Genomic DNA, 52,771 nt, shown 5'->3' on the forward strand with positions numbered 1-52,771 from the left:
CGATGAGATCGAGGTACGACCGCTCCGAGACGAGCAAGGCGGCCGGATGAAACTTGACGAAACAGCTGACGAGGTGCCTTCAGCGCTGCCGGGCTTGCAACTTCGACTTTGACGGAGCCTGAACTCTCAAATCGACGTATGCTTGCTGCTACAGAGTAATCGTAAGAGATGTCGCCTGTTGGCCCAACGCTGACCTCCACGACCCTCGCTGATGAGGTCCGCACGTGACTCAACATCGCGGCGAAATTTCCTGGGGCGGGCTGATTCTAGGATAGTCTGGGCTTGTGGTTTAAATCGAGGAATCAGTGGGCGCTGGTCAAGCGCTGATGGTTGCCTCAAGATGGAAATCGACCCTTCGAATGTGGAGCGGATGATGCGAATTTCCTGTTATGACATACAAAGCAAGATAGCAGAGCCGCCGGCATGGTTTCATGATGGAGTTCCTCGCTATCTTCCTTTTGGGCCTCGCGAACTTTCGTACTATAACGATGTGTCCGTGCTCGCTCGCGTCGCCTGCCAAGTGTGCGTTAGACCGTTTCTCGTCGGCATTATTCCCCAGAAGTCTCAAGACGTTCAGGAGTTGGCGACCGACTTGGGCGTACTGAACAATCTCTGCGATGATCCGCCATTTCACGAGTGCGACGGTTTGGCTACGACGTGCATCCTCCAGGAGTTGGTGGAAGTGTGGGCGCGCAGGCCTGGAGGAGATTTTGTGCTCGACCCGAGTTCGAGCGCGCCCTAGATCCAGACTTTTTCGGATGATCGATCCTGCCTCACGCTGCGCCCTTTCTTTTAACCGACATGATATTCTTGCGCCGTGGCCGCATATTGCTGATCCACCAAGTCGGCTATGGCCCATCTGCGAAGTTGCGCCGCATCTACCGGAGGTCCGGCTACCGTTTCGAGCGGACATCGCCCTATAGCGCAGGGCGCCAAGCCCGGTGCTCTTGGCACTCTCTACGGATTGACTGCGAACTCGCTGATCAACAGACTAATTTACGTCGTCCTCCGCCACGCGCCTCCAATGCTGACGCAAGAAGAACATCTTAAACGGAGTAAAGAAGCGGCACTCGCGCTTTTGCATGCAGGCCGTATGCGTGAGGCGGTTTCATCGATAATGACGGATATCCTCAACAGCCCGAGCAGCGCATTGCCTCATGAAATCCACGCGCTCGGCATCTGTGCTGCTGCAGCCGGCGACGCAAAGGCGGTGCGAGAATACATCGAAGGCTTTTCCTGAAATCTCTCGGCTCAATGTCCGCCTCTGGCCCTTTGCGACTTCCCCACCCGCTCTTGGCTGACGTCCGATAACCGCCCTTAGCGGACTCCAGAACACGCATCAAAGATATGGGACACCAATCGCCGCGGATCGAGTTCTCCTGGCGGAGGAAGGCCTCCGCAAGATGGCTCGCTTGGAAAGGCCGAAGGCCCGGCTCGCCTACTCCTGAACTCCCACCTTGTGTTTGTAGACCATCTCCCAACCCTTCCAGCCACTGAAAAGTAAGATAGCTACGACCACGCCCGAGAGGATCGCTCCCGTATTGACTGAAAGGCTGCTTTGATAGCGGCCGTACCAGTTATACAATTCGATAAGAACGGCGATGATGTTTGCCCCGGCGTGTAGCCACGCATCGGAGAGATTTCTTATCCGCTCGTCACCCAGGACATCAATGAGTCCGGCGACAGCGGCGAGGGCCGCCGTGATGAGCCCGACTCCCAGAAGATAGAGTGAAGCGGTTGAGAAAAACCCGCTTGAGGATTTGAGGAAGGCGAGATCTGAGACGAGCGTCAGGACGAAACATGCCACGGGAAAGGGAATAAGCATGGGGTGGATGGGATGTCCTGCAATCTGTGCTGTGCTTCGAGGATTCATTTGTCACCTCCAAAAACAAGCAAACCTCTTGTTAAGATGACGGTTCCTGTCGCCTAAAGGGGAAATAGAATCCAGACAGCCGGAATAATTCACGGCGCGTGCTTTGCGTCCGATAGGCGACACTCCCCCCTGAAGTGAGTGGACTTGCGTCGCCCCTCCCCCCGCGAACATCCAATCCGGACTGATCGCACACCATGTTAATGGGGGAACTTTGCCTCCGTTACAGCGTTTTTGGGCCGGAGGAAGGCGATGCCGAGGGATCTCTTTGGACCATTGTTGAAGCGGCTCAGGTTCACCGCGAATATCTCGGAACAGGAGGAGCAGGCGATTTGCTCGCTGCCCTTGCGCGTAAAGGAGATGTCGTCCGGGCAAGTAGTGACGCGAACTGGAGACAGGCCAAGCGTTTGCTGTCTGGTGCTTGACGGTTTTGTCCAGAGATCCAAGGTTGTCGCGGAAAGCCATCGCCAGATACTGTCATTTCACCAGCCCGGAGACCTCCCTGATTTGCAAAGCCTTTTTTTGCCGGTGCTCGATCATGAGATGATCACGCTGGGAGAATGTCGGCTTGGTTTCATCTCGCATGACCCGCTTCGGGAGCTAATTCGAAACAATCCAAAGATCGCAGAGGTGCTTTGGCGCGACACACTGATAGATGCTGCCATATTTCGCGAATGGATTTGCAACGTGGGACAGCGTAGTGCGGTGAGCCGTTTCGCGCATCTGGTCCTCGAAATCTACACAAGGCTCGCAACGATCGGACGAGTGGACGGCTTGTCTTTTCAGTTCCCCGCCACACAAGCCATTTTCGCGGAAGCGATTGGAACGAGCCTCGTGCACACGAATAGAGTTGTTCAGGAGCTCCGCAAGGAAGGGTTACTGGATTTCGAGCGGGGTTGGATAATCATTCACGATATGGAGCGGCTTCGGAGTTTAGCAGACTTCGATCCGCTCTATTTGCACCTGTCCCCCTCAACCTGATGCGCTACTTTTTTGACATCCGCGATGATTTGTACACCGCCGATGATGACACCGGCGAAGAACACGTGAGCCTTGAGGCTGCGCGGCAGGAAGCGGTCAAAATCGCGACCTCCATCGCGGCTGATCTCTTCGCATCAAACGGATCTGAAGTTCGGGTCATCGTCAGGGACGAAAGAGCCCCCTTGTTGGAGGTTACGGTGACGTTAGCTACCAAAGAGCTCGTCAAGTAACAGGTTCGATTTGAACAGGCCGATGGCCCGAACTATCGCACTTCTCTGGTCGGAGCTCCAAAATGCCCCTTTCCCCTGATCCGTCCGGAGAGTTCAAGGAGGTAGAGCCGGAAGCGATCCTGTTCGCGATGTTTAATGGCGACGACCGTATCGGTTGCAAAGTGGAATGGTCCGCGCTGCGCGATCGCGCGATTGCCGACGGCACCGACCCGAAGGACGTCGCGAGCACTTCAGGAGGCATCGAGCGACCATCGAGCGAGTCGCGAGTGAGCAGTTCGATTCAGTCAAGGAGATGCCCTTCGTTTGGGGTGGCACGCCACCGCTGCCTTGACGGAAGTGGTCCCTTCCTGAGCCATTGCGGGGGCGCGGCCGGATTCGACTTTCAGGCCGATACCTGCCAGCCTGAGGTTTTCGCTAGGGAGGCTGGTTGTGATTGCTCACAAGGAGACCTTTAGAAACATCAAAATTGTGCTCGACGGGGCTACTTTCACGAATTGCACATTCGAGCAGTGCACATTCATATTTTCAGGACTTCTGCCATTTCACCTAGATAATTGTCAGTTTGACAACTGCGCGTGGGAGGTCTCAGGTCCAGCGCATAACACGCTGCAGTTCATGGCTTTACTTTACGCCGGCGGCGCGCAAGATCTGATCCAGAGCACGTTCGACAAAATTAAAGCGGGATATTTTGGTGTTGCCCCCGGCGGTAAACCGACAGCTTTGAATTGAGATCATTTTCACCTCTCTCCCGCTAATCTTGCCGCGCGATCGCCCGCTTGGGATAACAAGTATTTTGAAGAGGTCGGCATGGACGAATTAAGGGGGCTTAACCGCTCCTAGCGGACTCCAGGATTATACAGGGCGAGCCGGGTCCGGTTCGGCGGTTACCCGCTGTCGTCGTCGAATGACGGCGAACCTTCGCTTCTCTCGGGTCAAACTCTCGCGATCAGCACGCTCGATGAGCAAATTTGACGCTCTGAAAGCGGGACGGCCATACCTAAAGGTATGTAGGCACTCTTGGCATGGGCTGCTAACTTCCGGCTATGGCAGCGGTGCTATTAGTCGAGGACGAGGCGCTTATCCGAATGATGGTCGCGGATATGTTGGATGAGCTTGGCCATTCTCTTGCGGGCGAAGCCAGCGACCTATCCAATGGATTGAAGTTCGCAGCCGCAGACGGTTTTGATGCCGCGATCTTGGATGTGCAGCTTGGCGCTGATAGCTCGGCTGCTATTGCTGAAGCGCTGCGAACGAGGGGTGTCCCCTTCGCCTTCGCGACCGGCTACGGAGTAGACGGTGTTCCGGTCGACTTCAAGGATGCTCATGTACTTCGAAAGCCGTTTTCGATTGAAGAGCTTGAGCGCTGTCTTTCGAAGCTGCTGGCCTAACACAGCCCCGTCGTCTGCTTCATCACGCGGGCCAGATCGGCTTCCGTGAATGGTTTTCTGAGCAAAGGCAAGCCGCCCTTCCGTTGCTCACGCCCTGAGAGTTGAAGCATTTTCAGCGAAGGCCGGAGACGCCTCGCTCGTTCCGCGAGTTCGTGTCCATCCATTACGGGCATGTTGATATCAGTAATGAGCGCGGCAACGCTTGTGTTACCGCGTAACACTTCGAGCGCTTCCGCACCGCTATTGGCCGGGATGGCCTCGCATCCAAGGTCTTCCAACATGCTTACAAGCACGTCGAGCACGTCGGGGTCATCGTCTACGACTAATACGACACGGCTCATGGGTTGGCCTCTCGTGCCCAACCCATCAAGAACTGAGACGTTCCAGGCGGTATCCGATCGAGCGATCAGGCGGACTTGTTAGCGGCTAACTCCATCAGCGCTCGCCTTCCGACATGTTCAAGGCCGCCAAGCGTGTGATTTCCCTTCCGTGCGGCTTGTATCAACCTATTCGCTATGAACTTGCGACTTTCGTGGTCGCCCCCCACTGACGACAACTCACGACATACCTTGTTTAGAACGACGTCCATGTTCGCGGCCGAGCGATCGTCTACCTCTGGAAGCATCGCAATCTCCATCGCCTTCAAGTAGTCAACGGACCAATAAACATTACCACATTTTCCCGGTCGTGCGAGGAACTTCCCCAGACGCGGATTATTGATCGCCCGCTAAATGGGGAGGAGCGTGATGACAGACAATGAAATGTGTTTGGATGCATTGCGGCTCGCGCGGATGGAGCTTAGTCGCTACATCAATCCGCTCGATCCATTTGACTCCGTTCAAGCTCTGGATCGATTGATTGAACTTCTTGATAGCGACCAGCTTGACGCGGCGTTGGCGCGTATCGACGCCCGCAACCACTTCAGCGTAATGGATTTTAGATACGTTGAGAAAGTGTGCTAGTAACGGCTGACTATCGACCGCATTACTTCATTTATTGCCAGACCGACGTATGTCCGCACACATCGAGCAGCCCTGCACGGCATGCGACAAGCCGCGACGCTTGGTTGCGCGTGAGGCCGTCGCCAAGCGATACGAACTGCGCTCCTATCAATGCCCATCTTGCAACAGCATCTTGAAGTTAGTGGAGCGCACGGAACCGAGCATGTTTCCTCGACCGTAGGAACTCGATCGGCGTCACGCCGCTTGTGGCTGTCAAGGTGGTAGCCATGGCCATAGACGCGTTCGCGGGCACTTCGCCGCTCTTTCTTCCTGAAAAATTCTTCGTTGGCCGCTTGGAGGGATGGGCGGTGCTGGAAAGCTTCGTCGGCGGGCTACTGAAGCGGGCGACGATTTCTGCTCACGGCGAATTTGATCCAAACACTGATACCGTGCTTTTCACCGAGACCTACGCCTTTGATGATGGCCGCAGCGACACGCTGCGCTGGACGATACACAAGCTGACTGAAGGCGAATACATCGGGCACGAGAACCGGCTCGAAGGGGAAGCTGTGGGTCAACAAGCCGGTTGCGCCTTCCATTGGAAGTACACCCGCGACACTCCACAAGGTAACGGCAAGTCTTTCAAACTAAATTTCGATGATTGGTTCTATGCGATTGATGACCGGGCTTGCATTGTTCGCGGAAGTGCCGGGCGGGCCGGCATTCCGTTCGCGACGGCACATGTCACCTATCGAAAGTTCAGCTAGAGACAAGATGGGAGCCCGCGCAACTTCCCTCGCATCAAGAATAGGGCGGCTCCGGTATCGGCATTTCCCGGGCTGTTGGCCGGCGCACGATTTTCGACCACCCCGTATCAAATGATGCGTCCTCCGCTTTGTCATCCCGTTAGTACGCGCTCCTAACAGTCGCGCTCGGGGAACCATGAAGGATATGCAGGATCACTTGGAGACACTCCGTGCGCAGATTGAGCGATGCGAGGCTGTTCGCAGTGTCGCCACCGATCCGAAAAAGCGCGAGCTTTTCGGAAGGCTGGCAGAACATCACAGGGTGCTGGCAGCGGAACTGGCGAAGGCCATAGAAGACGAACTGACGTTTCAAGCTTCTGCGTCTGGACAAGCGCAGTGAGCATTCTCTGATGCCTAAGCCTTCAGGAGATCGGGAACCATTTATTTCGTTGGCCAGAGCTAGGATTGACCGACTTGACGCCAAAATCGATGGTTCGCTTGCGAAACTAAGGATGCAGCGAGCCAACCTTGACGGTGCTGTTGCTCAGCTCGCGCGGGGCCTTTTGAATCTCAGCGATGCGCCTCTCCTTGAAAGCTCGCGTAGTAGCGTACAGCGTCTGCTCGCGGAACTCACCGAAGCCAAAGCAGAACTGGATGGCCTCGTAAGTGCGTTAGAGGAGATTCGCCGACATGACGGTGAGGTTTGAAGCGCGCAACTTTGAAGCTGGCAGCTCAGCCCGATTTTGAGCTACGCTGATCTGATGCCGCGCAGCTACTATCGCAATTTGCTAAAATCAGGTGATTTGAACCTCATCAAGGATGAGCTAGTCGCGGGCTGTCACGTGGTGGTCACCCCGGCGGGGGGACGCCGGCTCGCTGGAAAAACAGGCCGTGTCGTCGCCATGGGCGCGACTGGCAGTCAAGCAAGGGTCCTGTTTGATGGAGCGAAGCACTACACGACCCTGCACGTTCGTTTCCTCGAACTCGTCCGGACCAAATAGCCTTTCGCAACGGAAGCCCACGTGTGCTGCCCTCGGGTCCCTGCGGGTTGGCCGACTGGAAGCCCGGCCAACCCGTGCTTTGGAACCTTCGAGACACCGCGCCCATTAAGCGCCTATGCCTCTATTTCACTTCGATATTCATAGCGAGAGCAGGGTCACGATCGACGATGGAGGGATTGACCTCGCCCACATGGTCGCCGCCGAAGCTCTTGCGCTAGAATCATTAGGCCAGGCCATCCTGGACGATGCGCGCAATCATAGGACTGGCGTGACGAAGGTTGAGGTACGAGACGCGGCAAGCCGCGTGGTTCTGACGGCCTTGGCCGCAGCTTCGATCTTGCGTTCGCCACCATGAAGGAAGGAGACGAATAGGAACTGCCACATGCTGGTTCGATTGACCGTCTTTGCATGGAGAAGGTTATGAACCGAAAATCTCTTCTTCTTACCGCCGCGCTCTCACTGGCCTTGGCCGGCCCTGCCCTTTCCCAGGGCGGTGGAGGCGGCGGCGGGGGTGGCTCCGGCGGCGGCGCTGGCGGAGCCGCAGCGTCATCTGGCAGCGGGACCGGTACGTCAGCAGCAACGGGCGGCGGTCCGTCGGCACCGTCGGGGATGGGCACCCACGGCACGGCAACCGGCGCTCACACCAACAACTCCCCGACCAACCCGAAGGTCCAAGCTCCAACGCCGAATGGGAGCACGGCAAGCACGCCGGCGGCGCCGACGACGGGCAACGCCTCGAGCTCAACCCAAGCAGGCTCGCAGGGCAACACAGACCGGTCGGGCATAACGGCGACCAACGGTGCCAACAGCACCAATAACGGTCAGCAGATGAGCCCGGCGGAGCAAGCACGGACTGGGATCAAGACGCTCCCGCAAGAGCAAACTCCGGGCGCCGTCAGTGCGCCGGGCGTCGGCGTTGGTCACGCAGCGAATGGACTGCCGATCGGCACCCCTGGCTCAGGCACCAGCAACGTCGACCAGAAGTGATGATGTTTTTCTCTAACCTTCGAAAGCCCGCGTCAGGCGGGCTTTTCTTTGCCCGGTTACAACAGAGGTTTCGGGACGCGGATTGTTCAGATGCATCGGGCCAGTGAGGTCTCATCCCTGGAGAGGCCGACCGCCAGCGTCAAAAGGCCGATTGCCGCTGACCGCTCTCGCGGCTCTAGGAGCTACAATCAGCGACGACGCGAGCATCAGCGCGTCCGAACCTTGTCGGTCTTCATCAGCGGCTCAGGCCCGAAATCCAGCGACGGCCGTTTCGCGCTACCGATCGTTCCGGAAATCCAAGCGGATCGCCAGGCTAGACACGCCGGCGGCTCGCGCCCGCGAAGAAATGCACGTCGCTTAGCAACCATCGTACATTCCTCGACTTAAGTGCGAACTGGTTCAGCCGAAAGGACGGAAGATGAAGGCGCTGGTTTGGCACGGCAAGGAGGACATTCGCTGCGACACCGTCACCGACCCTGAGATCCAAGACCCGCGCGACGCCATCATCAAGGTCACGAGCTGCGCCATCTGCGGCTCCGATCTGCATCTGTTTCACAACTTCATTCCCGGCATGCTGCCCGGCGACATCATGGGCCACGAGACTATGGGCGAAGTGGTCGAGGTCGGCTCCGGCGTTGACGGCAAGCTGAAGAAGGGCGACCGCATCGTCGTGCCCTTCACCATCATTTGCGGCGAGTGCGATCAGTGCAAGCGGGGCAATTTCTCTGTCTGCGAAACCACCAACCGCAAGCGCTATCTCGCCGACAAGGCTTTCGGACACGCCACGGCCGGGCTGTTCGGCTACACGCATCTGACGGGCGGCTATCCGGGCGGCCAGGCCGAATATCTGCGTGTGCCCTATGCCGATGCCACCCATATCAAGGTGCCGGCGGGCATTCCCGACGAGCAGCTGCTGTTCCTCAGCGACATCTTCCCGACGGGCTGGCAGGCCGCGGCGCAATGCGACATCGAGCCGACCGACACGGTCGCGATCTGGGGCTGCGGCCCCGTGGGACAGATGGCAATCCGTAGCGCCGTCCTGCTCGGCGCCAACCAGGTGATAGCGATCGACTGCCTGCCCGAACGGCTCAGCATGGCGGAAGCCGGCGGCGCCACCATCATCAATTTCGAGACCGAGAGTGTGCTGGAGAGGCTGAACGATCTCACTGACGGCAAGGGCCCGGAAAAATGCATCGACTGCGTCGGCATGGAATCGCATGTGTCGGCCTCGCTGCCCGACACGCTGCTCGACCGCGCCAAGCAGATGGTGATGCTGGAGAGCGACCGGCCCCACGTGCTGCGCGAGATGATCTATGTCTGCCGGCCCGGCGGCATTATTTCGGTGCCGGGTGTGTATAGCGGCCTGTCCGACATGCTTCCGATGGGTGCCTTCATGAACAAGGGGCTGACGATGCGGACGGGCCAGACCCACGTCAACCGCTGGACCGACGACCTGCTCCACCGCATCGAGGAGGGCGAGATCGATCCGTCCTTCGTCATCACCCACACCGTCCCGCTCGAACAGGGACCGGAAATGTACCAGGTGTTTCGCGACAAACGCGATTCCTGCGTGAAAGTAGTGCTGAAGCCCTGAAGGAGCGAGCCATGTTTCATTTCTCCAGCATCGTCCGCACCAAGGGCGACCCGAAGATCATCGAAGGCGGGCCGAGCCTGAAGCGGCCGGAAGACCAGCTCGCCCGCGCGCTCGGCTGGTTCAGCATCGGCCTGGGTGTCGTCGAACTGTTCGCGCCGCGGCGCGTCACCGAGACGCTGGGCATGGAAGGCTACGAGACCATGGTTCGCGCCTTCGGCGTGCGCGAGATCATGGCAGGGATCATGTCGCTATCGGTCGACAAGAACGCCGGTCTGTGGGCCCGCGTCGGCGGTGACGGCCTCGATGCCGCCGCGCTGCTGTCGGGGCTGACAGCCGACAATCCCAAGAAGGGCAACATCGCTCTGGCGCTGCTGGCGGTCGGCGGCATCGCGATGCTCGACTATCGCGCCGCGCAAGATACCAAGCCGATGCGGCCGGCGCGGGATGCACGGCGCAAGCTGTATCCGAACCGCAGCGGCTTCCCCAAGGGCATCGAGAGCGCGCGAAAGACGGCCAGGCAGATCGCAGCGCCCGGTAAGGCATGACCTCGCGCTCGATCCGCGCTGGCCGCGAGGAACCAGCGGCGCGTCGGCGCGTCCAATCATCGCCTCCGACGTCCCCCCTGCCGGAGGCAGACTACGCGAAACCGCGACCCCGGCGCCGCCGCCCCTTAAGGCGCCGGGGTCAGCGGAGAGGGGACCCTTGAAGATACGCCAGGGCACGGATCACGCCGCGAAGGTCTCGCTGGATGCCGCCGCCCAGCTCGGCCTGATCAGCAGCACCTTCGACCATCGTCAGCCAGCTGTTCACAGCCCGCATCGGCCGCGACGCAACATGCTGCCGACAACGTCAATTAGGCCGTAGGAACCTTGGTCCGGCAAGTCGATTTACGCCTCCAGTTCCTCGATGCAAGCGAACAGATGAAGCGGATGGCGGGTGTTCTCCTTGGTGTTGCAGCCGCTTTGGCGGGATGCCAGCGGGAAGAGCGGCAACTGCGAATCGATCCGCCGGTCGCCGAGACGCTCGACAAGATTGCTCTGATGCCGAACCGCATCGGCGGCGCGCCGCCGGAGGTCTATCTCAAGCTCGGCAAACCTTACCAGGCCAATGCGTACAATCTGAGCCAGGGAAAGCGCCTCTATGCCTGGTTCGGTTGCAAGAGTTGCCACGGCGACGGCCAAGGCGGCAGCGGCCCCGGATTTCTCGATGGCTGGTGGTACTACGGTCCCGAGATGGTCTCGATCTTCGCCTCGATCCGGGACGGTCGGCCGCACGGCATGCCTGCGTTCTTCGACAAGATGACGACGGATCAGATCTGGCAGCTGGCTGGCTATGTCCAGACCATCGGCTCCTACGAAGGCAAGACCGCCGCATCAAGCCGCAACGACGAGAAACAGACGCGGCCCGCCGAAAATCGCGCGCCGGCCAAGCTGCTGTTCGACGAAGGCCCCTCCCCCGTGCATCCGGACCAGGGACCGACACCGTGATCCGCGTCGCCAGCAAGGCCTGGATGAGCGCCTTGCTCGCCGTCCCCCTGGGGGGCTGCGACGGCAATTGGCAGTCCGCGCTCGATGTCTACGGCAGCGCGGCGATTAGCCTGAAACATCTGATCATCCTCATCGTCGCGGTCTGCTCCGTGGTCTGGATGGCGGTGATGGTCTCGCTGATCGTTGCGTTGTGGCGCAAGCGCGACGTGCAGCCGACGTCTTCCGAACCGGCGCGCGAGCGACGCATGACCATGGCGGTCGTAGGCGCCGTCATCGCCACCATTCTCATCATCGGCACCTTCACAGTCTTGAGCTTCATTGCGACCCGCGCGCTCAATGTGGCCGGTCAGGACGATCTGACGATCCGGGTCCGTGGCTTGCAATGGTGGTGGGGGCTCGAATATGTCGGCCCCGATCCGTCGCAAAGATTCGAGACAGCCAACGAGATCCACATTCCCGTCGGTCGCAACGTGCGCCTCAAGCTCGAAGGTCTCGACGTGATCCACTCGTTCTGGGTCCCGAGTCTCACGGGCAAGCAAGATCTCGTTCCCGGCCGCTCCAACGAGCTCCCCATCCGCGCCGAGCGCGCCGGTGTCTATCGGGGTCAATGCGCCGAGTTCTGCGGCATGCAGCACGCCCATATGGCGCTGCTTGTGATTGCCGAACCGCAAGAGGATTTCCAGAGATGGGCGGCCGCACAGCGACAGGCGGCAACTCCACCGATTGACGAGGAAGCCGCTGCCGGGTTGCAGACGTTCCTGGCAAAGCCGTGCGGCGCCTGTCACACCGTTCGCGGCACCGCGGCGGCTGGCACCACTGGGCCCGACCTCACCCATGTAGGCAGCCGCCGCACCATCGCGTCCGGCCTGCTTGAGACTACACGCGGCTCGCTCGCGGCCTGGATCGCCGATCCGCAGACCATCAAACCCGGCAACAACATGCCTCTGGTGCCGCTGACGCCGGACGAGCTGCGCGCGGTGTCCGCATATCTGGCGGGCCTGAAATGACCGGTCCCGCGGTCGCTCCTGATACGCGCGATATCGATATCTCGCGCACGCGGCTGACCAGCACGCTGGCGGAGACTTGGAAGTCGCCGCCCGGGGTCTGGGGCGCTCTCACGACCGTCGATCACAAGATCATCGGCCGCCGCTACATCTTCACCGCCTTCGTCTTCCTGGCCCTCGGCGGCGTGCTCGCCGCACTGATGCGTCTCCAGCTCGCCCAGCCGGAGGCGCGCCTGATCGGTCCCGACCGCTATAACCAGATCTTCACGATGCATGGCGCGAACATGATGTTCCTGTTCGCCGTTCCCGTGATGGAAGCCGTCGCGGTCTATCTCGTGCCGCTGATGGTCGGCACGCGCAACATCGCGTTCCCGCGCCTGAACGCCTTCTCGTACTGGATCTATCTCGCCGGCGGTGCGCTGCTGTGGACCGCGTTCGCGCTGGACATGGGGCCCGACGTCGGCTGGTTCGCCTATGTGCCGCTGTCCGGCCCGCAATACGGTGCTGGCAAGCGCGCCGACATCTGGGCGCAGATGATCACCTTCACCGAGCTCTCGGCCCTCGCCATCGCTGTGGAGCTGGTGGTGACGATTTTCAAGCAGCGTGCGCCCGGCATGACGCTCGACCGCATACCGCTATTCGTCTGGGCCATGCTGGTGACGTCGTTCCTAGTGATCATGGCCATGCCGGCCATCATGATCGCGAGCACCGGACTTATTCTCGACCGCCTGATCGGCACGCATTTCTACAACCCGGCCGAAGGCGGCGACGTGCTGCTGTGGCAGCATTTGTTCTGGTTCTTCGGTCATCCCGAGGTCTACATCATATTCCTGCCCGCCGCCGGCATGGTCTCGACCATGATCGAGCCATTCGCGCGACGGCCTGCATTCGGCTACCTGGCATTAGTGATGGCCCTGATCGCGACCGGCATCCTCGCCTTCGGACTGTGGGTGCATCACATGTTCGTGGCGGGATTGCCGCGGCTCGGCGACAGCTTCTTCACTGCATCCAGCATGGCGATTGCGGTCCCCGCAGGCATCCAGATGTTCTGCTGGCTGGCCACGCTGTGGGATGGCAGGCCAGTGTTCAGAACACCCCTGCTGTTCATCATTGGGTTCATCGTGACCTTCGTCATCGGCGGGTTGACGGGGGTGATGGTCGCGTCGGTCCCGTTCGATACCCAGGTGCACGATACCTATTTCGTCGTCGCGCACTTCCATTACGTGCTGATCGGCGGCGCCGTGTTTCCCTTGCTCGGGGCCGTCCACTATTGGTTTCCAAAGCTGACCGGGCGCTTGATGAGCGAAACACTCGGGCGGTGGTCGTTCTGGCTGATCATCGTCGGTTTCAACGCGACCTTCTTTCCGATGCACATCCTCGGGCTCGAAGGCATGCCGCGCCGGGTTTACACCTACCAACCCGATATGCCCTGGCACGGCCTCAATGTGTTCGTCAGCCTCAGCTCTGTCGTGCTCACGATCGGCTTCCTGCTGTTCTTCATCAATGTCCTCAAGAGCGCGCGCTTGGGCGAGGTTGCGCAAGACAATCCCTGGGATGCGCCGACTCTGGAATGGGCCACGACATCCCCGCCTCCCAGCTACAATTTCCCGATGATCCCGGTCGTCGGCAGCCTGCATCCGTTGTGGGACGATCGAGATACGCTGCCCGTCGTCGATGGCTTGCGGACTGATCGACGCGAACTGATCGTCACCACGCTTGCGGGCGCGGAGCCGCAGGCGCGCGAAGCCTCGCCACGAAACTCGATCTGGCCGCTGCTGGCAGCGGCCGCGACCACGATCATGCTGATCTGGTCGATCTTCTCGCCCTGGGCCGTCGTTTGGGGGGCCATTCCGATCGCCATCGCGCTGATCGGCTGGTTCTGGCCCAAGGGCACGCCGGAGGACGAGTCATGAGAGAGAAGATCGTGCTCGACCTCGGCCGCCTGCCACTGCACGGCATGGGCACGGCGAGCGTCACCTGGTGGGGCACGCTGGCCTTCATGCTGATCGAAGGCACCGGCTTCGCCCTCACGATCGCCGTCTATATCTATCTGATGAGTCTGGCCACGGTCTGGCCGATCAACGCGCCGCCTCCGGACCTGCTCCCCGGCACGCTGGTGACATTGATCCTCGGGATCAGCCTCCTACCGAACATCCTGATCTCGCGCTGGGCCGAGCACCAGGATCTGGGCAAGGTGCAGATCGGGATGGTGATCATGTCGATCTTCGGTATCGTCCCCCTGATCGTGCGCATCTTCGAGTTTCCGGCCCTGAAGGTCAGCTGGGACAGCAACGCCTATGGCTCCGTCGTGTGGGTACTGCTCGGTCTCCATACCACGCACATCATCACCGATCTCGTCGATACGCTGGTCCTGGCGGTGCTGATGTTCACGCGGCACGGCCCGAACCGGCGCAGGTTCGGCGACGTCCAAGACAACGCCATGTATTGGAACTTTGTCGTTGCGACCTGGCTTCCGATTTATGGCTGCATCTATTGGCTGGCACGAGTATGAACGCGTCAAGGTTCGTCAACCATCTCTCGATCTGGGCGGGTCTCTGGTTCGCCGCCCTGGTCTGGGCCGTGAACATGCAGCTCGGGCAGATCCTGCCCTACGCGGACTGCGGGTCTAAGCTGCCTTTGTCAGCCGTCATCTCGTTCGCCGGCGCCGCGCTCACGTCGGCGTCGGGCCTCGCCTCCTGGTGGTCTCTGCGCCGCGTCACCGGCGAGGCCGCCGAGCAAAGGAACGCCAATCTTGGGCGGATCGTCAGCGCGCTCTCCGCCGGCCTCTTCACCCTCGCGCTGCTGATGCAGGGCGTCGCAGCCGTGGTGTTGAGCGGATGCGAAAAATAGGCCTTGCAACGATTGCCTGCTCGATGCCGCACGCGGTCTACGCCCATGGCGCAGCGGAGGCTGCGGCGCCGAGCTGGACGTTCGATCTGTGGATCGTCGCGCCGCTCATCAGTTTTGGACTCATGTACGGCATCGGTCGGCTGATCCTGGCGACAAAAGGCCGCAAACGTATATGGCAGGACGTCGTTTGCGCTGCAGGCTGGCTGACGCTGGCCGCCGCGCTGGTGTCGCCGCTGCATTGGCTCGGAGAGCGCCTCCTCTCTTTCCACATGATCGAGCACGAAATCCTGATGGCCGTGGCGGCGCCCCTGCTGGTGATTGCGCGTCCGGTGGGACCGCTGCTCTGGGGCCTGCCGCGACGGCTGAGGCTGACGACCGGCCGCACCATGCGGCATCCGCTCTCGACGAAGCTGTGGGCCGTCCTGGGCGCGGGCCGCAATGCGACGCTGCTGCACGGGATCGCGATCTGGGCCTGGCACGCGCCGGCGCTGTTCGATGCTGCCGTCGAGAATATCCTCCTGCATCGCCTGCAACATCTGAGCTTCTTCCTGACCGCGATCCTGTTCTGGTGGTCGGTATTTAGGCGCAGCGACACCGGCAGCGCCGCTTGGCATGTGTTCGTCACCATGCTGCACACCAGTATCCTCGGCGCTTTGATGGCATTGGCCCCGCACCTGCTCTACCGGCAGCAGGCGGACGCCGCAGCCGCCTGGGGTTTGACGCCGCTCGAGGACCAGCAATTGGCCGGGATCATCATGTGGGTGCCGGCCGGAACGATCTATGCGGGCGCCGCGCTCGCGCTGATCGCGCTCTGGATCCGGCGGGCCGGTCAACACAAGGAGAGAGCCGATGCGCTTCACGCTCTCTAAGTGGACGGCCCTCGCGATAACGACGGCCGGCCTCATCGGTGCCACAGCTGTCGGAGCGGGCTTCGCGTGGAGCGAGCGCCAGCAGAGGGAAGATATCGCCCGCGCCATGACCGGGGGCGATCCGTCCCGCGCGCCTGAATTGATCCGCCGCTATGGCTGCGCGGGTTGCCACAGCATCTCGGGCATTCCCGGCGGCGACGGAAAGGTCGGTGGTCCGCTCGACGGCCTCCGCGCGCGCGTCTACATCGCCGGCGTTGCGAACAACACGCCGGACAATCTGATTCAATGGATCGTGACGCCACAGGCGTTCTCGCCCCGCACGGCGATGCCTGCCACCGGCATCACGGAAAAAGAGGCGCGCGACGTCGCCGCCTACTTCTATGCGCAATGAAGCCTTGCTCAAGGCCTGGGCGTCGGCCGCGACGGCAAGGATTTCACGAAAGAGGCAAGTGCCTCCCGGTCGCTTTCAGGCAGCACGGCGAGATTGGCGACCACGTCGGACATCGACGAGCCGACGCGGCCGTGGTTTGGCGTGATCCCCGTTTTCAGCATCGCCGCCAATTGGGCTTCCGACCAGTCGCCGAGACGCATCGCCGTGATGTTCGGATAGAAGCCGGTGCCGGCGGGATCCTGCCCGCCGGCATAGCGCGTGCTCGGCTTGATCCCACCCAGCATGTCGCGCGAGGAATGGCATTCCGCGCAGTGGCCGAGCGCCTCTGCCAGATAGCGCCCACGATTCCACTTCTCGTCTCGCGCCGGATCTGGCGCGATCGGGCCCGGCTTGAAGTACAGCATCTTCCAGAATGCCACGAAGCGCCGAATGCGAAATATCGGATTGATCTCGTGCTCCGGGGGCCGCCCCTTCACTGCAGGCAGCGTGCGCAAATAAGCCGAGAGATCCCTGACGTCCTCAGGGCGCATATGCGTGAAGCTAACGTAGGGAAAAACCGGATAATAGTGGCTTCCATCCGGAGACACGCCGCGCAGCAGCGCGTTGGCGAGATCTTCGGCGGTCCAGTTTCCGATACCGTCGGTTCGGTCGGGAGAGATGTTGGGCGCGCGAAACGTTCCGTATGGCGAGGCCAATGCTATCCCGCCGCCAAGACGCAAACGATCAGACTGGCCCGGCGAGGCATGGCAGGAGGCGCAATCGCCAGCCGCGAAAACGAGCCTGCCGCGCTCGGGATCCCCTTCCGTCTCGGATACGACCCGCGCTTCCGCCGCGGTGATCCGCTGCGGCGTGCTCACCCACCACACGCCGGCCATTGCGGCGCAGCTGGCGAGGATCGCAGAGATCAGCAAGAGGCGCCCGCGCATCCCATTCTACTCCCGCCAGAACTCCGCAAGCTCTTCTGCGGTCACCAGATCCACCTGACCATGAAAGCGGGTGCGGTACATCGTCATGAGCGCGTCGTGGCCGACGTCGGACGAGCTGCACAGCGCGTCCTCGACGATAACAATCCGGAAGCCGAGATCGACCGCGCTCATGACTGTCGACAGGACGCAGACGTCGGTTTCGGCGCCTGAAACCACGATCGTGCCGACGTTCTTTTCGATCAGCAGGCGCGCAAGGCCGGGATTGCTGAATGCGGAATACGCCGGCTTGTCGATGAGGGAAGCCGGCGGCACGAACCGGTTCAGGACCGGCACGAGTTCGAGTGCCGACGGCGGAAGATGCCTGCGGGTCGCCTGATGCCAGTGCCGGAAATAGCTCTGCCATTGGCCGGGCCGATCCTGGGGGTTCTCCGGCGTGACGAAGCGCGTGAAGATCGTTCTCGCTTCGCACCGCTCAACCATCGAGATGATCGTCGGCAGGACACGCTCCATCCAGGGAGTCGCCCAAAGGCCGCCAGGAGCGAAAATGTTCTGCATGTCGATGCACAAATGAACGGCGTCTCTGATCTCGGCAATTTCCGAGGCGCTGTCTCTCATGGTCCTCCGGTCCTGATATTGCTGTCGTCACCCAACGGCTTCACGACGCCGAGACCGGCGCCTCTCCGGCCTCCACCGTCTCGACCATGGTATCCTTGAACAGGCGTACCGGAACGGATTTGGCCGCCGGAACCTTGCTGCCCTCCGCATAGTGCCAAAGCGGTATCAGAACGTTGCACTCCGGAAAATATCCCGCAAGGCTCCTGCGCGGGATGCCGTAGGGGACGACTTGAAGTTCGTCCAAGCTGCGCTCGACGCCATCCCCCGCCTCCGTCACCAGCGTGACGGTGTCTCCCGATGTCAGCCCTTCATCCTCCATGTCGACAGGGTTCATGAAGACGACATAGCGACCGCCCGTGATGCCGCGGAAGCGGTCGTCTTCGCTGTAGATCGTCGTATTGAACTGTCCATCAGCGCGCAGCGTCATCAACTCGTAGACGCCGTCGCTCTCGGGCGGCGGCGCAAAGGCCGACTTAGGAACGGTGAAGTTCGCCTTGCCGTTCGGCGTTTTCCACTTTCGCTCGCGAGCCCCAAGCGGCCGCGGAAAACCGCCGGGCTCGAACATGCGCTTGTTGAAGTCCTTGAACTGGTCGGGATAGGTCCGCTCGATCGCGTCCCGCACTTTCGAATAATCGCCGACCCATGCGTCCCAATCGAGCTTCGGATTTGGCTTCAAGGTCGCTTTCGCCAGCGCGGCAACGATCGCCGGCTCGGATAGGAGATGGTCGGCCACGGGCTTGCGCTGCCCCCGCGAGCCGTGGATGCAGGCCGTCGAATCCTCCATCGACACGGCCTGCTCGCCGCTTTCCTGCCGGTCGATCTCGATCCGGCCAAGGCATGGCAGGAGGTAAGTCACCTCGCCCGGCACGAGGTGGGTGCGGTTGAGCTTGGTCGCGATCTGCACGGACAAGCGAAGGCCGGACCATGCGGGCTCCATCAATGACCGCTCGGGAACAGCGCGCAAAAAATTGCCGCCCAGACTGACGAATCCGCGAATGTTGCCCTTCAGGATGCCCTCGCAGGCATCGACAGTGGAAACCCCGTCCCACCGCGGCGGCTCGAAATGATAGAGTTCGGCGAGCTTGTCGAGCGGCACCAGCTTGGTCTTCTCGGAGATGCCGACCGTGCGCTGGCCCTGGACGTTGGAGTGGCCGCGGATCGGCGAAATCCCCGCACCGGGCTTGCCGATATTGCCGCGGAGCAGCAGCAGGTTGATGATCATCTTCGCGGTCTCGACGCCGTGCTTGTGCTGGGTGATGCCCATTCCGTAATTGGCGATCACGGCGTTGGCGGCTATGTAGGTATCTGCGACCTCGCGCAGGGCCATGCGGGTGAGGCCCGACGCGCGCTCGATCTCCTCCCAACCCTGCGCCCGGCAGAAGGCAGCGAATTCCGCAAAGCCGGCACAGTGGTCCTGAATGAACGCGACATCGACGACCCGCGCAGCCCCATTGTCACGGGCGAGGTCGTCCGCCTCGATCACCCATTTGCAAATCCCGGTGATGGCGGCGGCATCGCCGCCGACCCGCACCTGATAATATTGCGAGCTGATGCGCGTGCCGCCGGCGATCATCTGTACCGGATTTTGCGGATTGACGAAGCGCTCGAGGCCGCGCTCGCGCAGTGGATTGAAGGTCACGATCGGCACGCCGCGCTGCGCCGCCTCCTGCAACGGATGCAGCATGCGCGGCGCGTTGGTCGTTGTGTTGTGCCCGAAGAAGAAGATGCAATCGGTGGTCTCGAAATCCTCCAGCAGCACAGTGCCGACGGGAACTCCGATGACCTCCGGCAACGCCACGGAGGTACTTTCGTGGCACATGTTGGAGCTATCGGGAAAATTGTTGGTCCCGTACATGCGACCGAACAATTGGTACATGTAGCTGGTTTCGAGCGAAGCGCGGCCAGATGTGTACATCACGACCGAGCGGGGATCGAGCCGGGTCAGCTCTGCGCCGATATCACGAAAAGCCTCGTCCCAACCGACCGGCAGATATTTGTCGCTCCCTATGTCGTAACGCATCGGCGTGGTCAGGCGGCCCTGCTCTTCCAGCTGGTGATCCGACCAGGTCTGCAGCTCTGCCAGCGTGTGCTGCGCGAAGAACTCCGAGGTCACGGTCTTGCTAGTCGCTTCCCAAGCAGTCGCCTTGGCGCCGTTCTCGCAAAACTCGAATGGTCGCGGCTTGGCCGGTTTGGCCCAGGAGCAGCTCACGCACATGAACCCATCGGGCTTATTCTGCTTGAGCAGGATTTCGCTGCCCAGGATGGCGACCCCCTCCTGCGTCAGGATATGAGCAACGGCGTTGAGCGAGCCCCAGCCGCCTGCCGGAGCTTCATAGTTCTCGACCTTGGCCTTTTGCCGCATGACGCTTCCTTCGATCTTAGACCGCACCCGTAGGCCTGCAGCCAAAACCCGGGCTGCCATCGCAAGTTCCTAAGGGTTAGGAACGTTGCCTCGGCTCGCGCGTCATGACGTCACTAAAGGACGAGCATTCATGCACGGCATTCAATTCGGCGCACGCGATCGCGCTTCAACGGCCCTCGCCTCGGTCGCGATGGCTCGGCTCACGTCGGGCGGCGCGCGCGATACTCGCATCGTGGCGGAGGAATGCCCGGTGGCGCTCGTCTACGACGGCACGACCATTGCAGTCCTGATGGCGAGTCCCGCCGATCTGACCGACCTCGCGCGGGGATTTAGCCTCACAGAGGGAATCATCGGGGACATCGGCGAGATCGAGGAACTCACCGTCGTTCCCGGTCCCGACGGCATCGAACTTCGCCTATGGCTCAGACCGGACGCGGGACGCCAGTTGAAGGAGCGACGGCGGCAGCTTGTGGGACCGACCGGCTGTGGCCTGTGCGGCATCGACAGCCTGCGCGAAGCGAGCCGGGCCGTCCGGTCCGTCGAACATCCGACAGGCCTTTCACCAGAACAGATCGGTACAGCGATCGCAGCCCTTACGGGGGCGCAGTCCCTCAACCATGCGACTCACGCCACGCATGCGGCGGGTTTTTTCCAGCCCGACAGCATGAGCATGACAGTGCGCGAAGACGTGGGCCGCCACAATGCGCTCGACAAGCTCGCCGGCGCACTCGCGGTGGAAGGCCTGTCCGGACGCACGGGCGCCGTGATACTAACTAGCCGGATATCTGTCGAATTGGTACAAAAGACGGCGGCGATCGGCGCCGGTGTGGTTGTTGGCATGTCTGCGCCTACCGCACTTGCCATACGCACGGCGCAAGCAAGCGGTATCACGGTCGTCGGGATCGCGCGAGGCAACGAATTCGAGATCTTCAGCCATCCGGCGCGGGTTTGCCGACATGGCGCGCGCGACCGTGTTCAACTTCAATCCGAGTGGCCGCTCGCCGGGCGAGGTCGCGCATGTTGACCAACCTTCTCCTGACCAACCTCCGCCTCCAGGCGATCCCTACTGCTGAGGTGCGGCACGATTGGCACTGTTGATCGCCCTGATAGCCGATCGGTCGGTCCCCGGTCCCTTTTTGCGAAACCGCATCGGTTGACTTCGGAGCGGTTGAAGGCCGTCAAGAGTCCGATGAGTCAGGGCGTGAGATGCTCAGATCTGACCACCGGCATCTGCCTGCCTGCGTCGAACTGATCGCTCGCTATTCGCTCGATCGTATGCCGATGTCGTTTGAACGTCTCAGCGATGTCGTTCCCTTCAGTGCCGTCAGCCATTGCGCGATCCTGCAAAGCCGCCCAATCGACCCTGCACGCGATCCGATCGTTACCATTGAACATCACGAACAGAATGGCTTCTGGCTTTGCTTGTTCGAAGCGGCCGGAGGGGTCGGCGGTTAAGGGCATCTCGGCTTCTTTCCTCAAGACAGAGTTTTGCTTGTCCCCATCGGCGTTGCAGCGGTGATTTGAACCGTCGCCGACACGCTCATCACGTGAACCTCCGTCGTTCGCACGAGGACCGATAGCGTCTCCGTTAGCTCCGACGGGCTATAATCGCGTATCCCCTCCGCCAAATATCTCATGGCGGCGTCGCGGGCTGATGCGATGCTTGGAAGGTCTTCCCCGTCGTCGTCAATGATGACGCCGGCGGAGTCCTTATAATCGAAATAGAAGTGCATGCGGGCCAACCTTCGCGTCGCCCTGCCGTTCCTATCCTGGATCGAAGACGATCCAGGCGGACCAGCTGCGCTTACTCAAATTTAGCCTTTCGCCGGCGAGCGGTAGAGGGTAGCCGAGCGGGGAAGCCGAAAATCTATGGCGAGCCCCTGCGCCAATCGGCGAAGCGTGCAAGTTGCACCTAACGCTCCGTTGACCTGCGGTAGCATTCAGCCATGCGTAACGACCTTGCATACAAGATCGCCGTTGTCGTCTTGGGCGGCCTGCCGGTCGCATTGACTGTTACAGCTCTCCCGCGGCGGTAACCCGCTGCAAGAACACGATCAAGCTCAACCACCTTGAGGATCGCGCCTCGGTTTACGAGTCCAACAATCTGCGGAGCATACCGAAAAGCGCGCGATGGAACTTGGTTGTGAGCAATCCGCCCCACTTCATCGACCAGTACGAAGGCGATATTCGCGCGCACGACCCCGATTGAGCTATCCACCGGGAGTTCTTCAACACGATACATCCTTATTTAGCTGACGATGGCGTGATCGTCTTGCAGGAGAATAATCGCGGATCCACCGTTGACACCTTCCGGGAGATGATTGATGCGGCGGGTCTTGAAATCGTGTTCACTCAAGGCGACCACAAAGAGCTAACGCGCGACTGCGTCTTCTATTTTACCGGCATCGTGAAGAAGGCGGATGCGTCCCGCCTGGGCGGCTTAGGGAATCCCAGTCGTATAAAAACGAATGCGCGACCTAGCGGCTAATTCGGCGCTTCAATTCGCTGATCACGTCCGTCTGACGTTTAAACCTGCACCGATAATGTTTCTTGATGTCCGCCTCGGTCATTATCGTCGGCCGGTCGGGGATGCGGTCTTTTGACGTCAGGATATAGTCGAGGGGAGCCGCATTCTGCTCATCTAACCTGACCACAATGACGATCCCCGAATGCTGCTTGGAGCTGCGTCGCAATGTCCAGACGGGACAATGCCGTTGGGAATGCTGCCAGGACCGGATGACCCGCAATGATACGAAGGACCCATCCTGTACGGCTAAGCAGCCCCCTGTCCTCTCGGCGATTAGATTGGAGCTCACACCAGGCACGCTCGCACCAATATCTCTGGCTAATAGCTGGACCAAGTTCAAGCGATCGCCGCGCGTATCGACGTACCTGTAATCTCCCGGAGGAGTGAAACCGATTAGCCCATATGCTTTGCGAAGACTGCCGAAGCGGCGCTCATATATCGCAGCACAGGGAATCCCCTTGGCCCGATTAATCTTATCTGCCGACAAAGTGCCTAGCCGGAGCTGCAGAACACGCAACTTCTTGAGCAATAGGTCGGACGAAATTTGCTGTCGTACTCGACGCTCAATAATCCGCTGAGCGGCATCGAATACGTTCCGAGATACAATTGGCTCAAGAACGCACTCTTTACGGATCCACTTGGCCTTGACGTTGATGACCCGACGTTGCCGGAGATAGCTAGATGTCCGAGAATAGACCGTGTTGCCGATGTAGTTTTCGTTACGAAGGATACGACCGATCATCTGGAGATCCCACCGCATGCCGAGATGGTTGAAAACGTCCCTGTCGTTCAACTCGCGGGCAATGGCGGTTTCCCCTTTTCCTCCGACGAAGCTTTCGAATATGCCTCTTACGATCGCAATTTCGTCGGGCGATCCGGCTCGTAGCACTACTCTATCGGTCTGAAGTGCCTTGCTCTCTCCACGCTCGAGAAAGCCTCTCGATTTGCCCGTTACATCGACCAGTTCCCTCCGCAACCCAAAGCCCAGCCGACCTCCGACCCGGTAGCCCAGACCCATGATCCGGCAATGTCCCGCAAAAACTTTCGCCGATTGCTCGCGGCTCATTTCGGCTGCCATCAGCCGTTTCATATTTTTCCAAAGGCTGGAAATCGGACTTCCATCGTTCTCAAAGACTTCCGCGCAATAAATTACCTTCACGCCAGCCAGCTTGCAGATGAACTCGTAATGGGCGCTTTCATCTGGGTCCTGAAATCGACCCCAGCGACTGACGTCCCGCACCAGCACGTTGGCGAAATCAGCGGCTCCAGACTGCACGTCGTTCAGCAGATCGATAAGGCCAGGGCGGTTCTTTATTCTTAGGCCGCTAATGCCTTCGTCGATGTATGAGCGCACGATCTCGAGCCGGTGCTCCGCGGCGTAACTCGCGATCACCGCCTTCTGATTTGCAACCGAGTATTGCTGTCGATCTGTCGACATTCGGATGTATTGCGCCGCCCGGGGGTCATTTTCGCGTCGCCGGGGCAACCTGGCATTCTGGACGGCGAGCGCAGTTCCCATGGAAACGCTCCATCGTTGGCCTCCATCGAACCCTACCCCAACCAACCTGAAAGCCAAGATGGACTGTGCTTTCCGATCCAGCCGACCGCAAACGAACCTGCCACCGTCGCTACGGCAGACCAAAACCAGGAACGACGGCGTGCGGCGCTGATCGAGCGCAGATACAGAAAGGCGCCAAGGAGAGGACCGTAGTTCCTTTTGAAATCTCCGTTCAATTTCGCGATCTTTGACAGCTCGGATGTCTCGATTTCGTCGGCCATTTGCGCTGGTCCTCTCTGAGTTAGAGCCAGGGCCCTATAAACTCCTGTTTTGCCCGACGGAGCAACCGAAATTCGGTATTTCGAAACTTCATGAGAATGCGACTTTTGGTGAGGATTGACCAATCAGTTGCGATCGGCCCGCACAGACCCACAAGCCTCAGCGGCTAGTCGCTGCCTCGACTCGGTTCTATCTTTGAACGATGACCAAGACGGAGAACAGAGCGGCAGCGAAGGCGTGGCACAAGGAGCACATGCGCAAGCTCGGGGACCAGGCTCGGGCGGATGCAATAGTGGCAGATCTTGGAGAACTCGAACGGCTGCGCCGCTATCTTGTGTTCGGCAGGAAAGATGGCCGCGCCAACGTCGACAAGCTCGTGAGGGCCATAGACGACTATGTGGAAGAAATGACCGGCGACCGTACCAAGCTTCACGCGAGGGGATCGAGTATCGGCGCTTGACGACCGGATTCGCCGAGGCGCCTCCTCACGTGCCATAGATGGCGCTCGGTCGCCCAAACTGACGATGGGAGTCTCGCCGGCATGCCGTGCTGCGTAGTGGTTTCGCAAGGTGACTACGCCTTAGCGGGCGAGACAGTGCCTGAGGCCCTCCCCTTAGCGAAACCGTTCCGAGTTTTCAGTTTCAATGGGAACGACGTTCGACCCAATCAATTATCCCTTAGCATCTGCCCGACCGACAGATGACCTCCCGTGCGAGAAGCCCTGGCCGTTCCATCAACGGCTGGGGCTTTTTTGTGCGAGTAATCGGGATGAGCTTTCCAGTCACTGTGGGGCACGGCAATAACGGATCGCCTTACTCGCCACGGCGGCCGCTATTTCTTGATCGTGCTCCGCTCTTCCTGGGCTATTTGGTCTAACATGTCATACTGACTTGCCAGCGCAGCAAAGCTCCGCGACAAATTTCGTAAAACCGTGGCCATCCTCTGGGACAAGCCCGGAGAGTTGGCCTGGGTTTTATACTCCTGCGCCAGCTTTCGGCATTCCGCCGCCGTTTGCATCTCTACAGCCAGATCTCTTCGCGGCAGCTATCGCACCGATAAATCAATACTTGCTTGTCTCGCTTGATGTCAAAAACGCTCGTCGTGTATCGAGCGGGCGTTTTACAAACCAAGCAGGACGGTGCTGGCGGTCGCCCAATTGGCGTTGGCGGGGAATCCTGGTCCGTCACGACTCACCTCGCACATAGAGCGAGGTTCCAAAGTACCAAAGTAGACAATAGTTCCAAGCTTAATTCGGAGGCTGCAAGCCCGGGGAAGTCAGCCAGTCGGACAGATGCGCGCCTGTTTCAGCAACCCGGGCTCTCTTGAGCAGGGAATCGCGCTCTGCACCCGCAGGGAGTCTGGCGGCTTGCTCCTTCAGGTTAGCGGCAAGCTCGGCCAACCGATCTTCTAGAGAGCGCTGTTGTTTCACTCGAAGACGCTGCTTGGTCATGTCGTCCCGATAGAACTGCAGAAGACGTCCGATAACCCGACTACCACCGTTCGGTTCCCGAAGGACTGCCCTGTCAACGTCTGCTGCTTGGGACTGAGGCGCGCACACCGTCCAGTCGGCGTCGTCCCCTCCTATCGGAGTTCATCCATGGCGCGCCGAAATGCTCGAGCCTAACGCTTTTTCTTCGTTGTCTTGGCTTTAGCCTTCCTCTTCTCGACGCGGACGCCCTTGAATTTCTTGGTGGCCTTCTTCGCCTTCGCAGGCTTCTTGACCGCCATGAATTCCCCGGATGCCCTGTCGCGCTTGGTCCAACCCGAGACCCCTCCGATCGTCGTCTTGGTTTGCGAGCGTTTCTTGACCGCTCCCTTGCGCGCGTTATCACCAGTCGGCTTGTTGACGGCCATTCTGCTCTCCCTTTGACCTCGACAGCCTCGGGAACGAATCAGGCTATGTCAAATTGAATCGCGGTTCTTTAGGAGTTGCGTATGCGTCAGTCTCGATGGACCCCGTCGATTGTCCCGGCGGACGAGCCAACTGTCTATCTTGTCGCGGACGATTTTGGACGCGCGGGACGCGCATGGCGCGAAGCCGACCTCGAGACCACGGACATCGAGACGGTCCTTCGGGATCTGCTCGCTGGCGAGTATAGCCGGCCAATCAAGGTTGTGGCGTTCAACGTCTCGGAGCGCTGGTCCGAGGACGTCTCGGAAGACATTGCGTGCGAAATCCAGCGTCGCTGCGATCTGCAGCTTGCCGACGTCCCCTCTCATTTGCAGGAGTTCGTCGATCGCTACGCTGCGCAGGATCTGCGACAGTTCAGCCTGCGTCTTGTCTAATTATGGCGTTCCAGCGGAAAAAGCCGGAAGCGCTTGGTAACAAGGCGCCCTTCCCGGGCTTCATCGAGCCGGCGCTCGCGTCCGCAATGGATCGCGTCCCTTCCGGGGAAAGATGGATCCACGAAATCAAGTTCGACGGCTATCGCGTCCAGGTGCACCTTGCCAACGAGGCCATTACGGTATTTACGCGCCGCGGGCACGACTGGACCAAGCGCTTCAAGAAGGTTGCGGAAGACGCCCGGCATATCAAAGCGAGCTCAGCCGTTATCGACGGGGAGATTGTCGTGCCTGCGGCCGACGGCACCACGGACTTTGCGGTGTTGATCAAGGAGCTGAAGGGCACTTCCGACAAGATCGTTCTGGTCGCCTTCGACCTGCTTTTTCTCAACGGCCGCGACCTGCGCAAAGTCGCGCTGGTCGCGCGCAAGGCAGCGTTGAAGAAGATCATTGCCGGCAGCCGCGTCCAGTTCAGTGAAAGCTTCGAGATCGATGGCCGCGATATGTTTGCGCACGCCTGCAAGGTCGGGCTTGAGGGAGTGGTCTCAAAGGTAAAAGATAGCGCCTATGCGAGTGGACGCGGAAACAATTGGGTCAAGAAGACCTGCGCCCAGCGGGAGACGCTGACGATCGCCGGCTTCGCGCTCGATGGCGGCAAATGGGACGGTATGTACCTCGCGCGCCGCAAGGGCGAAGATCTGGTCTATGCCGGAAAGGTAGACCATGGATTCGACAAAACGTCTGCTGCGGAACTCCGCCGTCGCCTCGAGCCCTTGGTCCGAAGAACCCAGCCCTACGCCAAGCGCATCGCGCACAAGGGAATATGGGTCGAGCCCAAGCTGTTGGCCGAGATCGAGTATCGCGCCAAATCCGCGGAGGGCAAAGTGAGGCATCCATTCTTCAAGGGGCTACGCGAGGATCTTTGACTGATAGACAGATCGGCAATCGAAGAAAGGACGCAACCCCCACTACCACGACGCTTCGAGAGCGCAGAGATCGTCAAGCAGTTCAGCCTCGATCTCCCCGAGGTGCTCTGCTGTCTCACCGACGGGAAACACTCTGGCGAGGTTGCGACATCGCGCAAGGCGTTCTTCCAAAACCCGCTTGTCCGATTCCCGTCTCACCGAAGGGAGACTATTCCTCTTAATGAAAGTTGGCGTGTGCACTACTGCACAGAGCAGTTTTCCAAAGCTGATGAGATTTGCGAACTCCAAGTCAGCCAAGCCGCCCCCCGACAATGCCAGGCCAGCGCGACCGTTCCGTAGTGCCCCGGGAGTGCTTCATCACTGGACCTGTGATTTGCTTTTGGCGGCCGGATGCCTGCCTATGCATTCCGACGAGAGGATGTTTGGCATGCCGCCCTATTTTTTCGATTTGCTCGATGAAGGCGTTCTTTCGATTGACGACGAAGGACTAGAGTTGCCCGACTTGCGCGCCGTTCAGGCCGAAGCAGCGAAGTCTCTCGCCGACGTGGCGCGCGATGCCGTGCATGCCTTCCCCCCTGCAAAAGGTCTGCGCAGTATGGCGATTGAGGTCCGCAACGAGGCAGGGTCATGCTTACAGGTCAAGTTTACGATTAGGTTGCGGGATTTCCGCACTGATTGTCGACGCAACACTGGCTATGAGTAAGTTGAGCAATTTGCGCAAAGGGCGCCATCATCCCTGCAACTTCTCAAAAAAACACGAGCGTCGTATCTTTTGATAGGATATCTTTTGGCGCGTTAGCCTACCGTCAAAATGCAAAAGACGGAGGAATGCGATGGCAACGAAACGCCGACGGTTCAAGCAAACCGATACCCTAGAAACGCGACTGGCACAGTTCGCTCAGGACATGCGTGTGAAGGCTGAGCAAAAGCCGCTAGGCGACGAGCGGTCTTCTCTGTTGAAACGTGCCTACAACGCTGATCAAGCGATCGACCTGGAGCGCCAACTTCGAGAGCACGCACCATCGAAGGGTGCCCAAAGCTAAGCCCCAGCGCCGCAACAATTCGGGCTTTTTAGCAACCAGTGCGATGATGACGAGTTGTCCATTGCACTTGCCGGGTGACAACCGGACGCAATGGGGATGTTGGACGCGGAGCATTTTTCCGGTTTCTGCCCGCGACATCAACGCATCGGTACGCGCTGACAACTACCCATTCCCGGCCTGTGCAACCCGGATGGAGCATGCCCCGATACTTTTTCAACTTCGTCGGCGATACACCCGCTCATGATGTCCTCGGCCGGGATTTCGCTGACCAAACCGAAGCAATAGCACGCGGCCGAGAGCTGGCGCAGCACCTCGTGACCGAGAAGCCTCATTTGGCGCGCGACGGGAATGCGATCGTTGTTGTCACGGAAGACGGCCAGGAGATCAAAAAGATCTTGCTAACGTAAAAGCGCGCGGGCCCTGCTCCAAAGATCGCAGGCATACCGCGCGCAGACGGCCTTCCCGCGAGCACGGCGACCGCCACGTTTTCAATCCTCGGATTGAACCAATGTTCCTATTCGAAACATTGTCCTCATTCGTGCCTTAAGTGATTTTGGGAGCACAATTAAGCGGTGTGACCGGGATCGGCATCCTTAGGCGTCTTCTTCTCCCGTTGAGGCGTCATCTTGGCGGGGCTTTCCTTGCCCGGAACGCCACGCGGACCAAGCTGCTCACGCTGAATGTCGTCTTCGGATTTTTCCGGTTCGCGGCCATTAGGTTCTGTTGGCATTTCATCCCCATACGCAAAGGGCCCCCGGCGAACCGAGGGCCCCTATCAGCATCAGAGGTACATCCGCCCTGTCTGCCAGTCTAGTTTAGAAACGCTGAATGACCTGAGCTGTTCCTATCGCCGCGCCATCTCTTGCGGGAGGCCGGGTGAACTCAGCCAGCTATTGATCTTCGAGGCTGTTTCGGCTTGCCGGGCGCGTCTCAGGTACAATTCGCGCTGAGATCCGGTCGCCCTCTCAGCCGCTTCCCTGAAGTTCTGGGCCTCTTCGGCCAGGCGCTCTTGAAATGACTTTTCGTGCTTAACACGACGACGCTTTTTCAAGATCTCTCTCCCTGCAGCATCCCGCCCCAGGGCGAAATTATTTGGGGCGTCTCAAAAATCAAGACCTTTTCAGGCACTTGAAAGCACTAGCGCGCAGCAGTGATGTCGCGGTCGATTTCGGCAAACAACTTCGGCTCAACCCGAGTGGCCTTCGGTCTCTTTATAACCTTTGTTAGTTTCTGTTTGGGGCTCATCACAGTATCGAGCGCCTTGCGGATCTGAGCTGAGGTCGTCCGGCTCCAGCCCGTCCCGCCCTTGCCCATGTAGACGAGATCCTTCCCTTCTTTCTTGCCGAGGTTAAAGAGCGGCCACACCTGTGGGGTCTTTGACGAATCCGACTACGGGGAATTTGCCCTTCTGGCAGTCATTATCTTGAGCCAAGCTTCCGTGCGCTCCGATCGGCAAGGAGCATCAGCACGTTTAGAAAAGATGCCTTCGTGCTTCAGGCGGGCGGCGGCTTCGAACATCTCCTGCCCGTCCCCGTCATGGTGCTCGCTGTACAGGATCGGAGGATCGAGCATGGCGATCAGCTCTTTTGGACCTCCTTGCGGTATAGCAGAGCCTTCGGACGAAGATCCTCGCCGTTGTGGTAGAGGATGTCGAACGCATAGAACAGCATCCTGTTCTGACGGCCTTTTGCGAGATCGGCCTGGAGTTCGGAGAAGTTGGTTCGGCCTTCATGGACAACGACTATCTCGCCGTCAAAGATGGTCTGGCTTTTGAGCTTGAATGCACTGGCGATTGCCAAGAACCGCTTCATCCAGTCGTGACCGTTACGGGTGTAGATCTTGGCGCCGCCGTTGACTGGATCTGGGCCCGGTAGCCGTCGTACTTGATCTCGTGAATCCATTGCTCCCCTGAAGCAGCTCGGGCTTTCAGGGTGGCGAGCTGGGGCTTGATGAAGCCCGGCATGGATTTAACCATACGCGACGCAACTGACTTGAATACAATAGACCGACTGCGTAGAATCGCCTGTCAGCGTAGTAAGTGCCAAGCCATGAGACAAGAAGATCTGAAGGAAATGGCCGACCGGTGCCGGTCACTTGCCGACCGTGCGGACGTCTTCACCAAAAAGCGGCTGCTCGACCTTGCCGTCAAGTATGACGCTAGGTCGGAAGGGCGATCGATCGCAACGCAGCGATTGGTTTCGATCACTCGTAAGGACCAGCCTCCCGCCCGCTGACTCATCCAGACCAGACGCGCAGAATATCCACGGCAAGACCCGCGGAGAGCAGTGCGATAGCGATGTCGGTCAGGAGTTGAAGCGCACGCCGCTCGTTGGCTTCGAGCTGTTCTGCAATTTTCCGCAAACCGCAATTCCCATTTTCTTGGCCCCACTTCTGTACGTCGCGAGTAAAATGAGAAGGTTCACCTAATCTGATTGAGATTGCGCAGAGATCCTGAAGAATCTCGCGCGCTTCCCTTCAGAAGTCTGGCGTCGGAAAAGGTTGAGAAGGCGACGGATCATTGGCGACGCCGCACGTCTCCGGTCATGCCCCGCAAGTGGGCTGTCAGCCCCGCACAGGCGTCGGCCTCCTCGGGGGGAAGTGTCGCCATAAGAGTGTATGCTTCCATGACCCGTTCGATCGCCTTCTGCATTGTGAGTTCCCCCTGGTTCTCCAAGCAAAAGCCTTTGACCAGCTGGCATGTCGAACACCATGGCGCACCTCGAAACCGTCGTGGTCGGCGTCGTATTCGAGGTGCGCACGCTTCGAGAGACCAATGGCAAAGAAGTGGTGCGCCTTCATCTCGGTCCCGGTGCCCCTCTCCGCTACGCCTCTGGAATGGCTCCGTTCGATGGCACGCTCATTCGGTGATGTGGCCGCGATCAACACTACCGCTGGAGTCCGATAAGAGCCATTAGCGGACTCAAGGAGGTGGGAGGTCGGCTGGCGTCTCGGCATTACTCCCCGCATGGCCCTACGGCTGCGCGCAGGTGTTTCAACATCGGATAGTGTCACGGTATTCCAATCTGCTTTGGTGCGCACCCGTATTTTCCCGTAGATCCAAAGTCTCACACGCACGCTGCATTCAAGCTTGCCCTCACGCTACGGTTGCTATCTGATTAACATTTTTCAGGAAGGATTTTCTATGGCCGATGTCCAAGTGACCTGCATCAATAAGCAGCCAAGGAATGATCCTCATGAGGGCATCACCCATCTCGGAGGCCCGGGTTGGAAATGGCCGAGAGCGGATGTGATCGTTTCGATAGAATCTGGATCGAACACCTTCTTTACGATGGTCAACAGCAAGCGCGCTGACGTGGGCGTCGTGAACGGTCCCAATGGCAAATACGTCCGCACGTACGCGGACGGCTATTACAACGACAATCTCCTAGCTTTGCCAGAATGTTAGATCTCAAAAAATTGGAGCAGCAGATGACCAAGGCACTGGGAATCTTGGCCACGCTAGTGATGGTTTTGGCCTTCAACGAGCAAGCCTCCGCACGCGGCGGATCACATGGTGGCCGCGTTAGTTATGGCGGCGGACATCACACGAGCAGTCATGGAGGGAGCTTCGCCGGGGGCTCTGGGTCATCGCATCGGGGTGGCACTTACGTAAATTTCAGAACAGGCAATCGTTATGGCACTCACCAGTGACGGAAAGCACTGAGGGCCACAGCTCCCCTATCTAGGACAGTTTCCGCGAAGAAGGGATCGCACCAAGAATCTGGAGTCCGATAACAGCCCTTAGCGGACTCCAGGGCTCGAATGCGATCCCCAGTCCGCATCCGCTTATGACCCATTCCGGACGTGCCTCCCAAAATCCACTCATTTCATCGGTTAAGCCGCCCCAGGGCGTTAGAGCGCCGCCTAAGTCTCCCCTACATTAGAGAGCATGAAGGCGACCAGCAGGCCAATAACCACGAGCAAGCCGGCCAACTTCTGTTCGCCCTCCACCGCTTCGGGCACCATGGTATTCACCACCATAGTTAGGAGAGCGCCTGCAGCGACGGCGCTTACAGCGGCCACGACCTGAGGGGAAGCACCGCCTAGGAAAGCTGCGCCAGCGGATGCGGCGAGCCCGGAGACGACCGCGATCGTCCCCCAAAGCCCGAAGATATAGAGCCGGGAGCGACCCGCGGCTCGCATGCCGAGCGCGCTCGAAAGGCTTCCGGAAAATTGGACAGGAAGATTGCCGCCAGCATCGCGATACTGATGCCTTTCCCGCTCAAAAGTCCGAGGCCTAACACGACGCTTTCCGGAATCCCGTCGAGGAGCGAGCCGATTGCGATCGCCAACCCTCCGCCTTGTCCCGCGTTCGCCTGCTGGTCCCCGGACCGCTTCCGGGAATGCGCGCCTGCCCGAGAGACCGCCCAATCGGCAAGAGCATAGGCGGCGGAGCCAGCGACAGCGCCGGCAACGATGGGCCATATGCCACCTTCCTGATATCCGTCCTCCAATAGGTCGTAGGCGACGGCCGAGATGAGCACGCCGCAACCGAACGACATGATCCCCGCGGTGACGTAACGAGGCATTCGGAGAACGAATGCGACGGCTGCTCCCAGGAGCAGCGATGAGGCGCCAAGCAGCCCCCAAAGACCGGCGGTCAACCAGATGGGCATCGCAGCTCCAGCTATTCGCGACCCGGGGCCTGCGCGACCAGGCTTGCCCTCTTCTCGCGCGTCTTGGTTGCCTTCTTCACCGCCGAGCGGCGCTTCAGAACTGATGCCAAAGCGCGCGCCATCTTGCGCGCGATCTTGCCTGCAGCCGTTGCGCGTGCGCCGTTTGCCAAAGTTATATGCTCCAATTTGCCGGCGTAAGCGAACAGCGGCTCTCGTTGCGACCATGCCCTCAGGCTTTGCCTATCCGCCGCTTGCGAAGCCGGGAAATAGAGTCATGCCTCCGTCGATGAACAGCGTGGCGCCGGTGACGTAGTCGGCGGCGTCGGAGACGAGCCAAGCGACCGCCTGCGCGATGTCGTCCGGCACTCCGATGCGCTTGTAAGGCACCAGCGTCATCAGGCTTTCGTATGCCTCCCTGGTCTCCCAGGCGGCCTGATTGATGGGCGTCCGGATGGCGCCGGGTGCGATGCCGTTGACGCGGATGCCGAGCGGGGCGACTTCCTGCGCGATGCTTCGCATCATCTGCATGACGCCGCCTTTCGAAGCCGCGTAGTTCGCGTGTCCCGCCCACGGAATCTCCTGATGAACCGAGCTCATGCAGACGAGCTTGCCGGCGGCGGCCGAGATATCGCTGACGACGCCGCGTCTTTTGAATTCGCGCACGGCCTCGCGGGCACAGAGAAACTGACCGGTGAGATTGACGCCGATCACGTTGTTCCACTGATCGAGGGTCATCTCGTGGAAAGGCGCGTCGCGCTGCAGCCCAGCGTTGTTCACCACTATGTGCAATGTGCCGAAATGATCGATGGCGCGGGCGAACATCGATTGGACGTCGTCCTCATTACTGACGTCTGCCTTGATTGCGATCGCTTTGCGGCCTCGGCTCTCGATTTCGTGCACGACCTCTTCGGCCGATCTGGGATCCACGACGTAGTTGACGACGACGTCGGCCCCGGAGGCGGCCAAACCTAGTGCGACCGCGCGGCCGATGCCTGAGTTGGCGCCTGTCACCAGCGCAGGCTGCCCCTCCAAGGTCACCGGAAAGCGGACAGGCGGTCGCGAGCGAGCTCCGGGACTTGCCGGAGCGGCTGGATCGCTTGAATTCACTGCCATGTTCGTCCTCCTAATCGGAGCCCGCGGCTTCCTCTCCCTTGCTGGGAAGCGCCTTCTTGCTGCCGCGGTGCTCCGAGGGTTTCTCGCGGTGGGTGAGATTGTGGGCGGTATTGACGAGCGCGATGTGAGAAAAGGCCTGCGGGAAGTTTCCCACCAGGCGCCGGCGCGAAGTGTCGTATTCTTCCGATAGCAGGCCGACGTCGTTGCGAAGCGCAAGAAGCCGCTCGAACAGTTCCTTGGCCTCGGCGTCGCGGCCGATGAGATGGTAGGCGTCGGCGAGCCAAAAGCTGCAGGCCAGGAACATGCCCTCCCCCGGCGGCAGACCATCCTTCGTCGCACCCGTGTCGTAGCGGCGCACGAAGCCGTCCTGGAGCAGTTCGCGTTCGATCGCTTGGATCGTCGAGATCACGCGAGGATCCTCGGGTGGCAGAAAGCCAACGGCAGGGATCAGCAGCAGGCTCGCGTCGAGTTGCGGCTCGCCATAGACCTGGACGAAGGTTTTGCGCTCTTCGTCGTAGCCGCGACGGCAAACCTCGTCATGGATCGCGGCACGCTGCGCTTCCCACTCCGCGACGGGGCCCTTGATGCCGAATTCGGCAGCCGACTTGATGGCTCGATCGTAGGCGACCCACGCCATGATCTTCGAATACGTGAAGTGCTTGGCGCCGCCCCGGACCTCCCATATGCCCTCGTCCGGCTGGCTCCAGATGCTCTTGAGATGGTCGAGCAGCGCGCACTGGACCGCCCAGGCACGCTTGTTCTCGCGGAGGCCGCCGCGGCGGGCCTGATAGAGGGCATCCATCAACTCCCCGTAGACGTCGAGTTGAAGCTGCGTGTGCGCCGCATTTCCGATCCGAACGGGCTTCGAGTTCTCATATCCGGAGAGCCAAGGGACCTCCCACTCGGTCAGCCTGCGTTCGCCTGTCACGGCGTACATGATCTGGAGCTGCTGCGGACTCCCCGCGACGGCTCGGACGAGCCAGTCCCGCCAGGCGCGCGCCTCGTCGTAGTAGCCGGCACCCATGAGGGCTAGGAGCGTCAACGTGGCGTCACGTACCCAGCAGAAGCGATAGTCCCAATTTCTCGAGCCTCCGATCTGCTCCGGCAGCGACGTCGTAGCGGCCGCTACGATACCGCAACTGGGGCCGAACGTCAGCGCTTTGAGAGTTATCAGGGATCGCTGGACCGCCTCCGAATATGGCCCTGCCGTCTTGCAGCGGCTGGACCAATCGCGCCAGAAATCCTCTGCGTGTTTCAGAAGGGCAGAGGGGTCGTCGGGAGCTGCCGGATCCTGGTAGGATATCTGATGGGAAAGGACGAAAGCCGCGGTCTCGCCGCGCGCGACCGAGAACGAGCCCACAGTTTTCATGGCTTCGCCGCGCATCGGCACCGCGGTCCTGAGCAGCAGCATCGACGCGCCCGCGACCATGCTGACCGCTCCGTCCTCAAGGCGGCTGACCCACGGTACATGGTACCGTAGTCGAAGCGCGCGACAAGTTCGCTGCGCATCTCGACCTCGCCCTCCAGTCCTTCGACGATTCTAACGACCTTTGAGAGATCCGTCTTCGGCGGCATGAGATCGATGAGGCGGACCCGGCCCTGGTCCGTCGTAAAGGTCGTCTCAAGAATCAAGGTGCCCGGTCGGTAGAGTCGCTCGCTGCTCGAGCGAGCCTTGGGGCAAATCTTCCAGTATCCGTTGTGCTCGTCGCCGAGTAGCTTCGCGAAGCAGCTGTCCGAATCGAAGCGGGGGACGCAGAGCCAGTCGATTGACCCGTCGCGCCCGACCAGAGCCGCAGTCTCACAGTCACCGATCAGGGCGTAGTCTTCGATTCGAGCCATGCTGGGAATCCAACCGGAACGTTTGCCCTCCAGTTCCGCAAATCCGACTGCGGACGTTCATACTTTCGGCTAGGGTCCAGTCGTCGACGCGTCCTTACGGGGAAACCGGCGAACCTCTTCGCCCGTTCTGTCGAAATCGGAGGTCTCATGAGTGATAGGCGGAAGAAAACGGAAGGCGCCGCCGCCCACTTCTTCGGCGAGTTTGCCACCCGCACCTCGCAGGCTGCCGGGCGCGCGTCCACTTTCGTGCTCGCGGCCCTCGTGGTGGTCATCTGGGCGGTGACCGGTCCGTTGTTTGGCTATTCCGACACATGGCAGCTGGTGATCAACACCGGCACCACCATCGTCACCTTTCTCATGGTATTTCTCATTCAGAATTCGCAGAACCGCGACAGTGCCGCCATGCAGGTCAAGCTGGACGAATTGATCCGCGTCGGGGCGGCGCGAAACTCGCTTGTCGGCATTGAGCATCTCACAGACGAAGAGATCGAAGATCTGCGGAAGAAATGCGAATCGCGCGCCAAAGCGGAAAAGACGGCGAACGAGCGTGTGAAGACGACCGGACGACGGGCCCGCCGGGCGGCCGAAAAGGCGGCGAACTGAACGCCCGCGTTCCGAACCGCGCAACGCGTCTGATGATTGGCCCACAACATCGATGGTATTCGGGATAGAAGGAAGGTGAACTGAGCTGTGCAGCCGCCATGTGCTGGATGCTTCCTACCTGGCTTCCACCCGCGGCACGTAGCGGGATGCTGTCCATCGGCGGATGCGCCCATCGCCGCGCTTATAGGAGCCGCCTCTACGACTGCTCAACAGACGACCCGTTGCGGTCCAGGTCGTCCGCCGGTGACCGTCGTCGAAAAAGCATAATTGGTGCTTTTCGGCCGGAGGTTCTGCGGATTGCTGCCAGTTGTTTGATTGATGACATAGCTTCGCATTGGTCACGACGGGAAGTCAGCTTATGGCCCTTTGCACCCCTTCCGCCCGACGTCAGCTTTGTGACCCCTGCCCCCAGCCGCCTGCTGCGATGCAGTCCGCACGGAGCCCAAGAACCTTGAGACCTCGTCCCTCAGGCGGTTGCTATCACAAGACCCCACGAGGATGGCCGTCAAAGCCGATGCAAGCGCGAGCTTCGTTCCAATCGCAAGTTCAGGATCCACCCCATAACGATCTCCTCCGGCGCATTCGGACATTTGTCCGCTTTAACACCGGGAAAATATGGTAATCCCCGCGCATTAATCGTTAATGACGATCTCCGTAAATCTACGGCAAGCCGCTGATTTGAAATGATTTTAGCGTGCAACTGATCCTGCTCACACCCCATAGGAAATGGGGCTCTTTTGCTCCCGCTTCTCACCTGGCCATGGAATTTTTTGGCAACTACCTCCCCTATTTCCGGAGTCCTTCGATGTCGTTCCGTCTGGCACTCGCCGCCGCGTTCTACCTCGGCGCCGTCGCTGTCGCCGTGGCGGATGCGCCCAAGAAGAGCATGCCGCTCAAGCATCAGGCGGAGGCGCCGAAGGGATGGCTTCAATTCTGCGCCGACTATCCCAAGGAGTGCCTGTCCGGGCAGCGCGAGAGCAAGGTCATCGTGATGACGCCGACGACGTGGGGCGATCTCAGGAAGGTCAACCGCTGGGTCAACGAGACGGTAGAGCCTCTCTCAGACCCCAGGCATTGGAGCAAGGTCGAGAGCTGGAACCTGCCGACCGACGGCTACGGTGACTGCGAGGACTACGTTCTGCTGAAGCGCAAGATGCTGATCGACGCCGGCTGGCCTCGGCAGGCGCTGCTGATCACCACGGCGCGGCGGGATAATGACACCCACGCAGTGCTCACCGTGGTGACCGACGAGGGTGACTTCGTCCTAGACAACTTCACGCACGAGATCCTGCCGTGGCACAAGACCGGGTTCTTGTACTTCAAACGGCAGTGGCAGACCGACGAGAACGTCTGGGTCTGGATCGACGCCGACCTCCGTCAGGAGTGATGTCCGGAGGTGGCATTGCTAGGGCGCTGGCGCCGTCGGCCGTCCGACAACCTATACCTGCTGGATCGAGCGGGAAAAACGTGCAATTGGAAGGGAACAAAAAGAAGAAAGTCGCCTTCATGCAAGACATGCAAATCCAGGCCGAGAAGCTCCGGCAGGACGCCGCCGAGTGCGCGCTGATCAGAGACCTTGCGACCGCTCCTCATAAGCAGCAGTTATTCGACCGGTTGGCGAAGCACCTCAACATCCTTGCGGACGAAGTCGAGAAGGCGATCGCTACCGAGGTTGATGGAGCGACCAAGCGTGCTTGAGATGGTATTGCTGTTAGTGGTCGGCGGCTTGGCCTTCGTGGGCGCGATCGTCTTCATCTTTGAGGTCGTTGCGTCGGGTGAACGCAAGCGGCCGTCGTAGTCCTACCATGCCCGATAAGGTGGCCTCCTTGTTCCCGTGGCGGAACCTGAGTTCTCGTTGCGCGTTCGAGAGCGAATTGGGTTCAGGAGCTTGCGTGATGTCCCAGCAACGCCGGAGAGTGAAACAGACCCGCTCCCTCGAAGAACGAATGGCCGAACAGGCGACTACCTTGAGAGAGCAGGCCAATGGACTGACTGCGGGAGCGGAACGCGATAGTCTGTTGAGACGCGCGAAGATTGTCGAGAGCGGAGCGCACATAAGCGATTGGTTGCGCCTGCCTAGTCTTCAGCCGCCGAAATGACGAAAACCTATCTCGAAGCGCTCATCGAAATACAGGCCGATCTTGCGGAGCTGCGGCGGCTTGCCGAGGAGCTGTCTCCCGAACTCGCCCGCGTTATAGTATTTTGCGCAGATCAGATGGAAGCCCGCGCCCGCGCCTTAGATCAGATGGCGTAGTGGCCCGCGATGAAACTGCTAGCCGAATACTTAGAGGCGCCGCGAGCCTGGAGAAATCGGCGGCAGGCGAACAAGTTTGAACATTCAAAACTCAACTGCTGATCCGCGAGGCCTATAGAGAGCTCGCGGCAAAGCGCGCCTGGAATACGGGCTGCCGCAGCCAAGCCTGCCACAAGATCCGCCGCTGCGTTAACGAGAGTGGACGGCTGGCGCCCTTGAAGCTAGGTTTCCGGTCCCGTCAGGAGAAATGCCATATTTCACAGCCGATCAGACCCGCGACATCCGAACTGCCAAGGTGCTCGCCGACGTCTTCTGCGCGATCATGCTCGCAACCTTTTGGGTTGTCTTCTTCGGCTGGCTCGGCGGTCTGGCCGCCTTCATTGTCACCGAAGCTTGCCTGCTTTCGGTCGATTGGCTTGTCCCAAGCAAAGACGATGCTGCGGCCGCTATTCGCTGACCTAGAGAAGAGCAGTCGACGAGAAGCGCGACAGCGCCCTTCTTACCACTCCGCCGAAGTTTTCTTGCGGAGTTCTGCGGCGCCTAACTCCGTGATCCGAAACCACGTCGCTCCACGTTCACGACGAGGTTCGGCCCAACCATACTTGACGACGTTGGCCTTCACGCGCGCGCCGCCCGGGACATCCCGAACCCAACTGCCGTGCCGCAGGTAATGCAGAAACTGCCTGTAATGGATCGTGAGCTGGGGAGAATTTGCAGGCGGCTCTTTGTAATCATCCACCACTGCCCTCACTCCTGTCCGACGATTCGACCGCGCGTCACATACTCACCTTTTCGAGCATCCGCTAATTAACAAATGTGAAGGGATGCGTCGGGAAACTCTTCAGCTATCGTGCCACATGCCTCTCAGTATAGTCGATGCCCTCCCCATCCCGCGTGAACCGAAAATGAGTTATCGTGCTCGCGACTCAGAGAGGAGCGCATGGCCAAGAAGAAATCGATCGTCGATAGAATCTCCAGCAGCGTTGGGGAAATCGTCGACCATGCGACGAGTGCAGCAATGGAAGCTCTGAAGCCGGATCCCGCGCAGATCGCGGGAGAGACTAACGAGCAGGTATACATCTCCGATGCTGCGGCCGTCTCACCACGGATCATCCCTATGAAAAGGAAAAAGCGCAGTCCGTCCCCCTTGAGGGCTAACAAGCGGGTCGCTGCAGCGATGGCTAAGGGGAGACCGGCCGACCCCAAGAAAGCGATCAAGAAAACATCGACGAAGGCCACCAAAGGCACCTCGAAGAGCGCCGCAAAGCCTCCATCAAGGAAGGTGGCTAAGAAAGCTACTGTCACCTCGAAGAGGGTAGGCAAGCGAGCGCAAAAGAAGGCCGTCAAAAAGCGCAAGCGGTGACCGAGGCAACCGTCTGCTCCTTTTAGGAACGACCCGCACCTTGCACTCGCTCTCAGGTTGAGTTCATTTGGGACCTGCGTTTTGGTCCAGGGAAAGAGTTGCCGCTGCAAGAAGCCTTTTTCGAATCGCTCCTGTTTCACGAGGGATGGATTTACATGTTGCTTGACGTTTGAACCCGACGTTCGCGAATGGCATTGCGCCCCGCCCCACTGACAGTTTCGCCCGAAGGCGGTTGGCCCTGCCATTCCCCAAGCGCTGGCAGAAGATGAGAGAACGTCTTGAGGGAGCGCTTCGCAGAGCGAAGCGATTTTAGTCGCAGAAACCGTCACGCCGGAGAATTGCCTTATTGATCGCAACGGCCGCCTTTGCGCCTTCCGCGATAGCAACTGCGACGAGCAAAACGTCGCGGGACACGTCGCCTGCGACATAGAGCCCGGGCCCTGTCGTTTCTTCCGTCAGAGCGTCGGTAATGACCCCTCCCTTCTCGTCCCGCTTGCAACCGAGCCGCAGAGGCAGATCCGAGCCTTGATGACATCCGGTAGAAAAGAAGATTCCCGTGCGGGAGAGGTCAGGTCCGTTTTCAAAAGCGATTGACGAAAGAATGCCGCTTGCGCCGTGCAGCTCGCGGATAGGTTCCGTGCGCAACGACACACCGTGCTGTTCAAGTCTTTTCACAACGGCTGCGCTTACTTCGGTACCGCCACTGCACACGACTACATCATCGATCCAGTGCTTCATCATGATGCCTAGCTCTGCGCCTTTGTCGCCCTTGCCGTATGCGGCCACAGGTTGACCCGCGTATTCGAAGCCGTCGCAGTAAAGGCAATGGTGGACGGAAACGCCGTAGAGAGCATGAATGCCGGGAAGGTCAGGGATTTCGTCAACAATGCCGGTGGCAAGCAAAACTTCGCGGCAATGCCACTTGCTCCGTCCTCGCAAGCAAACCGGAACCCTTCTTCGCAGGGTTCTATCTCAGTCACCCGCTTTTGCCGCATCGATACGGATTCATGGCGCATGAGCTCCTCCCGTCCCTCCTGAAGAAATTGCGCGGGGGATCGACCGTTTGACCCGAGGAGTCCGTGGATTTCCTTTGACGCGCGGTTGCGCTGCTGCCGGTCATCGCAGAGGAGCACGGTGCGGCGGCATCGCCCCAGGATGAGTGCGGCGCTTAAACCGGCGGGGCCGCGCCCGACTATCAATACGTCTATGTTCATCGCGCTAGTTTCCTGCACTCATTGGAACGGTCTCTCCAACCCGGAACTTAGAGTGCCGGTTCCTGCGCTAGGTATTTTGGAAAGCAGAGATCATGCCACGGGCAGACACGCCAACTCAAATGGTGAAGCTGACGTTAGAGGAATGGCGCGAGCGGCGCCGGCTTCGGCGCGAGAAGCAGCGCGAAAATAATATTCTTCGGGCAGCCAAGATGCACAAAGCCCGCTTGAAGATGGAAGCGGATGGCGCAACGCCCCCGCCCCGTTTAAATGCGTCCGTCTATGTTGGCTGCTCGGGCTGGCGCTACTGGAAATGGCGCGACCTGTTTTACGACGGGGTGCCGCAGCCGGAATGGTTTAAACACTACGCGGGCGTATTCGACACAGTTGAGATAAACGCCTCATTTTACTCATGGCCGACCGTCGCCGGCGTACAGGCCTGGCGACGCCAGGCGGGCGGCGAGCACGTCGTCTATACAGTGAAGGTTTGCGAGCTCATCACGCATATTAAAAAGTTCACAGGCACGAAAAAACTTGTGCGGGATTTCGGCATGATCGCGGATCTCCTCGGCGCGCAGATGGGATGCTTCCTCTTCCAGCTGCCGCCGAGCTTCCGCTATACCAAGGCGCGCCTGAATGCGATCGTAAGCCAGCTCGAGCCCGCACGCCGCAACGTCGTCGAGTTTCGACACAAGAGCTGGTGGAACGAGGAGGTCTACGAAGCTTTTCGCAAAGCCGCGATCATATTTTGCTCGTGCAGCGGGCCGCGCCTTCCCGACGAACTCGTCCGGACGGCGGAGGAAGTTTACGTGCGCCTCCATGGGCCTGAGCGCTGGTACCGCCACAATTACTCGGACGAAGAACTTCTGAAGTGGGCTAATAGGATCAAGGAGAGTGGCGCTAAGCGAGCCTGGGTATACTTCAACAACGACTACGACGCCCATGCGCCCGCTAACGCGAAAATCCTGCATCGCATGCTGGCGCTTCCGAGGCCGAAATGACGGGCCGCCAGTCCCGCTTAGGAACCCTTGCGGCAGCCGTTACTTGACCTAAGTGTCTCAACTAGCGGGGCTTAAGAACCCCCAAGCAAGGCAGTGCGGAGCGGACATGCTTCTTTGGTTTTCGGCGCTGACACTCATGGCCGATGCGCTAGAGGTCATGGATATGCGGCTCCGGCAGATGGCCGCCGGAAAAGGCACCTCCGACGAGATGTTCCTCATGGTGACGGAGAAGCTGGACGCCGCCACAGAGGCCGGTTCGATTTTCATTCGCGACGGCGACTACGGCAAGGTCCTCGATCATTACAAAAAAATCGTCGCGGCGAATGTCGAGCGGCTGTCGGCCAGGCGTTAGGAACGCTGCCGCGAAAACCGCGTTTCAGCCCTTATGAAACAGTTCTTTTTCGATCTTGCCGGCTCTGTTTCTGCCCATGACAGGGTCGGGCATCCATGCGTGTCCCGCCGCGAGGCGAAGGAGCACGCGAAGTTCATAGCCCATCGCATTGGCGCCGAGAAACCGGAACTGTCAAAGCGCGGAATTTTATTCGGGTGCGGGATGAGAGCGGCGCTGAGATTTACGTAGCGCCGATCCATTTCGAACCTTATCACCGCTCCCGGTATGCAGCTTAACGGCCGAGCGGTCCTTTTCCTTCTGCGGTCTTTTTAGCTGGCCTTCTTCTTCTCGACACGCACAACCTTGAATTTTTTGGGTGCCCTTTCTTACAGTGCGCTTCAAGGCCACCATGAACTCTCGACTTCCTGTCGCGCTCCGTCCAGGTGCTTACATCATCAATGTTCTTTACGGCGCCTTTCCGCGTTGTCTCCCGTCGGCTTATGGCAACATCGAGCAGCACCGCATCCTCGCTCTCGCTGCCGGCATGACCTACTACAGCATCCTCGCGATCTTCCCGGCTATGGCGGCTCTCGTCGCCATCTACGGGCTGTTCTCCGACCCCGGCAGCATCGCGAAGCATTTAGACCAGATTTCCGGATTCGTACCGGGCGGCGCCATCGAGGTGGCGCGCGACCAACTCACACGGGTGACGTCGAAAGGTCCCCAGTCGCTCGGCGTGACCTTCGCGATCGGTCTCGGCATTTCGCTCTGGAGCGCGAACGCTGCGATAAAGTCGCTTTTCGACACCTTAAACATCGTTTATGGCGAGCCCGAAAAGCGCGGCCTTTTAAAGTTGAACGCAATATCGCCGGGATCCACGGTGGCCGCAATCGTGTTCGTGATCTCGGCGCTCTCTGCGATCGTCGTAGTGCCAGTCTTGCTGGCCGGCCATGTTCGTCGCCGTCGCCTCGGGGCTTCGAAAGCCCTTTCTTCGTGGCGTACTCGATCTCGGCCTTGCCGTCGTGGCGTATGCGCCACGCCTTCTTTTTCGAATATTTCGCATTTCGCGGCACCCATAAATTGTCCTCGCGGGCGTCGCCGTCAGCTTTGACCATGCTCCCAGTATGAGACGATGTCGGAGCCAGTCCTATTAAGATGCACGTGCTGATCGACGCGGTCGACCCATGAAATCGGAATGAAATGTTGACGCTGACCGCCCGGCGAACTCAGCCTCGTCAGCTTGATCTTGTTGGTTCCGTCCAAATGATCGACTTTTCCGACCATCATCCTATCGGACGAAATCACGTCCATCTGTTCCTTGATCTTCGAAACGTCTGTCATCGTACCTCGAGTGCAGCAATTTCATCGAGCTCTACGGAGCCGGTTGCGGCCCTCGGGAAACCGGTCCCGATAGCGTCAGCTTTTGGCCTTCGCGCTACCCACCGTGTCCGCCATTTGGGCCCCCTACTACCAAGCGGTTTCGGAGCACCTGTCGTGGTGTCGTGCTCTGTCTGGTGCTCCATTTCTGCGTTGAGCTCGGCTCCCAGCAGGATCACGATTGCCGAGATCCAAAGCCATGTCATGAAGCCGATGATCGCGCCAAGAGAACCTAGGTTTCGTTGAACGTGCCGAAGCCTGCAGCATACCAGGAGAACAGTGCGGAGGCGCTCAGCCAGAGGATCGTGGCAGCCGCGCTTTCCCAAGTGATCCAGGACCAACGCGGCGCCTCGCGGCTCGGCCCGAAGCGGTAGACGCAGGACAGCCTGCGGCGCAGGCAATCAGCCTCATCCTGGATTCGGCGATCCTTGGACTCTATTACCTAGCCGGCGTGACCGGCGGTTGGGTCGGTACGGCTTACGCTGCGGCGAGTATCGCCTGGACCGGCTTCATGTTGGCTGCTTCCGAGTTGCATCTCACGGACCGCTTCCGCGATCACTATTTGACGGTTCCGCAGAGCTTCGGCAGCATCACTATCCAGTTGGTGGCGATCTACCTAGCGCCGGAAGTCGGTATTTACCGCCTTTGCTGGACTTTACGTGAGCGCCCGACTAGCCATTCGTAGTCATGACGTCCCTCGGATCACTGCCGCCTCCAGCGGAAATGGAGGCGGCCTCGTCGATCGCTGCCATCAGGATTGCCGCTTCCGTCTGTTGAATCATGTGTCCGGCGCCCGCGATGCGACGCAACCTGCTATTTCGGATCACGCGATGTAATCGCACCGATTGCTCGACGTCGATTAAACGGTCGTCCTCGCCCGCGAGGATGACGGTTGGCACCGTGATTTCGCTGTAGGTCTTCGAGGCGGCAACGGCCATTGGTACCATCATCGCAGCCTCCTCGGCACTGGCATGGAGTTGAGACGGTCTCAACGCCATCTCGACCGGAAAGGCCGCGAACTTTTCGGGGACCGGCTTCGGTCCGAAGAGCTTGCGCATGAGCCCCGGCCACATCAACCGCGCAAGGATTGGCGAGATGGTATTGCTGATGACGTCACCAAGCACGGGAATGGCCGGAATGGACGGCGCCGCCAAATCCGGCCGATAGGTCGGAAAATAATATCCGGACGCGAGAACCAAGGCTTCTACCGATGCTCTGTGTCTCAGAGCCATCGCGGCGGCAATCGAAGCTGCCCATGAATGTCCGAGCACGACCGTTCGGTCGATGTCCATCTTGTCGAGCGCTTCCTTAAACAAGTCCGCTTGTTCGTTCGGCCCCCAAATTCGACCACGGGGTCGCGCGCTGTGACCGAAGCCCGGACGATCGAATGCGATCACCCGAAACCTCTCGGCTGCGAGATCGATCAGATTGCTCGACTGGAGGTCTTGGATCATGGTCCCGTTGCCGTGGAGCAAAACCAGCGGCCGGCCCTCGCCGCGCTCGACGTAATGGAGCCGCACACCGTGGACATGGATGAACCTGCCCATAGGAGGATTTTCCCGTTCGGCCTTCCGCGCGAGCTGTCGGTTCACAACCGCCGTCGCGGCCAGCAAGCCGGTCGCGAACACGGCCGTCGCAACAGCGGGCCGTTGCCTGAGTGCGGCCAGAGCGTGGTGCGGAACGGATGAAAAACGTGGGCGTGGAGCCATTTGGGGTGCCTCGATATGATCCGCCGGCCCGGCGGAAGCAGAGAAGCGAACCCTCGCCGTCTGTCTACGTTCCTGGTGACCTTATAACCCGCTCCCTTTTGGAACTTTGGAACCCGGCTGTGCGTTTGGTTCCGCGGGGGAAAAATGACGAAGTTCAACGCTCATAGCGGCTTCCAGGTTGACGGATGGCGGCGAAAGCCTGGGACGGCCGTCCCAGTTCGCACGCCGATGGCCGACTGATGACTTCTTCTTCCGAAACTCGAGGGGCCCGACCGCGGCGGTTGCGCACCTATCTCACGCTGTTCGCCCTCGCGCTGATCCTTCCTGTCCTTGCTGTCTCTTTTTTCGGCCTGAACCGAATGGCAGCCATCGAGCAGTCGCAGATCGAGCGCCGCGTCATGCAGATCGCTCAAAATCTCCGTTTCGTCGTCGATAGGGAGCTAGACAGAGCGCTTGTGACCCTCGAAACGCTGGCGACATCATCCGAGCTTCGCAGCGGCAATCTCGGCGCATTCCACCAGCAAGCGGTTCTCGCGCTGAAGCCGAAGAAAGCCGCGATCGTCCTGATCGACACCGCGTATCGACAGCTCGTCGACACGCTCAAACCCTACGGCGCCGAGCTGCCGCCCACCTCCGACCCGGTCACGGCGCAGCGGGTTATCGACACTGGAAAGCCCCAGATATCGAACCTGTTCAAGGGGTCCGTCAACGGTCTGCCGGTCTTCAACGTGGAAGTGCCGGTGTTCGACGACGAAAAGCGCGTCCGCTACGTGCTGATCATGTCCTTCCAGGCCGCATTCGTCGCCGATGTTCTGGCCGAGGTCAGGCTTGATCCGGCATGGCTCGCGGGTGTGACGGGCAGCGATGGCAATGTCATTGCCCGGTCCCAGCAACAGGACGAATACGTAGGCAGACCTTTGCCGGCCGAGCTGTTCGAGCAGACGAGAAACGCCGAGCGCGTCTATCCGGCCGTCAATATTGCCGGAGAGCGTATCTTGCGTGCGACCGCCATGTCTGAGCGGGCGCCTTGGTTCATATCCGCGACCGTCCCCCTTTCCCACACCCAAGAGCCTTACGATCGGAGTCTATTCTTCGCCGTTATACTGGTCGCAGTGGCGCTCGTCCTCAGCGGGTCTCTTGCCTACGTGTTCGCCAGGCTCATGGCACGGCCTCTCGATGAAGCCACACACGCGGCGGCAGCCGTTGGTCGGGGCGAGGACGTGCACGCCCGCCGAACCTCGCTCGTCGAAGCGAACGTTCTCATCGACACTTTGGCAAAGGCATCGGCGGAATTGAACGAGCGCGCCCAACACTCTGATTTTCTCATGCGCGAACTCGTTCACCGTGCCAAGAACCAGCTTGCCGTCGTCAAGGGCATGGCGCTGCAGACTGCTCGCGAAAGCGCCACCGTTAACGAATTCATTGGCAAGTTCGACCGCCGTATCCTTGGACTGGCACAGTCGCAGGACCTTCTTCTCCGTCAGAACTGGCGAGGAGCGTGGCTCCGCGACTTAGTGCATGCCCACCTCGAGCTCTTCGGGGTGGGGCCTCGTGCCCGAATCTACGGTCCGGACATCTTCCTGGACACGACAGCCGTTCAGAACGTCGGTTTTGCACTCCACGAACTCGCAACGAACGCGTCGAAATACGGTGCGCTGTCGAACGAAGCTGGACGCTTGGCGGTGGTTTGGCAGGCGCTGGAGGACAGTTCGGTCCGGGTCATCTGGAGCGAACACGACGGCCCACCTCCGCGCAGGGAACAGGAAGGATTCGGCCATCGCGTGATCACTGATCTCGTTCCGCGCGCGCTAAACGGATCATCGAAATTGGAATTCACGCCGCAGGGCGTGAGGTGGGAGCTTACGATACCTGCTGACCACATCGTCCGACGGACCGATCACCAACCTTTGCAGGGGTAAATGTGGACGCGAACAAACTGAAGGTGCTGATCGTCGAGGACGAGTTCTTCATCGCTCTGGACGCCGAGGATCAGGTCGCGTCCCTAGGCCATACGGTGGTGGGGACCGCAGTTTCTGCCGAACAGGCGATCCGGATCGCGGGCGAAGAAAGACCGGACGTCGTCCTGATGGACATCAGGCTAATCGGTCCAGTCGATGGCATCGCCGCCGCGCTCGAAATCCGCTCACGGTACGGGGTCGAGGCGATTTTTGTGACGGCGAATACAGATCCCTCCACGTTGGCCCGAGCCGAATCCATCGAACCCCTTGCCGTGCTGCAAAAGCCGCTAACCAAGGATAGGCTGGCTGCGCAACTGGCAAAATTGCCGACGAAATGACGATCCAGGCCGGCTTGGTAGCTTCAGGACGTGATGGGAAGGAATCCAATGCTTTGGCATGGGAGGAGCGTTCGGTGACGGCGCTGAATCTGAAGGAACTGCGCGAATTGCCGAGTTCGAAGAACGATACCTGAGGAGCCGGGTCGCCTAGGAACGGCATCTTGATCTCCACGTTCGCCCCCGATGCCGCGATATTTTTTGCATGTTCAGGGCGCTCAATCGTTCCAGGACGGCGACGGGCCGACTTTGGCCAACGGCGCCGCGGCGTTAAACGAGGCCAAGCGTTTCGCGCGCGACATCGAGCCCGGAGCAACTTGGCGCTTGGAGGTTCATCGAAAGAGTCGCCCCCTCTACTTCTACAAGGTCAACTCGGGAGTCCTCGGCAGGCAGGCCCATCGGCCATGATGGAATTCGCACCCTATCTGGGCGGGCTCGCAGCCACACTCGCGTCTCTTTCCTACATTCCTCAAGTCCGGAAGGCTGATCCTTTGGATCATCTACGGCTTCATGCGGGGCGACCGGGTGATCGTTTGCGCCAACGTTGTGGGAGCAGCACTCGCTGCTACCGTTCTCGCCTGCAAAGTGCGGGATCTGAGATCACCCTAACGGCGGCGCCAAGCGGTTCTCGCCGAGCGCCGCTTGGTCAGTTTTAATCACTTGCTCGGCTGCTTGGCGGCCGGCCCGCTCTTGTTACCCGGCAGACCTTTGATGTTGGACGTGTCCTGCTGCTGCACCGCGGTATTCGTTCCGCTCGACGCTCCAACAGTGTCGCCGGGCTTCGCCGCCGGACCGTTCTTGTTGCCCGGCTGGCCGGCGATCCCCGTTCCTGAACTCTGAGCGCTGGGTGCTCCAGATGCACCGGACTGGGTGGTTTGAGCAACGGCAGCCGAACCGGTCAGGGCAAGCGCAAGCGCGAAACTACTGACGATCAACTTCATGGCGTTTCCTCCGATAGAGAAGCCCACAGGTAGTGACTTCCATCGCAGCAACGTCTCGGGCGGCGGCTCGTTCCGAAAGCATTGGAGATGTCTGGAGCAGGCAAGAAAATGGGCACATCAGGCAGATGATGCGGTCCTGGAAATCGGCGCGAAAATATACGGTGCCGAAGGAATCCAGCCACCGAGCAAGGATTCGATGGTCGCCGCCCGCTTGATGATCTTCAAGAGGCCGCCCGGGCGCGATCCCTCGCTTCGCGGCGGCGCTCTCGACGCTGACGTCGACGCAGTGCCCGGTCGGTCGGCTGCCGCAGCGGCGGTACCGGCTCGTCGACTACCTCTTCCGCTGCCGCCTCGACTGCTTGGCCAGAAGCCCCGCGATCTTCCATGATGTCTAAGACGCCGCCCGGAGCAATCGGCAAAACAGATTCAATAAAATCAACAGGTTAGCCGAGAAACCGAAAGCCTTTGAAAACAACGGGCGAACCTTTACGTGGTCCCCCTGAAATCTAGCCCGCGCGCCCTCCTTACTAAGCGGCGACATCACGCTCCCGAATGGCATCTTTGAGTATCTTTTCAGCGGCCTCGGTAAGGCGGCGGAATTTTATCATTGTGCTACCGTCTTCCAGTCGTCCGATAACGCCGGTCAGTCGGGCCGAAAGACCGTCGATTAGCATGGTCACGGGACGTCCGATTTTTTGAGGATCAAACGCCTGTTCTAAAAGGGCTCCCCCCTCGGAAATGTTTAGCACCCGCGCTCGCACGGCAACACCGGCGATCTCCAACGTTGCGTCACGATTCAGGTCGATCCGATCGTGTATGCGCCGATTGACGTCGGCAGTCGAGGTCCTGACCACTTGGACCAGGATCGATCTCAGCCCGGCAACCTTGTCGGCGATATCGGCGGACCCAGCCTGGATGTCGTGAGCGCGACGGCCGGTTTCGGCCGCCTCGTTGGAGACCTTAACGATTTGCGTCGCGACCTCGCGTGCGGCTTGGGCGGACTCCTCCACCGTGCGCGCGATCTCCGACGTCACGCCGTCCTGCCGCTCCATGGCGTCGGAGATCGAGGAGGACAGCGTCTCGATCCCCTCGATGACCTTGCCGATGGTCGCGATCGACGAGACCGAATGCTGGGTCGCGGATTGCATTTCGGAGATCTGCTGAGCTATCTCGCTGGTCGCCTTCGCGGTCTGCTCGGCCAGGTTCTTGACTTCGGACGCGACCACCGCGAAGCCGCGCCCGGCATCGCCGGCGCGGGCGGCCTCGATGGTGGCGTTCAGCGCCAGCAAATTCGTCTGGCCGGCGATCTCGCTGATCAGGCTGGTCACGGTGCTTACCTTCGTGGCGGCATCCGAGAGCTTGAAGATCGTATCTTGAGCGCTTCGAGATGCGGAGACCGCTTCGATCGTAAGGTTGCGCGAGGATTGCACTTGGGAGGCGGTCTCCTCGATCGACGCTCGCATAGCGGTCGCGGCCTTCGCCAACGTCTCCGAGTTCGCCAAGGCCTCTTCCGCGGCCGCCGCAACGCTGCTCGAATTGCTGCCGAGGGATGCCGCGCTCTCGTTCATCTGCGAAGCGTTGCAAGCCATATGCTCCGTGCGGGTAGCGACTTCGCCGACGGCCGCATTGGTCTCGCGTTCGACGGTCGCGGCCATCTGTTGCAGGGCTTCACGTTTCTCCTCTTCAGCCATCGTGCGGCGGGTCCGCTGCTCCTCGAGGTCGAAGCCGAGTTTCGACTGCATCGCCTGCACGTCCCGCAGCGAATGTCCGAGTTCGTCGTCGCGCTCGACCACGATGCGGCTGTTGTAGTTTCCCTGTTGTATCTGCTCCATCGCATCCTTCAGCCGGCGAACCGGCCGGCCGATGGCGCCCATCATCAGCCAGCCGAGGCAAAGGCCCGCGAACAGCGCCGCGATCAGGACGCTGATGGCGCCGGAGAACATCCAGCCATAGCGTGCCTGGGCCGCCTCGAACTCGTCCTTCGCGACGTCGACCTGTAGCTTAATCAGTCCTTCCATGTCGGTGCGGGCAGCGGCTAAAGCGGGGACCGCCTGGTCGGTCAAGAAAACTTCGAGTTGGTCAAACCGTCGCTCCTCAAGCATTTTGACCGCGGGCGCAAGGCCGCGATCTGCTTCCTTCCTTCGAAGGAATCGGCCAGTTTCTTTTCTTCCGGCGTGAGATAGGTCGCCAAGTATTCCGACCAATATTTCGCGGCGACCTCCCTATTCGAGACAATGCGCTTAGGAATATCGTTCGTCGGCTTGCCTCTCTTGGCAAGCGAGACGGCTTCATACATCAGCGTCGTCGTCTGCTTCAGGCCGTCGTTCACCTGGAACAACTGGTACAGCGGTATGGTCCGGTCCTCGTATATCGTCTTCATCCCGGCGTTGACGTCCTTCAGCGACACAAGGCCTGCCGCGCCGATGGCGACCACGAAGAAGGCCTGCAGCGCGATCATCGTCGTCAGCCGCGCTCGGAGCGTCGCCGTGAACGGCGAAAGCCGGTCCGTCCAAGAACGACGGCGAATGATGCCGGCGGACACGCGGTACCTGCCGGCCTTCTTCTCGTTGATCAAGGCATAGACGCGCTCGGCCTCCTCGCGTTGATCCTGGGCGAGCTTTGTCCGGATTGACATATAGCCCGTGATCTGGCCCGCTTCCCATATTGGGGTCGCGCTGCCCAGCACCCAGTAGAATCCACCATCCTTGCGCCGGTTCTTGACCGCCCCCGCCCAGGGCTTTCCGGCCTTCAGGGTCGCCCAAAGATCTTCGAACGCCTCGGGAGGCATGTCAGGATGACGCACGATGTTGTGTGGTTTGCCGAGGAGCTCATCCTCGCTGAAGCCCGACACCGCGATGAACTGATCGTTGACGAAGGTGAGACGGCCTTTCGCGTCGGTCTTCGAAACGATCATGGTGTCATCGTGAAGCTGATATTCGACGTCGGTGACTGGCAGATTCTTGCGCATGACTGGTCGCCGTTGAAGTTCGAGGAACAGGATCAAGTAAAGGAGACGGCCGACCGGTCGCGCCCGGCCAATGCTTGGAGGTCGCGCAGCTGCACGCGCGCGGACTCCATAAGGTGCGCCTGCGCCGTTAACGAGGCGCGCAAAATGGGGCTCAGGCCGTCGATCAGTAGGAAGTTGACCGCGGCCCTCTCGAGGCCGTCGACGAGAGTTCCGAGCTCTTCAACGGTTCGCTGCTGGGCGCTACCGACTGCGCCCAGCAGCGAGGTCAACTCCAACGAAGTCGTAGACGGGCCACGCCGCGTCGAGAACTCGAGAATGTCTGCCATGGGAAAGTATCCGTCAGATGGGCGCGCA

General features: G+C 60.0%; 64 protein-coding genes and 3 pseudogenes. 44 read left to right on the top strand and 23 right to left on the bottom strand.

Annotation, left to right across the window (positions count from 1 at the left end):
• The first annotated feature begins 1,024 nt into the window (after positions 1-1,024).
• Complete coding sequence (locus QRQ56_RS30855; protein WP_438745077.1) at positions 1,025-1,240, top strand: hypothetical protein; 216 nt, start codon at positions 1,025-1,027, stop codon at positions 1,238-1,240.
• Between the two features lie 198 nt (positions 1,241-1,438).
• Here the strand turns inward: QRQ56_RS30855 and QRQ56_RS30860 are convergent, their stop codons facing one another.
• Positions 1,439-1,873 carry a DUF2231 domain-containing protein gene (locus QRQ56_RS30860; protein WP_438745079.1) on the bottom strand — a complete coding sequence of 145 codons (435 nt, stop codon included), beginning with the start codon at positions 1,871-1,873 and terminating at the stop codon, positions 1,439-1,441.
• 249 nt (positions 1,874-2,122) lie between these two features.
• Here QRQ56_RS30860 and QRQ56_RS30865 point away from each other — a divergent pair, with 249 nt between their 5' ends.
• The 4 genes from QRQ56_RS30865 (at position 2,123) to QRQ56_RS30880 (ending at position 4,469) form a co-directional block, all read left to right on the top strand.
• The gene (locus QRQ56_RS30865; protein WP_438745081.1) at positions 2,123-2,851 is read left to right on the top strand and encodes a Crp/Fnr family transcriptional regulator; all 729 of its coding nucleotides are present in this window, start codon (positions 2,123-2,125) and stop codon (positions 2,849-2,851) included.
• A complete protein-coding gene (locus tag QRQ56_RS30870) occupies positions 2,851-3,081 on the top strand; it encodes a DUF6894 family protein (RefSeq protein ID WP_438745083.1) in 231 nt (76 codons plus the stop codon). Before QRQ56_RS30865 ends, QRQ56_RS30870 begins: the two co-directional genes overlap by 1 nt.
• Before the next feature lie 429 nt (positions 3,082-3,510).
• A complete protein-coding gene (locus QRQ56_RS30875) occupies positions 3,511-3,810 on the top strand; it encodes a hypothetical protein (RefSeq protein WP_438745085.1) in 300 nt (99 codons plus the stop codon).
• A 314-nt stretch (positions 3,811-4,124) separates the two neighbouring features.
• Positions 4,125-4,469, top strand: coding sequence for a response regulator (locus QRQ56_RS30880; protein ID WP_438745086.1), 345 nt, complete (start codon positions 4,125-4,127; stop codon positions 4,467-4,469).
• Here the strand turns inward: QRQ56_RS30880 and QRQ56_RS30885 are convergent.
• The gene (locus tag QRQ56_RS30885; RefSeq protein ID WP_438745087.1) at positions 4,466-4,810 is read right to left on the bottom strand and encodes a response regulator; all 345 of its coding nucleotides are present in this window, start codon (positions 4,808-4,810) and stop codon (positions 4,466-4,468) included. The two genes, QRQ56_RS30880 and QRQ56_RS30885, sit on opposite strands and share 4 nt — an antisense overlap.
• Positions 4,811-5,215: 405 nt before the next feature.
• Here QRQ56_RS30885 and QRQ56_RS30890 point away from each other — a divergent pair, with 405 nt between their 5' ends.
• From QRQ56_RS30890 to QRQ56_RS30955, 14 genes are all read left to right on the top strand, one after another.
• Positions 5,216-5,431 carry a hypothetical protein gene (locus tag QRQ56_RS30890; RefSeq protein WP_438745089.1) on the top strand — a complete coding sequence of 72 codons (216 nt, stop codon included), beginning with the start codon at positions 5,216-5,218 and terminating at the stop codon, positions 5,429-5,431.
• A 266-nt stretch (positions 5,432-5,697) separates the two neighbouring features.
• Complete coding sequence (locus tag QRQ56_RS30895) at positions 5,698-6,177, top strand: DUF3833 family protein (RefSeq protein WP_438745090.1); 480 nt, start codon at positions 5,698-5,700, stop codon at positions 6,175-6,177.
• A gap of 175 nt (positions 6,178-6,352) precedes the next feature.
• A complete protein-coding gene (locus QRQ56_RS30900) occupies positions 6,353-6,556 on the top strand; it encodes a hypothetical protein (protein WP_438745092.1) in 204 nt (67 codons plus the stop codon).
• A 361-nt stretch (positions 6,557-6,917) separates the two neighbouring features.
• On the top strand, positions 6,918-7,157 hold the full coding sequence (locus QRQ56_RS30905) for a hypothetical protein (RefSeq protein ID WP_438745093.1): 240 nt from the start codon (positions 6,918-6,920) through the stop codon (positions 7,155-7,157).
• Between the two features lie 115 nt (positions 7,158-7,272).
• Positions 7,273-7,512, top strand: a complete 240-nt coding sequence (locus QRQ56_RS30910) for a DUF6894 family protein (RefSeq protein ID WP_438745094.1) — start codon at positions 7,273-7,275, stop codon at positions 7,510-7,512.
• A 1,050-nt stretch (positions 7,513-8,562) separates the two neighbouring features.
• Positions 8,563-9,738 carry a zinc-dependent alcohol dehydrogenase gene (locus tag QRQ56_RS30915; RefSeq protein ID WP_438745095.1) on the top strand — a complete coding sequence of 392 codons (1,176 nt, stop codon included), beginning with the start codon at positions 8,563-8,565 and terminating at the stop codon, positions 9,736-9,738.
• Between the two features lie 11 nt (positions 9,739-9,749).
• Entirely contained in the window at positions 9,750-10,283 is a 534-nt protein-coding gene (locus tag QRQ56_RS30920; RefSeq protein ID WP_438745097.1) for a hypothetical protein, read from the top strand.
• A 384-nt stretch (positions 10,284-10,667) separates the two neighbouring features.
• Positions 10,668-11,225, top strand: coding sequence for a c-type cytochrome (locus tag QRQ56_RS30925; protein WP_438745099.1), 558 nt, complete (start codon positions 10,668-10,670; stop codon positions 11,223-11,225).
• A gap of 23 nt (positions 11,226-11,248) precedes the next feature.
• Positions 11,249-12,232 (top strand): cytochrome c oxidase subunit II, encoded by a 984-nt coding sequence (gene coxB, locus QRQ56_RS30930; protein WP_438745398.1) that lies wholly within the window; start codon positions 11,249-11,251, stop codon positions 12,230-12,232.
• Entirely contained in the window at positions 12,229-14,142 is a 1,914-nt protein-coding gene (gene ctaD / locus QRQ56_RS30935; protein ID WP_438745100.1) for a cytochrome c oxidase subunit I, read from the top strand. Before coxB ends, ctaD begins: the two co-directional genes overlap by 4 nt.
• Entirely contained in the window at positions 14,139-14,741 is a 603-nt protein-coding gene (locus QRQ56_RS30940) for a cytochrome c oxidase subunit 3 (RefSeq protein ID WP_438745101.1), read from the top strand. Before ctaD ends, QRQ56_RS30940 begins: the two co-directional genes overlap by 4 nt.
• Positions 14,738-15,079 carry a hypothetical protein gene (locus tag QRQ56_RS30945; protein WP_438745102.1) on the top strand — a complete coding sequence of 114 codons (342 nt, stop codon included), beginning with the start codon at positions 14,738-14,740 and terminating at the stop codon, positions 15,077-15,079. The genes QRQ56_RS30940 and QRQ56_RS30945 overlap by 4 nt, the downstream gene beginning before the upstream one ends.
• A gap of 23 nt (positions 15,080-15,102) precedes the next feature.
• Positions 15,103-15,948 (top strand): cytochrome c oxidase assembly protein, encoded by an 846-nt coding sequence (locus QRQ56_RS30950; protein ID WP_438745103.1) that lies wholly within the window; start codon positions 15,103-15,105, stop codon positions 15,946-15,948.
• Positions 15,929-16,339, top strand: a complete 411-nt coding sequence (locus QRQ56_RS30955; RefSeq protein ID WP_438745104.1) for a c-type cytochrome — start codon at positions 15,929-15,931, stop codon at positions 16,337-16,339. Before QRQ56_RS30950 ends, QRQ56_RS30955 begins: the two co-directional genes overlap by 20 nt.
• An 8-nt stretch (positions 16,340-16,347) precedes the next feature.
• Here the strand turns inward: QRQ56_RS30955 and QRQ56_RS30960 are convergent, their stop codons facing one another.
• From QRQ56_RS30960 to QRQ56_RS30970, 3 genes are read right to left on the bottom strand one after another with little or no spacing between them, the layout of a single operon-like run.
• Positions 16,348-17,265, bottom strand: coding sequence for a c-type cytochrome (locus tag QRQ56_RS30960; RefSeq protein WP_438745106.1), 918 nt, complete (start codon positions 17,263-17,265; stop codon positions 16,348-16,350).
• A gap of 6 nt (positions 17,266-17,271) precedes the next feature.
• Positions 17,272-17,880, bottom strand: coding sequence for a cysteine hydrolase family protein (locus tag QRQ56_RS30965; RefSeq protein WP_438745108.1), 609 nt, complete (start codon positions 17,878-17,880; stop codon positions 17,272-17,274).
• Positions 17,881-17,920: 40 nt separating this feature from the next.
• Positions 17,921-20,242: an FdhF/YdeP family oxidoreductase gene (locus QRQ56_RS30970; protein ID WP_438745109.1), complete on the bottom strand. Its 2,322-nt coding sequence runs from the start codon at positions 20,240-20,242 to the stop codon at positions 17,921-17,923.
• A 190-nt stretch (positions 20,243-20,432) separates the two neighbouring features.
• Here QRQ56_RS30970 and fdhD point away from each other — a divergent pair, with 190 nt between their 5' ends.
• Complete coding sequence (fdhD, locus tag QRQ56_RS30975; protein ID WP_438745400.1) at positions 20,433-21,266, top strand: formate dehydrogenase accessory sulfurtransferase FdhD; 834 nt, start codon at positions 20,433-20,435, stop codon at positions 21,264-21,266.
• A gap of 170 nt (positions 21,267-21,436) precedes the next feature.
• On the opposite strand, the gene QRQ56_RS30980 is transcribed toward fdhD, so the two are convergent.
• Together QRQ56_RS30980 and QRQ56_RS30985 are read right to left on the bottom strand one after the other, a co-directional pair.
• Entirely contained in the window at positions 21,437-21,703 is a 267-nt protein-coding gene (locus tag QRQ56_RS30980; protein ID WP_438745110.1) for a DUF1488 family protein, read from the bottom strand.
• 14 nt (positions 21,704-21,717) lie between these two features.
• Positions 21,718-21,975: a DUF6894 family protein gene (locus tag QRQ56_RS30985; RefSeq protein WP_438745111.1), complete on the bottom strand. Its 258-nt coding sequence runs from the start codon at positions 21,973-21,975 to the stop codon at positions 21,718-21,720.
• 530 nt (positions 21,976-22,505) lie between these two features.
• Between QRQ56_RS30985 and QRQ56_RS30990 the strand changes: the two genes are divergently transcribed.
• A complete protein-coding gene (locus QRQ56_RS30990; RefSeq protein WP_438745112.1) occupies positions 22,506-22,730 on the top strand; it encodes a hypothetical protein in 225 nt (74 codons plus the stop codon).
• Here the strand turns inward: QRQ56_RS30990 and QRQ56_RS30995 are convergent.
• On the bottom strand, positions 22,720-24,288 hold the full coding sequence (locus tag QRQ56_RS30995; RefSeq protein WP_438745113.1) for a recombinase family protein: 1,569 nt from the start codon (positions 24,286-24,288) through the stop codon (positions 22,720-22,722). The two genes, QRQ56_RS30990 and QRQ56_RS30995, sit on opposite strands and share 11 nt — an antisense overlap.
• Positions 24,289-24,320: 32 nt before the next feature.
• The gene (locus QRQ56_RS31000) at positions 24,321-24,548 is read right to left on the bottom strand and encodes a hypothetical protein (protein WP_438745114.1); all 228 of its coding nucleotides are present in this window, start codon (positions 24,546-24,548) and stop codon (positions 24,321-24,323) included.
• Between the two features lie 251 nt (positions 24,549-24,799).
• Between QRQ56_RS31000 and QRQ56_RS31005 the strand changes: the two genes are divergently transcribed.
• Complete coding sequence (locus QRQ56_RS31005) at positions 24,800-25,006, top strand: hypothetical protein (protein WP_438745115.1); 207 nt, start codon at positions 24,800-24,802, stop codon at positions 25,004-25,006.
• A 1,160-nt stretch (positions 25,007-26,166) separates the two neighbouring features.
• Here the strand turns inward: QRQ56_RS31005 and QRQ56_RS31010 are convergent.
• A complete protein-coding gene (locus tag QRQ56_RS31010; protein WP_438745116.1) occupies positions 26,167-26,400 on the bottom strand; it encodes a hypothetical protein in 234 nt (77 codons plus the stop codon).
• 81 nt (positions 26,401-26,481) lie between these two features.
• On the opposite strand from QRQ56_RS31010, the gene QRQ56_RS31015 reads away from it, so the two are divergent.
• The 5 genes from QRQ56_RS31015 to QRQ56_RS31035 all read left to right on the top strand — a co-directional run bounded on the left by QRQ56_RS31015 (position 26,482) and on the right by QRQ56_RS31035 (position 29,205).
• The gene (locus QRQ56_RS31015; protein ID WP_438745401.1) at positions 26,482-26,832 is read left to right on the top strand and encodes a hypothetical protein; all 351 of its coding nucleotides are present in this window, start codon (positions 26,482-26,484) and stop codon (positions 26,830-26,832) included.
• Between the two features lie 2 nt (positions 26,833-26,834).
• The gene (gene ligD / locus QRQ56_RS31020; RefSeq protein ID WP_438745117.1) at positions 26,835-27,755 is read left to right on the top strand and encodes a non-homologous end-joining DNA ligase; all 921 of its coding nucleotides are present in this window, start codon (positions 26,835-26,837) and stop codon (positions 27,753-27,755) included.
• A 427-nt stretch (positions 27,756-28,182) separates the two neighbouring features.
• A complete protein-coding gene (locus QRQ56_RS31025) occupies positions 28,183-28,458 on the top strand; it encodes a DUF6894 family protein (RefSeq protein WP_438745118.1) in 276 nt (91 codons plus the stop codon).
• A 130-nt stretch (positions 28,459-28,588) separates the two neighbouring features.
• Complete coding sequence (locus QRQ56_RS31030) at positions 28,589-28,798, top strand: hypothetical protein (protein WP_438745119.1); 210 nt, start codon at positions 28,589-28,591, stop codon at positions 28,796-28,798.
• Between the two features lie 197 nt (positions 28,799-28,995).
• Positions 28,996-29,205 carry a DUF6894 family protein gene (locus QRQ56_RS31035; RefSeq protein WP_438745120.1) on the top strand — a complete coding sequence of 70 codons (210 nt, stop codon included), beginning with the start codon at positions 28,996-28,998 and terminating at the stop codon, positions 29,203-29,205.
• Between the two features lie 730 nt (positions 29,206-29,935).
• Here the strand turns inward: QRQ56_RS31035 and QRQ56_RS31040 are convergent.
• A complete protein-coding gene (locus tag QRQ56_RS31040) occupies positions 29,936-30,163 on the bottom strand; it encodes a hypothetical protein (RefSeq protein WP_438745121.1) in 228 nt (75 codons plus the stop codon).
• Between the two features lie 212 nt (positions 30,164-30,375).
• The gene (locus tag QRQ56_RS31045) at positions 30,376-30,699 is read right to left on the bottom strand and encodes an ATP-dependent DNA ligase (RefSeq protein ID WP_438745122.1); all 324 of its coding nucleotides are present in this window, start codon (positions 30,697-30,699) and stop codon (positions 30,376-30,378) included.
• Positions 30,700-31,495: 796 nt separating this feature from the next.
• Here QRQ56_RS31045 and QRQ56_RS31050 point away from each other — a divergent pair.
• Both QRQ56_RS31050 and QRQ56_RS31055 read left to right on the top strand, forming a co-directional pair.
• On the top strand, positions 31,496-31,666 hold the full coding sequence (locus QRQ56_RS31050) for a hypothetical protein (RefSeq protein ID WP_438745123.1): 171 nt from the start codon (positions 31,496-31,498) through the stop codon (positions 31,664-31,666).
• 274 nt (positions 31,667-31,940) lie between these two features.
• Positions 31,941-32,204, top strand: a complete 264-nt coding sequence (locus tag QRQ56_RS31055) for a DUF3892 domain-containing protein (protein ID WP_438745125.1) — start codon at positions 31,941-31,943, stop codon at positions 32,202-32,204.
• 637 nt (positions 32,205-32,841) lie between these two features.
• Here the strand turns inward: QRQ56_RS31055 and QRQ56_RS31060 are convergent.
• The 3 genes and pseudogenes from QRQ56_RS31060 to QRQ56_RS31070 all read right to left on the bottom strand — a co-directional run bounded on the left by QRQ56_RS31060 (position 32,842) and on the right by QRQ56_RS31070 (position 36,366).
• The gene (locus tag QRQ56_RS31060) at positions 32,842-33,414 is read right to left on the bottom strand and encodes a hypothetical protein (RefSeq protein WP_438745126.1); all 573 of its coding nucleotides are present in this window, start codon (positions 33,412-33,414) and stop codon (positions 32,842-32,844) included.
• A gap of 240 nt (positions 33,415-33,654) precedes the next feature.
• Positions 33,655-34,425 carry an SDR family oxidoreductase gene (locus tag QRQ56_RS31065; protein ID WP_438745128.1) on the bottom strand — a complete coding sequence of 257 codons (771 nt, stop codon included), beginning with the start codon at positions 34,423-34,425 and terminating at the stop codon, positions 33,655-33,657.
• Between the two features lie 112 nt (positions 34,426-34,537).
• A pseudogene (locus tag QRQ56_RS31070) lies at positions 34,538-36,366 on the bottom strand (glycoside hydrolase family 15 protein).
• 147 nt (positions 36,367-36,513) lie between these two features.
• On the opposite strand from QRQ56_RS31070, the gene QRQ56_RS31075 reads away from it, so the two are divergent.
• The 6 genes from QRQ56_RS31075 (at position 36,514) to QRQ56_RS31100 (ending at position 40,586) form a co-directional block, all read left to right on the top strand.
• Positions 36,514-36,969 (top strand): low affinity iron permease family protein, encoded by a 456-nt coding sequence (locus QRQ56_RS31075; RefSeq protein WP_438745129.1) that lies wholly within the window; start codon positions 36,514-36,516, stop codon positions 36,967-36,969.
• 805 nt (positions 36,970-37,774) lie between these two features.
• Positions 37,775-38,356: a transglutaminase-like cysteine peptidase gene (locus QRQ56_RS31080; RefSeq protein WP_438745131.1), complete on the top strand. Its 582-nt coding sequence runs from the start codon at positions 37,775-37,777 to the stop codon at positions 38,354-38,356.
• Positions 38,357-38,442: 86 nt separating this feature from the next.
• On the top strand, positions 38,443-38,667 hold the full coding sequence (locus QRQ56_RS31085; protein ID WP_438745133.1) for a hypothetical protein: 225 nt from the start codon (positions 38,443-38,445) through the stop codon (positions 38,665-38,667).
• Positions 38,668-39,064: 397 nt separating this feature from the next.
• On the top strand, positions 39,065-39,223 hold the full coding sequence (locus tag QRQ56_RS31090) for a hypothetical protein (protein WP_438745135.1): 159 nt from the start codon (positions 39,065-39,067) through the stop codon (positions 39,221-39,223).
• Positions 39,224-39,470: 247 nt separating this feature from the next.
• Positions 39,471-39,680: a hypothetical protein gene (locus tag QRQ56_RS31095; RefSeq protein WP_438745136.1), complete on the top strand. Its 210-nt coding sequence runs from the start codon at positions 39,471-39,473 to the stop codon at positions 39,678-39,680.
• Between the two features lie 483 nt (positions 39,681-40,163).
• Positions 40,164-40,586, top strand: coding sequence for a hypothetical protein (locus tag QRQ56_RS31100; RefSeq protein ID WP_438745138.1), 423 nt, complete (start codon positions 40,164-40,166; stop codon positions 40,584-40,586).
• Between the two features lie 309 nt (positions 40,587-40,895).
• Here the strand turns inward: QRQ56_RS31100 and QRQ56_RS31105 are convergent, their stop codons facing one another.
• Entirely contained in the window at positions 40,896-41,525 is a 630-nt protein-coding gene (locus QRQ56_RS31105; protein ID WP_438745139.1) for an NAD(P)/FAD-dependent oxidoreductase, read from the bottom strand.
• 394 nt (positions 41,526-41,919) lie between these two features.
• On the opposite strand from QRQ56_RS31105, the gene QRQ56_RS31110 reads away from it, so the two are divergent.
• The 4 genes and pseudogenes from QRQ56_RS31110 to QRQ56_RS31125 form a co-directional block, all read left to right on the top strand.
• Positions 41,920-42,798 carry a DUF72 domain-containing protein gene (locus QRQ56_RS31110; RefSeq protein WP_438745140.1) on the top strand — a complete coding sequence of 293 codons (879 nt, stop codon included), beginning with the start codon at positions 41,920-41,922 and terminating at the stop codon, positions 42,796-42,798.
• Between the two features lie 106 nt (positions 42,799-42,904).
• On the top strand, positions 42,905-43,150 hold the full coding sequence (locus QRQ56_RS31115; RefSeq protein ID WP_438745141.1) for a hypothetical protein: 246 nt from the start codon (positions 42,905-42,907) through the stop codon (positions 43,148-43,150).
• Positions 43,151-43,183: 33 nt separating this feature from the next.
• Positions 43,184-43,378 (top strand): DUF6894 family protein, encoded by a 195-nt coding sequence (locus tag QRQ56_RS31120; protein ID WP_438745142.1) that lies wholly within the window; start codon positions 43,184-43,186, stop codon positions 43,376-43,378.
• A 250-nt stretch (positions 43,379-43,628) separates the two neighbouring features.
• A pseudogene (locus tag QRQ56_RS31125) lies at positions 43,629-44,240 on the top strand (YihY/virulence factor BrkB family protein); the annotation flags it as partial.
• On the opposite strand, the gene QRQ56_RS31130 reads toward QRQ56_RS31125, so the two are convergent.
• The 3 genes and pseudogenes from QRQ56_RS31130 to QRQ56_RS31140 all read right to left on the bottom strand — a co-directional run bounded on the left by QRQ56_RS31130 (position 44,231) and on the right by QRQ56_RS31140 (position 46,215).
• Positions 44,231-44,470: a DUF2171 domain-containing protein gene (locus QRQ56_RS31130; RefSeq protein ID WP_438745143.1), complete on the bottom strand. Its 240-nt coding sequence runs from the start codon at positions 44,468-44,470 to the stop codon at positions 44,231-44,233. The pseudogene QRQ56_RS31125 and the gene QRQ56_RS31130 overlap by 10 nt on opposite strands.
• 75 nt (positions 44,471-44,545) lie before the next feature.
• A pseudogene (locus QRQ56_RS31135) lies at positions 44,546-44,891 on the bottom strand (YihY/virulence factor BrkB family protein); the annotation flags it as partial.
• A gap of 286 nt (positions 44,892-45,177) precedes the next feature.
• Positions 45,178-46,215: an alpha/beta fold hydrolase gene (locus QRQ56_RS31140; RefSeq protein WP_438745145.1), complete on the bottom strand. Its 1,038-nt coding sequence runs from the start codon at positions 46,213-46,215 to the stop codon at positions 45,178-45,180.
• 281 nt (positions 46,216-46,496) lie between these two features.
• On the opposite strand from QRQ56_RS31140, the gene QRQ56_RS31145 reads away from it, so the two are divergent.
• The 5 genes from QRQ56_RS31145 (at position 46,497) to QRQ56_RS31165 (ending at position 49,117) form a co-directional block, all read left to right on the top strand.
• Positions 46,497-48,134, top strand: coding sequence for a sensor histidine kinase (locus QRQ56_RS31145; RefSeq protein ID WP_438745146.1), 1,638 nt, complete (start codon positions 46,497-46,499; stop codon positions 48,132-48,134).
• Positions 48,135-48,136: 2 nt separating this feature from the next.
• Positions 48,137-48,511 (top strand): response regulator, encoded by a 375-nt coding sequence (locus QRQ56_RS31150; protein WP_438745147.1) that lies wholly within the window; start codon positions 48,137-48,139, stop codon positions 48,509-48,511.
• Positions 48,508-48,645, top strand: a complete 138-nt coding sequence (locus tag QRQ56_RS31155) for a hypothetical protein (protein WP_438745148.1) — start codon at positions 48,508-48,510, stop codon at positions 48,643-48,645. Before QRQ56_RS31150 ends, QRQ56_RS31155 begins: the two co-directional genes overlap by 4 nt.
• Before the next feature lie 49 nt (positions 48,646-48,694).
• Positions 48,695-48,916: a DUF6894 family protein gene (locus QRQ56_RS31160; RefSeq protein WP_438745150.1), complete on the top strand. Its 222-nt coding sequence runs from the start codon at positions 48,695-48,697 to the stop codon at positions 48,914-48,916.
• A gap of 102 nt (positions 48,917-49,018) precedes the next feature.
• Entirely contained in the window at positions 49,019-49,117 is a 99-nt protein-coding gene (locus tag QRQ56_RS31165) for a hypothetical protein (protein WP_438745152.1), read from the top strand.
• A 47-nt stretch (positions 49,118-49,164) separates the two neighbouring features.
• Here QRQ56_RS31165 and QRQ56_RS31170 read toward each other — a convergent pair whose 3' ends face one another.
• The 4 genes from QRQ56_RS31170 to QRQ56_RS31185 form a co-directional block, all read right to left on the bottom strand.
• Entirely contained in the window at positions 49,165-49,449 is a 285-nt protein-coding gene (locus QRQ56_RS31170; RefSeq protein ID WP_438745154.1) for a hypothetical protein, read from the bottom strand.
• Between the two features lie 527 nt (positions 49,450-49,976).
• Positions 49,977-51,512, bottom strand: coding sequence for a methyl-accepting chemotaxis protein (locus QRQ56_RS31175; RefSeq protein WP_438745156.1), 1,536 nt, complete (start codon positions 51,510-51,512; stop codon positions 49,977-49,979).
• On the bottom strand, positions 51,509-52,417 hold the full coding sequence (locus QRQ56_RS31180) for an MCP four helix bundle domain-containing protein (RefSeq protein WP_438745157.1): 909 nt from the start codon (positions 52,415-52,417) through the stop codon (positions 51,509-51,511). The genes QRQ56_RS31175 and QRQ56_RS31180 overlap by 4 nt, the downstream gene beginning before the upstream one ends.
• Before the next feature lie 32 nt (positions 52,418-52,449).
• The gene (locus tag QRQ56_RS31185) at positions 52,450-52,743 is read right to left on the bottom strand and encodes a hypothetical protein (protein ID WP_438745158.1); all 294 of its coding nucleotides are present in this window, start codon (positions 52,741-52,743) and stop codon (positions 52,450-52,452) included.
• Between the last annotated feature and the right edge of the window lie 28 nt (positions 52,744-52,771).

Origin of the sequence: Bradyrhizobium sp. U531 (genome assembly GCF_051710265.1) — a bacterium.
GTDB lineage: Bacteria > Pseudomonadota > Alphaproteobacteria > Rhizobiales > Xanthobacteraceae > Bradyrhizobium.

Excerpts from the sequence above, each read along its gene's own strand:
- QRQ56_RS30855 (WP_438745077.1), top strand. The coding sequence starts at position 1,025 with ATGCTGACGCAAGAAGAACATCTTAAACGGAGTAAAGAAGCGGCACTC.
- QRQ56_RS30860 (WP_438745079.1), bottom strand. The coding sequence starts at position 1,873 with ATGAATCCTCGAAGCACAGCACAGATTGCAGGACATCCCATCCACCCC.
- QRQ56_RS30865 (WP_438745081.1), top strand. The coding sequence starts at position 2,123 with ATGCCGAGGGATCTCTTTGGACCATTGTTGAAGCGGCTCAGGTTCACC.
- QRQ56_RS30870 (WP_438745083.1), top strand. The coding sequence starts at position 2,851 with ATGCGCTACTTTTTTGACATCCGCGATGATTTGTACACCGCCGATGAT.
- QRQ56_RS30880 (WP_438745086.1), top strand. The coding sequence starts at position 4,125 with ATGGCAGCGGTGCTATTAGTCGAGGACGAGGCGCTTATCCGAATGATG.
- QRQ56_RS30885 (WP_438745087.1), bottom strand. The coding sequence starts at position 4,810 with ATGAGCCGTGTCGTATTAGTCGTAGACGATGACCCCGACGTGCTCGAC.
- QRQ56_RS30890 (WP_438745089.1), top strand. The coding sequence starts at position 5,216 with ATGACAGACAATGAAATGTGTTTGGATGCATTGCGGCTCGCGCGGATG.
- QRQ56_RS30895 (WP_438745090.1), top strand. The coding sequence starts at position 5,698 with ATGGCCATAGACGCGTTCGCGGGCACTTCGCCGCTCTTTCTTCCTGAA.
- QRQ56_RS30900 (WP_438745092.1), top strand. The coding sequence starts at position 6,353 with ATGAAGGATATGCAGGATCACTTGGAGACACTCCGTGCGCAGATTGAG.
- QRQ56_RS30905 (WP_438745093.1), top strand. The coding sequence starts at position 6,918 with ATGCCGCGCAGCTACTATCGCAATTTGCTAAAATCAGGTGATTTGAAC.
- QRQ56_RS30910 (WP_438745094.1), top strand. The coding sequence starts at position 7,273 with ATGCCTCTATTTCACTTCGATATTCATAGCGAGAGCAGGGTCACGATC.
- QRQ56_RS30915 (WP_438745095.1), top strand. The coding sequence starts at position 8,563 with ATGAAGGCGCTGGTTTGGCACGGCAAGGAGGACATTCGCTGCGACACC.
- QRQ56_RS30920 (WP_438745097.1), top strand. The coding sequence starts at position 9,750 with ATGTTTCATTTCTCCAGCATCGTCCGCACCAAGGGCGACCCGAAGATC.
- QRQ56_RS30925 (WP_438745099.1), top strand. The coding sequence starts at position 10,668 with ATGGCGGGTGTTCTCCTTGGTGTTGCAGCCGCTTTGGCGGGATGCCAG.
- coxB (WP_438745398.1), top strand. The coding sequence starts at position 11,249 with ATGAGCGCCTTGCTCGCCGTCCCCCTGGGGGGCTGCGACGGCAATTGG.
- ctaD (WP_438745100.1), top strand. The coding sequence starts at position 12,229 with ATGACCGGTCCCGCGGTCGCTCCTGATACGCGCGATATCGATATCTCG.
- QRQ56_RS30940 (WP_438745101.1), top strand. The coding sequence starts at position 14,139 with ATGAGAGAGAAGATCGTGCTCGACCTCGGCCGCCTGCCACTGCACGGC.
- QRQ56_RS30945 (WP_438745102.1), top strand. The coding sequence starts at position 14,738 with ATGAACGCGTCAAGGTTCGTCAACCATCTCTCGATCTGGGCGGGTCTC.
- QRQ56_RS30950 (WP_438745103.1), top strand. The coding sequence starts at position 15,103 with ATGCCGCACGCGGTCTACGCCCATGGCGCAGCGGAGGCTGCGGCGCCG.
- QRQ56_RS30955 (WP_438745104.1), top strand. The coding sequence starts at position 15,929 with ATGCGCTTCACGCTCTCTAAGTGGACGGCCCTCGCGATAACGACGGCC.
- QRQ56_RS30960 (WP_438745106.1), bottom strand. The coding sequence starts at position 17,265 with ATGCGCGGGCGCCTCTTGCTGATCTCTGCGATCCTCGCCAGCTGCGCC.
- QRQ56_RS30965 (WP_438745108.1), bottom strand. The coding sequence starts at position 17,880 with ATGAGAGACAGCGCCTCGGAAATTGCCGAGATCAGAGACGCCGTTCAT.
- QRQ56_RS30970 (WP_438745109.1), bottom strand. The coding sequence starts at position 20,242 with ATGCGGCAAAAGGCCAAGGTCGAGAACTATGAAGCTCCGGCAGGCGGC.
- fdhD (WP_438745400.1), top strand. The coding sequence starts at position 20,433 with ATGGCTCGGCTCACGTCGGGCGGCGCGCGCGATACTCGCATCGTGGCG.
- QRQ56_RS30980 (WP_438745110.1), bottom strand. The coding sequence starts at position 21,703 with ATGCCCTTAACCGCCGACCCCTCCGGCCGCTTCGAACAAGCAAAGCCA.
- QRQ56_RS30985 (WP_438745111.1), bottom strand. The coding sequence starts at position 21,975 with ATGCACTTCTATTTCGATTATAAGGACTCCGCCGGCGTCATCATTGAC.
- QRQ56_RS30995 (WP_438745113.1), bottom strand. The coding sequence starts at position 24,288 with ATGGGAACTGCGCTCGCCGTCCAGAATGCCAGGTTGCCCCGGCGACGC.
- QRQ56_RS31000 (WP_438745114.1), bottom strand. The coding sequence starts at position 24,548 with ATGGCCGACGAAATCGAGACATCCGAGCTGTCAAAGATCGCGAAATTG.
- QRQ56_RS31005 (WP_438745115.1), top strand. The coding sequence starts at position 24,800 with ATGCGCAAGCTCGGGGACCAGGCTCGGGCGGATGCAATAGTGGCAGAT.
- QRQ56_RS31010 (WP_438745116.1), bottom strand. The coding sequence starts at position 26,400 with ATGGCCGTCAACAAGCCGACTGGTGATAACGCGCGCAAGGGAGCGGTC.
- QRQ56_RS31015 (WP_438745401.1), top strand. The coding sequence starts at position 26,482 with ATGCGTCAGTCTCGATGGACCCCGTCGATTGTCCCGGCGGACGAGCCA.
- ligD (WP_438745117.1), top strand. The coding sequence starts at position 26,835 with ATGGCGTTCCAGCGGAAAAAGCCGGAAGCGCTTGGTAACAAGGCGCCC.
- QRQ56_RS31025 (WP_438745118.1), top strand. The coding sequence starts at position 28,183 with ATGCCGCCCTATTTTTTCGATTTGCTCGATGAAGGCGTTCTTTCGATT.
- QRQ56_RS31030 (WP_438745119.1), top strand. The coding sequence starts at position 28,589 with ATGGCAACGAAACGCCGACGGTTCAAGCAAACCGATACCCTAGAAACG.
- QRQ56_RS31035 (WP_438745120.1), top strand. The coding sequence starts at position 28,996 with ATGCCCCGATACTTTTTCAACTTCGTCGGCGATACACCCGCTCATGAT.
- QRQ56_RS31045 (WP_438745122.1), bottom strand. The coding sequence starts at position 30,699 with ATGGATTCACGAGATCAAGTACGACGGCTACCGGGCCCAGATCCAGTC.
- QRQ56_RS31050 (WP_438745123.1), top strand. The coding sequence starts at position 31,496 with ATGTCGAACACCATGGCGCACCTCGAAACCGTCGTGGTCGGCGTCGTA.
- QRQ56_RS31055 (WP_438745125.1), top strand. The coding sequence starts at position 31,941 with ATGGCCGATGTCCAAGTGACCTGCATCAATAAGCAGCCAAGGAATGAT.
- QRQ56_RS31060 (WP_438745126.1), bottom strand. The coding sequence starts at position 33,414 with ATGCCCATCTGGTTGACCGCCGGTCTTTGGGGGCTGCTTGGCGCCTCA.
- QRQ56_RS31075 (WP_438745129.1), top strand. The coding sequence starts at position 36,514 with ATGAGTGATAGGCGGAAGAAAACGGAAGGCGCCGCCGCCCACTTCTTC.
- QRQ56_RS31080 (WP_438745131.1), top strand. The coding sequence starts at position 37,775 with ATGTCGTTCCGTCTGGCACTCGCCGCCGCGTTCTACCTCGGCGCCGTC.
- QRQ56_RS31090 (WP_438745135.1), top strand. The coding sequence starts at position 39,065 with ATGACGAAAACCTATCTCGAAGCGCTCATCGAAATACAGGCCGATCTT.
- QRQ56_RS31095 (WP_438745136.1), top strand. The coding sequence starts at position 39,471 with ATGCCATATTTCACAGCCGATCAGACCCGCGACATCCGAACTGCCAAG.
- QRQ56_RS31100 (WP_438745138.1), top strand. The coding sequence starts at position 40,164 with ATGGCCAAGAAGAAATCGATCGTCGATAGAATCTCCAGCAGCGTTGGG.
- QRQ56_RS31110 (WP_438745140.1), top strand. The coding sequence starts at position 41,920 with ATGGTGAAGCTGACGTTAGAGGAATGGCGCGAGCGGCGCCGGCTTCGG.
- QRQ56_RS31115 (WP_438745141.1), top strand. The coding sequence starts at position 42,905 with ATGCTTCTTTGGTTTTCGGCGCTGACACTCATGGCCGATGCGCTAGAG.
- QRQ56_RS31120 (WP_438745142.1), top strand. The coding sequence starts at position 43,184 with ATGAAACAGTTCTTTTTCGATCTTGCCGGCTCTGTTTCTGCCCATGAC.
- QRQ56_RS31130 (WP_438745143.1), bottom strand. The coding sequence starts at position 44,470 with ATGACAGACGTTTCGAAGATCAAGGAACAGATGGACGTGATTTCGTCC.
- QRQ56_RS31140 (WP_438745145.1), bottom strand. The coding sequence starts at position 46,215 with ATGGCTCCACGCCCACGTTTTTCATCCGTTCCGCACCACGCTCTGGCC.
- QRQ56_RS31155 (WP_438745148.1), top strand. The coding sequence starts at position 48,508 with ATGACGATCCAGGCCGGCTTGGTAGCTTCAGGACGTGATGGGAAGGAA.
- QRQ56_RS31160 (WP_438745150.1), top strand. The coding sequence starts at position 48,695 with ATGCCGCGATATTTTTTGCATGTTCAGGGCGCTCAATCGTTCCAGGAC.
- QRQ56_RS31165 (WP_438745152.1), top strand. The coding sequence starts at position 49,019 with ATGCGGGGCGACCGGGTGATCGTTTGCGCCAACGTTGTGGGAGCAGCA.
- QRQ56_RS31170 (WP_438745154.1), bottom strand. The coding sequence starts at position 49,449 with ATGAAGTTGATCGTCAGTAGTTTCGCGCTTGCGCTTGCCCTGACCGGT.
- QRQ56_RS31180 (WP_438745157.1), bottom strand. The coding sequence starts at position 52,417 with ATGCGCAAGAATCTGCCAGTCACCGACGTCGAATATCAGCTTCACGAT.
- QRQ56_RS31185 (WP_438745158.1), bottom strand. The coding sequence starts at position 52,743 with ATGGCAGACATTCTCGAGTTCTCGACGCGGCGTGGCCCGTCTACGACT.